This is a genomic window from Hymenobacter sp. DG25B (assembly GCF_000801315.1).
In the GTDB taxonomy this organism is placed as follows: Bacteria; Bacteroidota; Bacteroidia; order Cytophagales; family Hymenobacteraceae; genus Hymenobacter.
In genome coordinates this window covers 2,699,190-2,754,683 of record NZ_CP010054.1, presented here as the reverse complement: position 1 = coordinate 2,754,683, position 55,494 = coordinate 2,699,190, and the positions used below count along the sequence as shown (strand labels likewise).

The 55,494-nt window shown below is 58.8% G+C and carries 55 protein-coding genes and 1 tRNA gene (2 of these 56 running past the window's edge); 24 read left to right on the top strand and 32 right to left on the bottom strand.

Features of this window, described 5'->3' with window-relative positions:
• Together PK28_RS11820 and PK28_RS11815 are read left to right on the top strand one after the other, a co-directional pair.
• Positions 1-237 carry the 3' portion of a hypothetical protein gene (locus PK28_RS11820; protein WP_044514100.1) on the top strand. It extends 105 nt beyond the left edge of the window, so only the last 237 of its 342 coding nucleotides appear in the window; the start codon falls outside the window, past its left edge; its stop codon occupies positions 235-237.
• 45 nt (positions 238-282) lie between these two features.
• On the top strand, positions 283-558 hold the full coding sequence (locus tag PK28_RS11815; RefSeq protein ID WP_044514098.1) for a hypothetical protein: 276 nt from the start codon (positions 283-285) through the stop codon (positions 556-558).
• Here PK28_RS11815 and PK28_RS19070 read toward each other — a convergent pair.
• The 4 genes from PK28_RS19070 to PK28_RS11795 are packed head-to-tail and all read right to left on the bottom strand — an operon-like array spanning position 545 to position 7,010.
• Positions 545-2,131 carry a L,D-transpeptidase scaffold domain-containing protein gene (locus PK28_RS19070; RefSeq protein WP_048825943.1) on the bottom strand — a complete coding sequence of 529 codons (1,587 nt, stop codon included), beginning with the start codon at positions 2,129-2,131 and terminating at the stop codon, positions 545-547. The genes PK28_RS11815 and PK28_RS19070 overlap by 14 nt on opposite strands.
• The gene (locus tag PK28_RS11805) at positions 2,131-4,821 is read right to left on the bottom strand and encodes a cation-translocating P-type ATPase (RefSeq protein WP_044514096.1); all 2,691 of its coding nucleotides are present in this window, start codon (positions 4,819-4,821) and stop codon (positions 2,131-2,133) included. Before PK28_RS11805 ends, PK28_RS19070 begins: the two co-directional genes overlap by 1 nt.
• 34 nt (positions 4,822-4,855) lie before the next feature.
• Positions 4,856-5,572, bottom strand: a complete 717-nt coding sequence (locus PK28_RS11800) for a DUF1003 domain-containing protein (protein ID WP_044516956.1) — start codon at positions 5,570-5,572, stop codon at positions 4,856-4,858.
• 40 nt (positions 5,573-5,612) lie between these two features.
• Positions 5,613-7,010, bottom strand: coding sequence for an MBL fold metallo-hydrolase RNA specificity domain-containing protein (locus PK28_RS11795; protein ID WP_044514095.1), 1,398 nt, complete (start codon positions 7,008-7,010; stop codon positions 5,613-5,615).
• A gap of 198 nt (positions 7,011-7,208) precedes the next feature.
• On the opposite strand from PK28_RS11795, the gene PK28_RS11790 reads away from it, so the two are divergent.
• Complete coding sequence (locus PK28_RS11790; protein ID WP_044514093.1) at positions 7,209-8,024, top strand: universal stress protein; 816 nt, start codon at positions 7,209-7,211, stop codon at positions 8,022-8,024.
• On the opposite strand, the gene PK28_RS11785 is transcribed toward PK28_RS11790, so the two are convergent.
• The 4 genes from PK28_RS11785 to PK28_RS11770 all read right to left on the bottom strand — a co-directional run bounded on the left by PK28_RS11785 (position 8,025) and on the right by PK28_RS11770 (position 11,880).
• Positions 8,025-8,912 carry a ribose-phosphate pyrophosphokinase gene (locus tag PK28_RS11785; protein WP_044514090.1) on the bottom strand — a complete coding sequence of 296 codons (888 nt, stop codon included), beginning with the start codon at positions 8,910-8,912 and terminating at the stop codon, positions 8,025-8,027.
• Positions 8,912-10,450 carry a thymidine phosphorylase family protein gene (locus tag PK28_RS11780; RefSeq protein WP_044514088.1) on the bottom strand — a complete coding sequence of 513 codons (1,539 nt, stop codon included), beginning with the start codon at positions 10,448-10,450 and terminating at the stop codon, positions 8,912-8,914. Before PK28_RS11780 ends, PK28_RS11785 begins: the two co-directional genes overlap by 1 nt.
• The gene (locus PK28_RS11775) at positions 10,443-10,781 is read right to left on the bottom strand and encodes a cyclic nucleotide-binding domain-containing protein (protein ID WP_044514087.1); all 339 of its coding nucleotides are present in this window, start codon (positions 10,779-10,781) and stop codon (positions 10,443-10,445) included. The genes PK28_RS11780 and PK28_RS11775 overlap by 8 nt, the downstream gene beginning before the upstream one ends.
• A 451-nt stretch (positions 10,782-11,232) precedes the next feature.
• Positions 11,233-11,880, bottom strand: coding sequence for a Crp/Fnr family transcriptional regulator (locus tag PK28_RS11770; protein ID WP_044514085.1), 648 nt, complete (start codon positions 11,878-11,880; stop codon positions 11,233-11,235).
• Between the two features lie 362 nt (positions 11,881-12,242).
• Here PK28_RS11770 and PK28_RS11765 point away from each other — a divergent pair, with 362 nt between their 5' ends.
• From PK28_RS11765 to PK28_RS11730, 8 genes are all read left to right on the top strand, one after another.
• Complete coding sequence (locus PK28_RS11765) at positions 12,243-13,067, top strand: universal stress protein (RefSeq protein WP_044514083.1); 825 nt, start codon at positions 12,243-12,245, stop codon at positions 13,065-13,067.
• A gap of 49 nt (positions 13,068-13,116) precedes the next feature.
• Positions 13,117-13,938, top strand: coding sequence for a universal stress protein (locus tag PK28_RS11760; protein WP_044514081.1), 822 nt, complete (start codon positions 13,117-13,119; stop codon positions 13,936-13,938).
• A gap of 58 nt (positions 13,939-13,996) precedes the next feature.
• Positions 13,997-14,899, top strand: a complete 903-nt coding sequence (locus PK28_RS11755) for a universal stress protein (RefSeq protein ID WP_044514079.1) — start codon at positions 13,997-13,999, stop codon at positions 14,897-14,899.
• A gap of 80 nt (positions 14,900-14,979) precedes the next feature.
• On the top strand, positions 14,980-15,738 hold the full coding sequence (locus PK28_RS11750; RefSeq protein ID WP_044514076.1) for an MlaE family ABC transporter permease: 759 nt from the start codon (positions 14,980-14,982) through the stop codon (positions 15,736-15,738).
• Between the two features lie 8 nt (positions 15,739-15,746).
• On the top strand, positions 15,747-16,550 hold the full coding sequence (locus PK28_RS11745) for an ABC transporter ATP-binding protein (RefSeq protein ID WP_044514074.1): 804 nt from the start codon (positions 15,747-15,749) through the stop codon (positions 16,548-16,550).
• Positions 16,551-16,595: 45 nt separating this feature from the next.
• Complete coding sequence (locus tag PK28_RS11740; RefSeq protein WP_044514073.1) at positions 16,596-17,597, top strand: MlaD family protein; 1,002 nt, start codon at positions 16,596-16,598, stop codon at positions 17,595-17,597.
• A 234-nt stretch (positions 17,598-17,831) separates the two neighbouring features.
• Positions 17,832-18,548, top strand: a complete 717-nt coding sequence (locus PK28_RS11735; RefSeq protein ID WP_156126365.1) for a PD-(D/E)XK nuclease-like domain-containing protein — start codon at positions 17,832-17,834, stop codon at positions 18,546-18,548.
• Positions 18,549-18,639: 91 nt separating this feature from the next.
• Positions 18,640-19,509, top strand: a complete 870-nt coding sequence (locus PK28_RS11730; RefSeq protein ID WP_044514070.1) for an alpha/beta fold hydrolase — start codon at positions 18,640-18,642, stop codon at positions 19,507-19,509.
• Between the two features lie 3 nt (positions 19,510-19,512).
• Here PK28_RS11730 and PK28_RS19065 read toward each other — a convergent pair whose 3' ends face one another.
• Complete coding sequence (locus PK28_RS19065) at positions 19,513-20,523, bottom strand: J domain-containing protein (RefSeq protein ID WP_156126364.1); 1,011 nt, start codon at positions 20,521-20,523, stop codon at positions 19,513-19,515.
• Positions 20,524-20,639: 116 nt separating this feature from the next.
• Between PK28_RS19065 and PK28_RS11720 the strand changes: the two genes are divergently transcribed.
• Both PK28_RS11720 and PK28_RS11715 read left to right on the top strand, forming a co-directional pair.
• On the top strand, positions 20,640-22,079 hold the full coding sequence (locus tag PK28_RS11720) for an RtcB family protein (protein WP_044514067.1): 1,440 nt from the start codon (positions 20,640-20,642) through the stop codon (positions 22,077-22,079).
• A gap of 135 nt (positions 22,080-22,214) precedes the next feature.
• Positions 22,215-24,134 carry a CocE/NonD family hydrolase gene (locus PK28_RS11715; protein ID WP_044514064.1) on the top strand — a complete coding sequence of 640 codons (1,920 nt, stop codon included), beginning with the start codon at positions 22,215-22,217 and terminating at the stop codon, positions 24,132-24,134.
• Positions 24,135-24,291: 157 nt separating this feature from the next.
• Here the strand turns inward: PK28_RS11715 and PK28_RS11710 are convergent, their stop codons facing one another.
• The 3 genes from PK28_RS11710 to PK28_RS11700 form a co-directional block, all read right to left on the bottom strand.
• Complete coding sequence (locus tag PK28_RS11710) at positions 24,292-24,819, bottom strand: MOSC domain-containing protein (RefSeq protein ID WP_044514061.1); 528 nt, start codon at positions 24,817-24,819, stop codon at positions 24,292-24,294.
• A gap of 29 nt (positions 24,820-24,848) precedes the next feature.
• On the bottom strand, positions 24,849-25,340 hold the full coding sequence (locus PK28_RS11705) for a hypothetical protein (RefSeq protein WP_044514057.1): 492 nt from the start codon (positions 25,338-25,340) through the stop codon (positions 24,849-24,851).
• Between the two features lie 69 nt (positions 25,341-25,409).
• Positions 25,410-26,117, bottom strand: a complete 708-nt coding sequence (locus PK28_RS11700) for a VIT1/CCC1 transporter family protein (RefSeq protein WP_197070407.1) — start codon at positions 26,115-26,117, stop codon at positions 25,410-25,412.
• 105 nt (positions 26,118-26,222) lie between these two features.
• On the opposite strand from PK28_RS11700, the gene PK28_RS11695 reads away from it, so the two are divergent.
• A complete protein-coding gene (locus PK28_RS11695; protein WP_082017075.1) occupies positions 26,223-26,870 on the top strand; it encodes a Dps family protein in 648 nt (215 codons plus the stop codon).
• A 64-nt stretch (positions 26,871-26,934) separates the two neighbouring features.
• Here PK28_RS11695 and PK28_RS11690 read toward each other — a convergent pair whose 3' ends face one another.
• The gene (locus PK28_RS11690; RefSeq protein ID WP_044514055.1) at positions 26,935-27,402 is read right to left on the bottom strand and encodes a low affinity iron permease family protein; all 468 of its coding nucleotides are present in this window, start codon (positions 27,400-27,402) and stop codon (positions 26,935-26,937) included.
• Positions 27,403-27,676: 274 nt separating this feature from the next.
• Here PK28_RS11690 and PK28_RS11685 point away from each other — a divergent pair.
• Positions 27,677-27,758, top strand: a tRNA-Leu gene (locus PK28_RS11685).
• 82 nt (positions 27,759-27,840) lie between these two features.
• Here the strand turns inward: PK28_RS11685 and PK28_RS11680 are convergent.
• The 5 genes from PK28_RS11680 to PK28_RS11660 form a co-directional block, all read right to left on the bottom strand.
• Positions 27,841-29,394 (bottom strand): NFACT RNA binding domain-containing protein, encoded by a 1,554-nt coding sequence (locus PK28_RS11680; protein ID WP_044514052.1) that lies wholly within the window; start codon positions 29,392-29,394, stop codon positions 27,841-27,843.
• A gap of 77 nt (positions 29,395-29,471) precedes the next feature.
• A complete protein-coding gene (locus tag PK28_RS20470) occupies positions 29,472-30,008 on the bottom strand; it encodes a hypothetical protein (protein ID WP_156126363.1) in 537 nt (178 codons plus the stop codon).
• A gap of 17 nt (positions 30,009-30,025) precedes the next feature.
• A complete protein-coding gene (locus PK28_RS11670) occupies positions 30,026-30,793 on the bottom strand; it encodes an MBL fold metallo-hydrolase (protein ID WP_044514046.1) in 768 nt (255 codons plus the stop codon).
• A 93-nt stretch (positions 30,794-30,886) separates the two neighbouring features.
• Entirely contained in the window at positions 30,887-31,264 is a 378-nt protein-coding gene (locus tag PK28_RS11665) for a response regulator (protein WP_044514044.1), read from the bottom strand.
• A 65-nt stretch (positions 31,265-31,329) separates the two neighbouring features.
• Positions 31,330-35,382 (bottom strand): PAS domain S-box protein, encoded by a 4,053-nt coding sequence (locus PK28_RS11660; protein ID WP_052430558.1) that lies wholly within the window; start codon positions 35,380-35,382, stop codon positions 31,330-31,332.
• Positions 35,383-35,524: 142 nt separating this feature from the next.
• Between PK28_RS11660 and PK28_RS11655 the strand changes: the two genes are divergently transcribed.
• The gene (locus tag PK28_RS11655; RefSeq protein ID WP_048825935.1) at positions 35,525-36,649 is read left to right on the top strand and encodes a glycosyltransferase; all 1,125 of its coding nucleotides are present in this window, start codon (positions 35,525-35,527) and stop codon (positions 36,647-36,649) included.
• Positions 36,646-37,575, top strand: a complete 930-nt coding sequence (miaA, locus tag PK28_RS11650) for a tRNA (adenosine(37)-N6)-dimethylallyltransferase MiaA (RefSeq protein WP_231576146.1) — start codon at positions 36,646-36,648, stop codon at positions 37,573-37,575. The genes PK28_RS11655 and miaA overlap by 4 nt, the downstream gene beginning before the upstream one ends.
• A 42-nt stretch (positions 37,576-37,617) precedes the next feature.
• On the opposite strand, the gene PK28_RS11645 is transcribed toward miaA, so the two are convergent.
• Together PK28_RS11645 and pfkA are read right to left on the bottom strand one after the other, a co-directional pair.
• A complete protein-coding gene (locus tag PK28_RS11645; protein ID WP_156126362.1) occupies positions 37,618-38,226 on the bottom strand; it encodes a hypothetical protein in 609 nt (202 codons plus the stop codon).
• 93 nt (positions 38,227-38,319) lie between these two features.
• The gene (gene pfkA, locus PK28_RS11640; protein ID WP_044514040.1) at positions 38,320-39,291 is read right to left on the bottom strand and encodes a 6-phosphofructokinase; all 972 of its coding nucleotides are present in this window, start codon (positions 39,289-39,291) and stop codon (positions 38,320-38,322) included.
• A 259-nt stretch (positions 39,292-39,550) separates the two neighbouring features.
• On the opposite strand from pfkA, the gene PK28_RS11635 reads away from it, so the two are divergent.
• Positions 39,551-39,991: a tellurite resistance TerB family protein gene (locus tag PK28_RS11635; protein WP_044514037.1), complete on the top strand. Its 441-nt coding sequence runs from the start codon at positions 39,551-39,553 to the stop codon at positions 39,989-39,991.
• Positions 39,992-39,997: 6 nt separating this feature from the next.
• Here PK28_RS11635 and PK28_RS11630 read toward each other — a convergent pair whose 3' ends face one another.
• The 4 genes from PK28_RS11630 to PK28_RS11615 form a co-directional block, all read right to left on the bottom strand.
• Complete coding sequence (locus PK28_RS11630) at positions 39,998-41,215, bottom strand: aspartate aminotransferase family protein (RefSeq protein WP_044514034.1); 1,218 nt, start codon at positions 41,213-41,215, stop codon at positions 39,998-40,000.
• Between the two features lie 278 nt (positions 41,216-41,493).
• Positions 41,494-42,003, bottom strand: a complete 510-nt coding sequence (locus PK28_RS11625) for a hypothetical protein (RefSeq protein ID WP_048825933.1) — start codon at positions 42,001-42,003, stop codon at positions 41,494-41,496.
• A gap of 4 nt (positions 42,004-42,007) precedes the next feature.
• Positions 42,008-42,481, bottom strand: coding sequence for a hypothetical protein (locus PK28_RS19060; protein ID WP_048825932.1), 474 nt, complete (start codon positions 42,479-42,481; stop codon positions 42,008-42,010).
• Between the two features lie 30 nt (positions 42,482-42,511).
• Complete coding sequence (locus PK28_RS11615) at positions 42,512-43,057, bottom strand: RNA polymerase sigma factor (protein ID WP_044514032.1); 546 nt, start codon at positions 43,055-43,057, stop codon at positions 42,512-42,514.
• A 231-nt stretch (positions 43,058-43,288) separates the two neighbouring features.
• On the opposite strand from PK28_RS11615, the gene PK28_RS11610 reads away from it, so the two are divergent.
• The 4 genes from PK28_RS11610 to PK28_RS11595 all read left to right on the top strand — a co-directional run bounded on the left by PK28_RS11610 (position 43,289) and on the right by PK28_RS11595 (position 46,133).
• Positions 43,289-43,939, top strand: coding sequence for a zinc ribbon domain-containing protein (locus tag PK28_RS11610; RefSeq protein ID WP_044514029.1), 651 nt, complete (start codon positions 43,289-43,291; stop codon positions 43,937-43,939).
• A 10-nt stretch (positions 43,940-43,949) separates the two neighbouring features.
• A complete protein-coding gene (locus PK28_RS11605) occupies positions 43,950-44,297 on the top strand; it encodes a single-stranded DNA-binding protein (protein WP_044514026.1) in 348 nt (115 codons plus the stop codon).
• Positions 44,298-44,331: 34 nt separating this feature from the next.
• Positions 44,332-45,417 (top strand): tyrosine-type recombinase/integrase, encoded by a 1,086-nt coding sequence (locus PK28_RS11600; protein ID WP_052430557.1) that lies wholly within the window; start codon positions 44,332-44,334, stop codon positions 45,415-45,417.
• A 140-nt stretch (positions 45,418-45,557) separates the two neighbouring features.
• The gene (locus PK28_RS11595; RefSeq protein WP_048826389.1) at positions 45,558-46,133 is read left to right on the top strand and encodes a hypothetical protein; all 576 of its coding nucleotides are present in this window, start codon (positions 45,558-45,560) and stop codon (positions 46,131-46,133) included.
• Positions 46,134-46,401: 268 nt separating this feature from the next.
• Here the strand turns inward: PK28_RS11595 and PK28_RS11590 are convergent, their stop codons facing one another.
• From PK28_RS11590 to PK28_RS11555, 8 genes are all read right to left on the bottom strand, one after another.
• Positions 46,402-47,358, bottom strand: a complete 957-nt coding sequence (locus tag PK28_RS11590; RefSeq protein ID WP_044514024.1) for a transketolase family protein — start codon at positions 47,356-47,358, stop codon at positions 46,402-46,404.
• 129 nt (positions 47,359-47,487) lie between these two features.
• On the bottom strand, positions 47,488-47,787 hold the full coding sequence (locus PK28_RS11585; RefSeq protein ID WP_044514021.1) for a GIY-YIG nuclease family protein: 300 nt from the start codon (positions 47,785-47,787) through the stop codon (positions 47,488-47,490).
• Between the two features lie 89 nt (positions 47,788-47,876).
• The gene (locus tag PK28_RS11580) at positions 47,877-49,286 is read right to left on the bottom strand and encodes a vWA domain-containing protein (RefSeq protein ID WP_044514019.1); all 1,410 of its coding nucleotides are present in this window, start codon (positions 49,284-49,286) and stop codon (positions 47,877-47,879) included.
• A gap of 129 nt (positions 49,287-49,415) precedes the next feature.
• Complete coding sequence (locus PK28_RS11575) at positions 49,416-50,303, bottom strand: transketolase (RefSeq protein ID WP_044514017.1); 888 nt, start codon at positions 50,301-50,303, stop codon at positions 49,416-49,418.
• Positions 50,304-50,485: 182 nt separating this feature from the next.
• Complete coding sequence (gene bcp / locus PK28_RS11570) at positions 50,486-50,932, bottom strand: thioredoxin-dependent thiol peroxidase (RefSeq protein WP_044514014.1); 447 nt, start codon at positions 50,930-50,932, stop codon at positions 50,486-50,488.
• A 9-nt stretch (positions 50,933-50,941) separates the two neighbouring features.
• On the bottom strand, positions 50,942-51,496 hold the full coding sequence (locus tag PK28_RS11565) for a lipocalin family protein (RefSeq protein WP_044514011.1): 555 nt from the start codon (positions 51,494-51,496) through the stop codon (positions 50,942-50,944).
• 125 nt (positions 51,497-51,621) lie between these two features.
• Entirely contained in the window at positions 51,622-53,619 is a 1,998-nt protein-coding gene (locus PK28_RS11560) for a M23 family metallopeptidase (protein WP_048825929.1), read from the bottom strand.
• A complete protein-coding gene (locus tag PK28_RS11555) occupies positions 53,603-54,217 on the bottom strand; it encodes a fumarylacetoacetate hydrolase family protein (RefSeq protein WP_044514009.1) in 615 nt (204 codons plus the stop codon). Before PK28_RS11555 ends, PK28_RS11560 begins: the two co-directional genes overlap by 17 nt.
• 305 nt (positions 54,218-54,522) lie before the next feature.
• Between PK28_RS11555 and PK28_RS11550 the strand changes: the two genes are divergently transcribed.
• Together PK28_RS11550 and PK28_RS19055 are read left to right on the top strand one after the other, a co-directional pair.
• A complete protein-coding gene (locus PK28_RS11550) occupies positions 54,523-55,317 on the top strand; it encodes a M48 family metallopeptidase (protein ID WP_044514007.1) in 795 nt (264 codons plus the stop codon).
• Positions 55,318-55,338: 21 nt separating this feature from the next.
• Positions 55,339-55,494, top strand: partial view of a hypothetical protein gene (locus PK28_RS19055; RefSeq protein ID WP_048825927.1) — the 5' portion only. 408 nt of this gene lie beyond the right edge of the window; the window shows 156 of its 564 coding nt (coding positions 1-156); its start codon is at positions 55,339-55,341; the stop codon falls past the right edge of the window.

The following is a 55,494-nucleotide window of genomic DNA, read 5'->3' as shown; positions in this document are numbered from 1 at the left end:
CTGGCTCAGGACGGCACCCCGCTGTTTATTGAGCATCCGCTGGGCATCGACAGCTGCCGCCTAAGCAGCCTCACGGCCCCGCTCGACCAGCAGGATGTATTTGCCAAGATGCCACTGAACGACCGCCCCGCCCTGGAAGCTGCCATTCAGCAGTTTTTTGCCGCCCACGGTGGCCAGGGGCCTCTTATTCCCCTTTTTGAGGTGCCTACTTTCCGGCCCTTTCGCCGGGCCCGCTAAGCATAGCCCATTAACCTTTAGCCTTGCGGCCTACCAGTAACCTCTATGGACAAAGACTTACAATTCAGCCTGGCAAATAATGCCAAGGAATGGCTGGCCCTCTCGCTATCCATCTCATCAGCGGAGAAAATTTCCTTCAACAAAATTCACGACGACTTTTTCGCCACCTACGGCGCAAATTTCATGGCCCACGTGTACCGCACCACCTTTGAGCACGTGCTTCAGAACATGCCTGATGCCGAGCGCAGTAAGCTCCTGGCTTATTTCAAGGAAGCCATGGATTCGGCCATTGACGAGCACTACTCTACTACCCATTTTTAGGGAGTGCCCGTGGTAAGTACATGGGTAATGTGTGCTTGTTTAGACAAAGCCCCGGCCATGGCCGGGGCTTTTTTGTGGTCCGGCGTTCAAAAGAGTAAAGCGAACTTGACTGCCCAAAAAATGCTTTCCGTATGCTGGCGTCGCGGCGGTAGATATCGGGGTAAAAGCGGAGCTGGCCCTGTTCGGCGGCGCATGTCAGGTAGCGTATGTGAATGGGCAGGGGGCGCCGAAGCCAGATGTCTTTGGGTTGGGTTTGGCGGGCACACTCACTTTCGGAGGGCAGGCGCAGCTGCTTGCCGTCGCGGCGCAGCAGGTAGGCGGCCAGCTGCATGGGCTGCGCCAGCCGGATGCAGCCATGGCTGAGCGCCCGCACCGGCAGGGCAAATGCCCCGCGCATGGGCGTATCGTGCAGGTAAACGGAATAAGGACTGGGAAAGCGGAACACAATGTTACCCAATGCATTATCGCAGCCCGATGACTGCCGGATGGTATACGGAAAATTCTGGGCCGATACCCGGTACCAGTTTACCTGATACGGGTTTACGGGCGTGCCCTGGCGGTTATAAATGCTGTAATTATTGTTGACGAAGGCGGCCGGGTTGCGGCGCAGCATGGGTAACAGCTCTTTGGTGGCAATGGAGTTGGGTACGTGCCAGTCGGGGGCCAGAGTGAAGTGCGTGATGCGGCTGCTGAGCGTGGGGGAGGGTGTAATGGGCTTACCCACAATAACATGATGGCGCCGCTGTAGGCTGTCCTGCTTCACCAGATACAGCTCATACGCCGGCAGATTAATAAGCACATATTCGGAGTCGGGGAAGGTGCCCCAGCGCCACCGCTCCAGATTAATGGCCACCTGCCGAAACCGGCTTTGGTGCACGGCCGCCGAGTCAGGGTTAGAGGCAACCGGGCGCCGGAGCCAGGCCTGCAGGGCCCGCTGCAGCTGCCGGTATTCCCGGTTGCGGGGCTGGCAGGCCTCCACCGTTTCCCGCACCTGCTGCGCCTGCACGCCCTGGCGCAATAGCACCTCTACCGGCAGCGGTTTTTTAGCCGCAATTTCCCGGGCCGAAAGCGTGTAGGGGTGCAGCTTGCCGCGGTGCAGGTCGCGCATGAGGTGCAGCAGGGCATCGGTCAGGTAAACCTCCAGGCGGGCCTGCTGGCGGGCAGTGCTGCGGCGGGCCAGCGAATCGCGCAGGGCCTGCAGGCGGGGCCAGTGGTAGTCGGTGCGCAGCAGGCCAAAGTCATCGGCGTGGGCCAGGAGCTGCAGGGCAGTGCGGGCCGGCGGCGCCAGGCTGTCGGCGGGCAGCGTCCAGGCGGGTTGGGCCTCGGCGTAAAAGCGGCGCACGGCCGGTCCGGCCAGCAGTTGCAGACGGGCATCGGCGGCCGGGGTACTGCCGGCGGCCGTGGTATCCAGCAGAGCCTGTATGTAGGGTCCAATAGGCTCTGGTGGCTTTGCTGCGGCTATGGTATTGGCTTCTGAAGCGGCGGCAGATTGCCCGTTGGCGCCCGGGGGCGAGGAACACTGGCGCATATCGGCCAGCAGCAAACCCAACAAGCAAAAAAACAGATACCGCATCAGGAGGAAGCCGATTTTTCTGGGGTAGAGGAAGGAATCAGGGCCAGCAGGCCATACCCTAACCGCACCAGCAGTACGGGAATAAGGCCGGCGGCTACTATCAGGCCCGCCATGAGGGAAGTGAAGGGCTGAACGCCCAGCAGCCGCCGCAACGAGGGCACGTAATACGAGGCCACAAACAGCGCCAAGCAAATGCCCAGTGCCAGCCAGATGTAGGGGTTACGGGTAATTTCAGACCGAAAAAAGCTGCGGGGGTCGGTAGAAAAGTTGAACACGTGCAGCAGCTGGCCCAGGGCCATGCCATAAAAAATAATATTGTTGCACACCGCCGGAGAAAGCCGGAGCACCTCCCAGCTGTAGTAATAAATAGCCACCGGGCCCAGCACCAGGGCTGAGGCATACAGCAGGCCGGTTTTCCAATCTGTGCCGGTGAGCAGGGGCAATTGCGTGGGGCGCGGCGGCTGTTTCATCAGGTGCGGGTGGCCCGTGCCCACGGCCAGCGCCAGGGCCGGGAATACATCCGTCACCATGTTCAGAAACAGAATTTGCAGGGGCAGCAGAGGCACCGAGTTATGCAGCAGGCCCACGCCCGTCACCAGCAGAATTTCGCTCAGGTTGCAGGAAGTAAGGTAGAGAATGAAGGTACGGATATTGGCGAAAATGACGCGCCCCTGCCCAATGGCCGCCACTATGGAGGCAAAGGCATCATCCTGCAGCACCATATCCGCAGCCTCCCCGGCTACCTGCGTGCCCCGCAGCCCCATGGCAATGCCAATATCCGCTTTGCGCAGCGCCGGCGCGTCATTCACCCCGTCGCCGGTCATGCCCACAATATCGCCGCGCTGCTGGTAGAGCGAAATCAAATCCAGCTTTTGGGCCGGGCTCACGCGGGCAAAAACGGTGCAGGCGTACAGCTCCTCTTTTTCGGCCGTGGTCAGTTGGTCAAGGGGTTTCAGGGCCGGGCCGCTTACTACCAGGGTTTCTGCGCTGGATACCAGGCCTACTTTAGCCGCCACCGTGCGGGCCGTGGCCGGGTGGTCGCCGGTTACCATAATTACCCGAATGCCCGCCTGCCGGCAGGCCTGCAGGGCCGGCAGCACCTCCAGCCGCGGCGGATCCAGAAAGCCAATCAGGCCTACCCAAGCCAGGTGGTGCACAAAATCGGTGCCGGGGTGGGTGCCGGCCAGGGCACTGGCAAAGCCCAGCGTGCGCAGACCGGTTTGGGCCAGCTGCTCCGCGCGGGCAATCCATTCCTTCTTTTCAATTTCCGATAGCGGCTGTAGTCCGGCGGCATCCCAGCGGTAGTGGCAGTGGAGCAGCACATCTTCAGCGGCGCCTTTCACGGCCACAAAATACTGGCCGTCCGGTTCCTGATGCAGGGTGGCCATCAGGCGGGTTTCCGAGTTGAAAGCCTTTTCATCCAGGCGGGGACAGGCACTTTGCTCGGGCAGCGGCGAGGCGAAGGCCAGCTCATTCAGGGCAATTTCCAACGGGTCGCCCAGGGCCGGGTTGGGCCGCTGTCCGGGCTGGTAGGGGGCGTTGTTACAGGAAACGGCCACGCGCAGCAGCTGCTTGAACTGGGGCGAGGCCAGCACCGCGTCGTCGCCGGTTGCCACCGTTAAGGGGGGCGTTTCGGAGAGGTGCACCTCGGCGCGGCCACTGGGTAGCCAGATGGTATTTACGGCTATCTGATTTTGGGTGAGCGTGCCGGTTTTATCGGTAAAGATGACGCTGGTGCTGCCCAGCGTTTCCACCGCCGACAGCTTTTTGACGATAACGTGCTGCCGGGCCAGGCGCAGCATACCATGCGCCAGGGCCAGGGTAGCCACAATGGAAAGCCCTTCCGGAATGGCCGCAATAGCCAGAATAATGGCCATTTTCACCATCATTACGGCATCCCGGCCCTGCAGCAGCCCAATCAGCAGGTACAGCAGCGCCAGGCCCAGCGTGAGCAGAATGAGCTGCCGGGCCAGCTGGTTTATCTTGATTTCGAGCGGCGTGGCGGTGTGCCCGGCGGTTTGCACCATTTGCGCAATGCGGCCCAGCTCGGTATTCATGCCAATGCCCGTTACAATAGCGCGGCCATTGCCGTTTACCACAGCCGTACCCTTGTAGAGGTGGCAGGTTGGCGCATCAGCCAGCTGCCCGGGGGTGCCCAATGCGCCGGGCAGCTTGGCCACCGGCAAGGACTCTCCCGTAAGGGCGGATTCGTTTACGTTGAGCTGCCGGGCTTCGTGTACTTCGGCATCGGCCGGCAGCACGTCGCCGGCTTCCACCAGCAGCACATCGCCAATGGTCAGCTCCGGGGCGGGAATGGTTTGGTGCTGCCCGTTGCGCACTACGCGGGCTTTGGGCACATCCAGCTGGTGCAAAGCCGCCATGGATACCCGGGCCTGCCACTCCAGCCACAGTCCGATAACCGAATTGATGAGCACCACCGCGGCAATAGCTATGCTCTCGGCGGTATCGCCCATCACCCAGGAAAAAATGGCTGCCGCAATGAGCACCAGCACGGTAAGGCTCCGGAACTGCCGCCACACCAGCAGCCAGATGGGCTCCTGGCTGCTACCGGACAGAATGTTGGGGCCATGCAGCTGCCGCCGCCGTTGCGCCTCCGCCAATGTCAGCCCCAGCTGCAAATCGGTGGAAGGGGGCGGGAACGAAGCCGTAGGAGCGCTGGCCGGTTTCATAGCATCAGGAGGAAGTGCGAGGGAAGGAGCAAAGTCAGGTGACCAGCTTGGATCCTTCTATTTTCTTCAGGATATCATTCATTATTTCTACCTGAATCTGCTGAATTTCCAACATATCCTGCTGCTGATGCATAATGAGGTGGTCTAGCTTTTCGTGCAGCATCCGGATTTCCAGCTCCGATTTCAGGTTAATCATGTAGTCTTTGCGGGCGCGCTGCCGGTCTTTATCCTCCTGCCGGTTCTGGCTCATCATAATAATGGGGGCCTGCATGGCCGCCAGACACGAGAGCAGCAGGTTGAGCAGAATAAAAGGGTAAGGATCGAAGCCGCGGTTGGCCAGCCAGAAACCGTTCAGAATAATCCAGCAAATCAGAAAAAAGCAGAATGAGAGGATAAACGTCCAGCTGCCCCCAAACGATGCCATGCCATCGGCCAGGCGCTGCCCCAGCGTCAGGGGCTCAACGTCGTCCTCCAGCTTGTCCGTGAGCGTAGCCTGGGCCTGCAGGTTGCTGAGCACGGTTTGCTCCAGCTCGGAGAGCTGGCCCACCTCCTTTAGCAGGTAGTTTTGGATGTATTTGCGCCGGTACTCGTTCAGCTCCGCGAGGGCCAGGTAGTCGTCCTCGGAAAACCTGGGCTGGTCTTTTTGAATGAGCTCCAGAATGGGCTGCCGCACGGTGCGCCCACTCACCCGGTCGGCCTCGGGAAACTCCCGGCCGGAGCAGTCACTGATGAACGTGGGCGCGGTAGGCATACCAGAGTAGGGGGTTTCTTTCCAGGGGCAGGAAGCAAAATCAAATGCCTTCAAAAAGCGAATAGGTTTCCAGATACCGGGGCTGAATGGGCGCCGGCCAGCCCAGCTGGTCCTGCACGGCCTGGGCCAGCGCGGCGGAGCTCAGGGGCTCGCCGTGCACAATGAACGTACGCTTGGGAGCCTGCTCAAAGTTGCCCAGCCAGCGCAGCAGCTCGTCGCGGTCGGCGTGGGCCGAGAAGCCGTTGAGCTGCTCTACGTGGCAAAGCACGGGCACCATGTCGCCGTACATTTTAATCTGCGGCTCACCTTCCAGCAGGCGGCGGCCCCGGGTGCCATCGGCCTGAAAACCAATCAGCAAAACGGTGTCCTGGGGGCGGGGCAGGCGGTGGTGCAGGTGGTGCACAATGCGCCCGCCGGTACACATGCCACTGGCCGAAATAATGATGGCGCCCTGCTCCAGCAGATTCAGGCTTTTGGATTCCGGTACATCAGAAACAAAGCGCAGCCCGTCAAAATCGAAAATATTGCCGTGGCCCAGCCGGTGCTGCCCCGGATGCCGCGGGTACAGCCCCGATACCCGAATGCCCATGGGGCTGTCTACATACACCGGCACGCGGGGTACCCGGTTCTGCTGCCGCAGGCGCTTGAGATAATACAGCATGGTTTGGGTGCGGCCCACGGCAAAAGCCGCAATAACCAGTACACCACCGCGCCCCAGGGCCTGGTTTACGGCGGCCGCCAGCTCGGCCTCGGGGTCGGGCACGCGGTTGTTCCGGTCGCCGTAGGTAGATTCTACCAGCAGCACATCGGCCTGGGTAATGGCGGTGGGGTCATACATCACGGGGTTGTCGTAGCGGCCCAGGTCGCCGGAAAATACCAGCTTTTTCTCCTGCTGCTCGCCCTGCACCAGCATCTCCACCATAGCCGACCCCAGAATGTGGCCCGCATCCCGGAAGATTACGGAAACCTGGTTTATTGCCTGCACGGGCGTATTATAGGGGCAGCCCACCACCAGGGGCAGTACCTGCAGCACGTCCTCGGTGGTGTAGAGCGGCAGCGCCGGGTGGTGCTTAGAATAGCCTTTGGCATTGGCAAAGGCAGCTTCTTCCTCCTGCAGCTTGGCGGAGTCCAGTAGCATTATTTCCAGCAGGTCGCGGGTAGCCTCGGTGCAGAGAATACGGCCCCGGAAGCCCTCTTTTACCAGGCGGGGCAGGTAGCCGCTGTGGTCGATGTGGGCGTGGGTAAGCACCACGGTATCCAGCTGGGCGGGGCTGATGGGCAGGACATCCCAGTTGCGCAGGCGCAGCTCCTTCAGACCCTGGAACAGGCCACAGTCTACCATAAGCTGCTGCTGGAGTGGTCCGTGGCTGAACGTGAGTACATACTTGGAGCCCGTTACGGTTTGGGCGGCGCCCAGGAAGGTGATGCTAACGTTCATAGCGGGCAGGTTTTGGGCTCCTGGCAAACCAGCCCGCTATTGCCGGCAGGCAGGCGTGGACCAAATGAGTGGCCGGAAGGTAAGCAGCGGGGCAGGCGAAATTCTATGATATTTATCAACTTATATTAATTTGTTATCATACTGAACGAAAGAGGAAACCATCTTCTTTGCGCAATCATTTTTTCACTCCCGCTGCATATGGCTGCTTCTCTGCTGGTACTCACTGATTTTTACCCGGCGGCCAACCGTGCCCTGGACTATGCCGCCAACATCGCCAGCGCCCTGCAGGCCAACCTGGTTTTACTGCACGTGCGCCGCACTTCTCTGCTGGATGCCGAGCGGTTTACCGGGGCGGTTTCCGGCCAGTCGCAGGAGTCGGCGCGGGTGGCCCTGAGCCGGCTGGCCGAGGAGCTGCCGGTACCCGCCGTAACGGAAGTGCGCAAGGGGCGGGTGGCGGAGGTGGTGGCCGAGGCCATTGAGCAGCACCACCCCGGTCTGCTGGTGCTGGGCCGCCCCGACGTGGAGAATTTGCCCGAAGAGCTGGTGACCACCACGTCCCTGGAAATTCTACGGACCAGGCCATACCCCATGCTGGTGCTGCCGGCCCACGTGCCTACTACCGCCCGCCCGCGCCGCGTGCTGGTAGCCCTGGATGGCGAGCCTTTCCGTTTGGGCAACTGCAACGACCTGCTGCACGACCTTTTTCAGGCGCTGCAGGCAGAGCTTACCGTGCTGCATATCGTAACAGAGAATGAAACCGCCGCCCGGGCCCTGAATACCTTAACCCAGACCGGACTCACTATTGACCTACCAGCCGTCCAAAGCAAAGCCATTCGCCACCCCGACCCCGCCGCGGGTATTCTGCAGGCCGCCAACCCGGCTGACTATGATATGGTGGTGCTAGTAGCCCGCCCGCGCAGCTTTCTGGGGAAGCTGTTTAACCGCAGTGTAACCGCCCAGGTGCTGCTGCAAAGCCGCCTGCCCGTGCTGATAGTGCCGGCCATCGGGGAGTAATTACCCGGGCAGCCGGGTTAAGGCTTCTGCCAGTAAAGGAGCCAGATTGATGCCGTTGGAAGGGTGCGGCACCGTGTTGCACGTAACTACGTGCCCGGCCCCGGCCGCCAGCAGCTCATCATAAGCCGCGCCCACAAAAAGCGCGTGAATTCCCAGGCATACCGGGGCGGGCAGCCCGGCTTGGCGCAGGTGCTGCACGGTGGCTATCATAGTGCGTCCCGTAGAAACAATGTCATCTACCACTACCGGCGTATGGTGTTGAAAGCGGGCTACATCCGGCGGGGCTATGGTCACGCTTCGGTCGCCGTGGCGCTGCTTGCGGAGCACGAGGTAGGGGCAACCAGCTTCCCGGGCTATGGCCGCTACCCATTGCTTGCTTTCACTATCGGGGCCCACCAGAACGGGGCGGTGCACCTGCCGGCGCACGTACTGCACCATAGCACTGGTAGCGTGCAGGGCCTCCGTGGGTATGCGGTAAATTTGCCGGAGCTGGTGCCAGCGGTGCAGGTGGGGGGCTACCGTAAGCAGGCCATCCAGAAAATGGGAAAGCAGCCGGGCAAAGTAGGCGGAGGTAATTCCCTCACCCGGCTGAAAGCGGGCATCCTGCCGCATATAAGCCAGATAAGGAGCCAGCAGATACACGCGGTGGGCCCCCAGGTCGCGGGCGGTTTCAGCCAGAAAGTACAGCGGCAGCAGCTGCGGATTAGGCTGCGCCAGCGTACATATCAGTACCAGGGTGCGGCCGGCTACCGGGGTGTGCAGCTGCACGTAGGTTTCGCCATCGGGGAAGGAGCGCAGGGTGTAGTCGGCCACGGTGGTGCCCAGCAGGTGGGCCAGCTCGCCGGTAAGGGCTTCGTTGCCGGGCAGGGCCAGGAGGAGCGGCGGCATCAGTAAGCTATGATAGGTTCCGGGGAGTCGTGCAGGTAATCGCGGGCGTAGGTTAGCTCGCCGGGGCTCTCGGCATAAAGCGTAAACAGCGGCTGCCCGGCCTGTACGGGCTGGCGCAGGCGCACGTGCAGGTCTATGCCGGCGCTGGCCTTCCAGGGGGCGCCGGCCAGCTTAGCCAGCGTAGCCAGGCGGCGGTTGTCTATGTTGAGAACCAGGCCCGGGCGGCTGGCTACCATGTCCCAGTGCAGGGCCGCCGGCCGGGGAAAGTGCAGGCCGCCCTGGGCCTGGCAAATGTCCTGAAACTTCTGCCAGGCTTTGCCCGAAGAAAGCAGCATGGCCGCCTCCGCGGCGCCGGTACCCGTGGCCGCGTGCTCCGTAAGCTCCAGCAGCGTGGCGGCCAGGTGCAGAGATTTTTCCCGCAGATCGGGGGGAGCGTCGGCGCTGTTTTGCAGCACGGCCAGTACGTCGCGGGCTTCCAGGGCCGGGCCAATGCCGCGCCCCACGGGCTGGCTGCCATCGGTCAGCATCACTTCTACTTTCAGCCCTACCGCTTGCCCCACCTGCCGGAATAAGGCTACCATTTCCTGCGCTTCTTCCAGACTGCGTACCTTGGCAGTGGGGCCTACCGGTACATCAATTACCACGTGGGTAGCGCCGGCGGCTACTTTCTTGGATAGCACGGAGGCCACCATCTGGGCCGGACTATCAATATCCAGCGCGCGCTCCACCCGTATTAAAATATCATCGGCGGGGCTTAGCTGCATAGCGCCGCCCCAGGCCAGACAGGCACCGTGCTGGGCCACCACGCGGCGCATCTGGCGCAGGGTTAGGTTTACGGAAGTCAGCACTTCCACGGTATCGGCGGTGCCGGCCGGGGAGGTAATGGCCCGGGAAGAGGTTTTGGGCATGAGCAGCCCGGCTGCCGCCACAATGGCTACCACAACGGGCGTGGTGCGGTTGCCGGGCAGGCCGCCAATGGAATGCTTATCGGCTACCACGTGGGCCGGCCAGTGCAGCTGCCGCCCGGCCGCAATCATGGCCTGTGTGAGGCTAATGGTTTCTTCCAGGGTGACGTCGCGCACGCAGGCAGTTACAAAAGCGGCCAGCTCCACGTTGGAATACCGCTCGGCTGCTACATCCAGCATAATGGCCCGGTAGTCTTCCGGCAGCAGGCGGCGGCCGTACATTTTGGCGCGCACCAGGTGCATGGATTCCAGGGGTGGTAGGTGCATAAGGTGCACTTCTTCGCCAGGGCGGGCGCGCAGGTGTTCCCACACTACCTCGGATACACCTACTTCGTGCGGCTCCAGCAAACTATTGCCAACAATAGTATTCAGGGAGGCAATAACGGTATGCCCGTTCGCCGTCACCTTCAGCCGCGACAAGGCCCGGAACCCTTCCGCGTGGCAAACGGGGGAGTCAGAGCGCAGGAAAACCACGTGCTCATTGCGGGTATCGATGCCCATGCGGCGCAGGCGCAACTGCCCGGGAGCTGGTTGAACAACGGGCGGTGGTGGAAGCAGATCAGGGCTATTCATAGTGCGGAAGAGTGAGTATGGTTTCCTGGCTGAACTGGCAGAGCAGCCAGAGAAGCAGCCGCGGGTGGGCCCGAATTATTTTTCGGAGGCCATTCTGGTTAAGCAGCGTGAGCTGGCAGGGCTGCAGGGCCAGCACCGTATGCCGGCACCGGCTGGCTACCAAAAGCTCGCTGCCCAGCAGCGCCGGTCCGCATACCACCTGAAACAGCCCCGTGGGGCTTCGGGACCAGATGCCCACGGCGCCCTGCTCCAGCCAGTACACATGTTCGGCCGGCTGGCCGGCCCGGTACAGGCAGTGGCCGGCCGCGCAGACCAGACGCTGCGTTTTCATGCGCGGAAGGTGAAGCCAGGGTAGCAGCATGCGCCAAAAGGTAGGGGCGGGGTGCCGCACCCGGCAAGGTTCTGCTCAGCAGGAACCAGCAGCTGTCCGGGCACGGCATACAAACAGGGCCCTAATTTCTGCTGCTGACGGTAAGGGAAAAGCTGATGAATATCACTTTGTAAGGTGATAGTTATCAATGTATAAACTATAGGAAATGGGCATCTTCGTTACACAGCAACTGCTGGTTATCTACCCCGGCTTTGCCCCGCTGCTACAACTTGGCTAAGCGGCTACGTTTGGGTAGCCGGCCGGCTGAATTGGCTTCTCTTGCAGTACCTCTCCATGAAAACGCCCTGTTCCCTGTGCCACTCGCTGCCTGCCCCACCCCCGGTGCGGATAGCCGTGGTTTGCCACCCGGAAAGAGGACCATAGCAGGCGGAAAAATTCAAAGCCGGGCAGGCTAGTCGTAGCGGGTGGAAATTTCGGCCAGGCGGGCCGGATTCAGGATGGTAATCAGGCTGCCGCGCGCCTGCAACACGCCTTCATCCCGGAACTCTGATACAAACCGGCTGGTAGTTTCCTTGGCGGTACCCACCAGGGAAGCCAGGTCGTCGCGGGAAATAGGAATGCTTACGGGCTCCTGATTATGCTGCTGATACGTGCGCGCCAGCAGCAGCAGGGCTTCGGCCAGCCGCTCCCGCACGGGCTTGTACGCCAGGTGCAGCATTCGCTCTTCGGCATCGCCCAGGGCTTTGGATAGCAGCTGCATCAGGGAAGCGGCAAAGCGCACGTTCTGCTCCACAAGCCGGAAAAACTCCGTGCGGGGAATGCAGCACACCACCGATTCTTCCAGCGCCACGGCCGAGGCCGAGTGACTGCCGCCCGCCAACAGGCCCCGATAGCCCAGCAAATCACCCTCCCGGGCCAGCCGGATAATCTGCTCCTTGCCGTCGCCGCCCACCTTCATCACCTTTATTTTGCCCGAATGAATGCAGTACAGCCCCATGGGGCGGCCATCCTCCTGAAAAATAACCTGCCCCCGCTGATACACCTGCGCCGTTTTCATCAGCGAAAGCACCTCCAGCTCCTCCGGCTGGCAGCAGGACATAGGGCAACTATGGCGGCTGGGGCATTCTGGGCAGGAGGGTGGAACAAAGCGTTTCATAGCCTAAAGCTGCAAAGGCCAAAGGGGGCCGGAGGAAATCCACTATCAAGGCGTCACTTTTATACTGAATACCCAGGTACAAAGGGCGTAGGGCAACGTGAAATTAGTGCCAGTAGCTTTGCTTAATGTACAATAAAATCACCGATATTCACAATGTTATGCCAGGGCTCTGCCCCGGTCAGACCTAGTGCGTTGGGGCCATCGTGAGCCGGTGGCAGTGTCCGCGTTGCTTAGCCGCCGGAGCGGGGTAGCAGGGTGGTTTTTCCGGGTTCTGCTTGCGCTTTCCTTGTTTACTTTCTCGTGCCATGAGTGCCTCCCTAGTTGTTTTAACCGATTTTTTGGCGGTATCCAACTGCGCCCTGTCGTATGCGGCCACGCTGGCCGTGCCCCTGCATGCCCACCTGGTGCTGCTGCACCTGCGCCACGACGGGCTGCTTTCCCCCGATGAGTACAGCCGGCAGCACACGCCGCAAGGCGAAAAGCAGCTGGAGCAGGTGCTGGGCAAGCTGGTCACTTCTCTGGCGGTGCCGGCCGAAGTAGAGATATCCGAAGAGTTCCTGCCCGATGCCGTTACCGATACCGTGCACCATCATCACCCCCTGATGCTGGTGCTGGGCCGCCCCGGTACCGCCACCACGCCCACCGAGCTGATCAGCGTAACCGTAATGGACCTGCTGCGCACGGCGCCCTACCCGCTGCTGATTGTGCCCACCATGGGCTGGGAAGTGCAGCCGCCCACGCATTTGCTGCTGGCGGTAGACGGGCAGGAGTTTTCCCTGGGCCTCCATGCCGGCGTGGTAGATAAGCTGCGGGCGGGGTTTGGTGCGCGGCTTTCCGTAGCGCACATCACCAGCCCCACCGATCCGCAGCCGCCCAAGTCCCGCGAAACGGTGTGGAGCGTGTGCGCCAGCGGCCTGGCCTCCGACCTGACTGCCACTGATGTGCACGAGCTCAAATACCCATCCGTTGCCGAGGGTATTCTGCAGGCGGGCCACGAGCTGCGGGCGGATATGCTGGTACTTATTGCCCGGCGGCACAGCCTGCTTGGGAGCCTGTTTCACCGCAGCGTAACGGCCCAGGTTATCCGGGAAAGCCAGCTGCCCGTCCTTGTGCTGCCCTCACCAGATTAATAAGGCGAAGGTGACGCAATGAATAATTATCCTCTTTTATTTTTTTGATATGGGACCTTATCTGGTGGTACTAACTGATTTTTCTGAGTCCTCGCGGCAGGCCCTGGCCTATGCAGCGGCCCTGGCGAAGCCGCTGCAAAGCCAGGTAGTGCTGCTGCATCTGTACCAGGATGTACTGCTGGATCCGGAGTATGTTATGATTCCGGCCGGGGCGGCCATCCGCAGTCAGCGGGAAACCCATAACGCCCTGGAGAAGCTGGCCGAGGAGCTGCCCGTACCAGCTACGGTAGAGCTTTCGGTAAACACCATGGCCGAGACTCTGGCCGATGCCATTGCGCGCTACCACCCGCTGGTGCTGGTGTGCGGGCGCGCCGCCACTCCCGATTTTCTGGACCAGCTGCTGGGCGACCAGGCCCTGCCCGTGCTGCGCCACCTGCGCTACCCCCTGCTGATGGTACCCGAAGGTGCCCCCATGCCTGGCACGCCTACCCGCGTAGCGCTGGCCGCTGATGGGGAGCCGTTTAAGCTGCGGGAAAATGCCCTGGATATGCACCCGCTGTGGGAGGCGCTGCACGCCACCTTCTCGGTGCTGCACGTGGAAACCGAGGAGCAGTATGACCGCGCCCGCACGGCCGTAAACTCGCTTCGGCACAACCACCTGGTCAAGGATTTGTCGCCGGATAGCCTGTACACCGTGCATCACACCAGCCCGGCCACCGGCATTCTGCAGGCCGCCGCCGATACGCAGGCCGAGCTGCTGGTTCTTATGGCCCGGGAAAGAAGCCTGCTGGGCGGCCTGTTCCACAGGAGTATAACGGCCCAGGTGCTGCAGCGCAGCCCCGTGCCGGTATTGGTGCTGCCGGTTATCTGAGGACGTTCCTTTTCTGCCGGCCAGGCCCCTTGTTTAAGCTTCCTTTTGCTGCTCTGCCATGTCCTTCACCTTCATCGTTCTCACCAACTTTTACCCGGCGGCCAACCAGGCTATGCAATATGCGGCCGGGCTGGCCGCTAAGCTGCAGGCCCGGCTGGTCTTGCTGCACGTAAAGCGCGCGTCTCTCTTCGACCCCTACGTGTTTGCCGGTGAAAACTGGCGCCAGGCCGAGCTGGATGCCGAAGCCCCTACGGCCGAGGCCATGCAGGAGCTGGTAGACCGCCTCCCGGTGCCCGCCACCGTAGAAATGGCCACCGACCTGCTGCCCACCCTGGCCCGGAGCCTGATGGCGCGCTATCAGCCGGCGTTGTTTGTGCTGGGCCGCCCGGCCGCAGAAGCCACCTCCGCCGACCAGGTAAGCGGTGCCGCGCTGGACCTGCTGCGGGCCGCCCATTTTCCTTTGCTGGTGGTGCCCGTGGGCAGTACGGCCACCGCGCCGCCGCACCAGGTGATAATTGCCGCCGATGCTGAGGGCTTCCGGCTGGACGAGGCGGGCCGCTTCGCCCAGCAATTGCTAACGAATCTGCAGTGCCCGGTTACCGTGGCGCACGTTTCCGAGGTAGAGGATGACGACGCCTGCGCCGCCGCTCTGCAGGCCGTGCATACCAGCGGGCTGGTAGCAACCAGCCAACACACCGACTTACGCTGCTTTCAGCACACGCATGCTGCTGCCGGCATTCTGGAGGCCGCCCATACCACCCGGGCCGGGCTGCTGGTGCTGGTGGCCCGGCAGCGCAGCTATCTGGGCGAGCTGTTTCATAGGAGCGTAACGGCCAGGGTGCTGGAGCACACGACGGTGCCCGTGCTGTTGTTGCCGGCGGTGGAAGCTCCGGTTTCTGAAACCACAGCCACCGACCAGCGCCCCGATATGGGCGGCGAGGCGGAAGGGCTTTTGTATTAAAAAAATAGCTTGCTGATCCTCATCGGGTTAGATGAAGTCAGAAGGAGTTTTTCATCCAGTGTATTGCTAAACTGCCTACTATGCAGGCCAGCGAGTTTTTGGCAGAAGCCGGTGCTATTTCCCGGTTTACAGGGCGGTTTTTTAGCGAAGGATTTCGGCCGCGCTATGAGGTGCAGGAGTTCCTGCACCAGTGCTACGTAGTGGGCTATAAGTCGCTGCCGTTGGTGGGCGTTACGGGGTTTATTATGGGCATTGTACTCACCCTGCAGGCGCGGCCCACCATGGCCAAGTTTGGCGCCGAGGCCTGGATTCCGGCCATGGTAGCGCTGTCCATCATCCGCGAAATGGGCCCCATTATCACAGCCCTCATCTGCGCCGGCAAAATAGGCTCCAGCATTGGCGCCGAGCTGGGCTCTATGAACGTGACCGAGCAGATTGATGCCATGGAAGTATCGGGCACCAACCCGTTTAAATACCTGGTAGTCACGCGGGTAATGGCCACCACCCTGATGATACCGGTGCTGGTGATTCTGGCCGATCTGATTGCCCTGTATGCCTCCTACATCGGCATAAACATGAAGGGCGTAACCAGCATGTCGCTGTTCGTGAACAACATCATGAACCGGCTGGAATTCAGTGATGTGCTGCCGGCTTTTATTAAAACGTTCTTCTTCGGCTTTGCCATTGGCATTATTGGCTGCTACAAGGGCTACCATTCCCAGAAAGGCACCGAAGGCGTAGGGCAGTCGGCCAACTCGGCGGTGGTGGTATCGTCGCTGGTCATCTTTGTGCTTGATTTGCTGGCCGTGCAGATAACCGGCCTGCTGGGTCTTAACTAGCCTGTGCCATGCAGCCCGCCAGCCCACAGGTACAGGAAGCACCAACGCCCACCCCAGCGGCCGGGGCCGAAGTGGTGCTGGAGGTGGAGCATCTCTTCAAATCATTCGGCGACAACCATGTGCTGCGGGATTTCAGCCTGACGCTGCACCGCGGCGAAAACGTGGTGGTGCTGGGCAAGTCGGGCTCGGGCAAATCGGTGCTGATTAAGTGCATCATAGGCCTGCTGCAGCCCGATGCGGGCAGCATCCGGGTATTCGGGGAAGAAATCAATGAGTTCGACCATCAGCAGCTGGATGAGCTGCGCGCCCGGGTGGGCTTTCTGTTTCAGAGCAATGCCCTGTACGACTCCATGACGGTGCGCGAAAACCTGCTTTTCCCGCTGCGCCGGCACTGGATCAACAAAACCCGCGAAGAGGAGCAGGCCATGGTAGAGGAGGCCCTGGCCAGCGTGGGCCTGGAGCACACCCAGAACATGATGCCCGCCGAGCTGTCGGGGGGTATGCGCAAGCGCATTGGGCTGGCCCGCACGCTCATCCTCAAGCCCGATATCATTCTCTACGATGAGCCCACCACCGGCCTGGACCCCGTAACGGCCCGCGAGATAAGCCAGCTGATTCTGGATGTGCAGGCCCGCTATACCACCTCGGCCATCATTATTTCCCACGATATGAACTGCGTACGCATCACAGCCAACCGCGTGGCCCTGCTGGTTGATGGCCGCTGCTACCAGCAAGGCACCTACGAGGAGCTGCGCCTGTCCACAGACCCGGTAGTGCACGAATTCTTTGAGGGGGCCGTGCCCCGCACCTGATTTTTCCACCCTGTTTTTCCCGCCGTTCTTTTTTCACCCATAGCCATGAGCCAGCGAACCGCCGCCAACAACGTCCGCCTAGGTGTTTTTGTACTGGCCGGGCTGGTGTGTCTTATTCTGCTGCTCTATATGCTGGGGCGCAAGCAGAATATGTTCAGCAATACCTTGGACATTAATGCCGACTTCCGCGCCGTAAATGGCCTGCTGACGGGCAACAACGTGCGCTTTGCCGGCATTATGGTGGGTACGGTGGAGGGGATTGATATTGTAGGAGATACCACCGTGCGCGTGCGCATGTCGCTGCGGCGCGAGGTGCAGCCCTTCATCAAGAAAAACGCCATAGCCTCCATCGGCACAGATGGGCTCATGGGCAACACCATCGTAAACATTACGTCCATGCCCGAGCCGGCCCCGCCCGTAGCCAACGGAGATAAGCTGCGCTCCCGGCAGCCCGTTCGCATAGAAGCCATGCTGAACACGCTGCAGCGCACCAACCAAAACCTGGTGGGCATTACCGAAGACATGAAAGAGGTGACGGGCAAGCTCAACAACAGCTCCGCCATGTGGGAACTGATTGGCGACAAAAAAGTGGCCAACAGTCTGCGGGCCTCCGTGAAGCACGCGGAAGGCACCATGGCCCGCATGGATGCGGCCTCCCGCGATGTGCAGACCCTGGCCCGGGATGCCCGGCGCGGCCGCGGGGTGGTGGGCTACCTGTTCACCGATACCTCTTTTGCCGGCCAGATGCAGCATACCATGCGCCGCGCCAGCCGCCTGAGCGCCACCGCCGATACCATGACCACCACCCTGAACACCATCACCCGCCAGGTAAAGGCCGGGCAGGGCCCTCTGGGTACGCTGCTGGTAGATACGGCCATGGCCGGGCGCCTGGAGCACTCTATGAACAATGTGGAGCAGGGCACGGCGCGCTTCAACCAGAGCATGGAAGCCCTGCAGCACAACTTCCTGCTGAAGGGCTACTTTAAGCGGCAGCAGAAGAAAAAGGCCCGCGCCGAAAAGCAGCAGGCCCCGGACTCATTAAAATAGTTGACCTGCCGTAAACCGGCCGCCGGCCACGGGCTAGCAGCTAACAGACAGAAGATCAGGATCAGGTTGGTTGAATATCGGCTGGCCGGGCAAGATAATTTCGCAAAAGAGACAGCCCGGCAGTTCGTGTAGCCGTTACAAGAGAGAAATTCCCCGGCGCAGCTGCCCCAAATATTAATGGCACCTTTGCCGCTGCTGGAGGAAGCTTTTTAGTTGTATTGCTGTTTGAATTCCGTGACTGATACCTATCCCGAGAACCGCCGCCCCGACCTGCTGCGTGTACCCTATGACGACTACCGAGCCCTGCCGGCCATCGCCAATTCTGACCTTTCGCGCCTGCGCGATGCGCTGAACGGCCGTCTGCCCCGTACCCCCGGCAATACCGGCGCCCTGAGCTTTGGTACCGCCTTTCATACCGCTCTGCTGGAGCCCGAAGACTATGTACCCGGCGAGCCGGGTATTAATGATACCCTGGTGTGGTGGCTGGTAGATGGCGTGAAAATGCAGCCCGCCCTGCGCCAGCTGCTGGAGGCCGGCATTCCGGAGCCCAGCTGCCTGTTCACGGAACCTACTACCGGCACGCTCTGCAAGCTGCGCGCTGATCTGGTAGTAGACCAGCCGCATCAGCCTTACACCATTGTGGATTTTAAAACCACCATGGCCCGCGACTATGAGCATTTCCGGGCCACCTGCACCGGCTATGATTACGACCGGCAGGCGGCCTTTTATTCTGATGCGCTGCGGGCTGAGCGGTTTCTGCTGGTGGGCGTGCAAAAGGTAGAGCCCTTCGGCGTATTCACGGTAGAGGTAACCCCGCAAATGCTGGAAGAAGGCCGCCGTAAATACCTGTATCTGCTCCGCCTCCTGCAACCCGATGCCGAGGTGCCCGCTTACTTAAGCGAGGCCGTGCGCGGGGTAGCAAGCAGCCTGGGCCAGTCCAGCGAGGAGTAACAGCCCAAAGGCTATAGCGCAGGGTAGGAGTAAGCTGTCTGGCTGATACAGTCGGCCATGCTTCCGGCTCAGGATTGAGAACAAAGTATACATGGTTAAAAACCGTTATCCATCCCCGCCAGCGGCCATCCGGCGCCTACGATTTCAGCTGCGGCTGCTGGCCGCCGTTTCCACGGAGCTGGCTTTCCGGGCGGCCTGGCGGATTTTTACTTCTCCGCGCCGGCTGCCAACCAAGACCTGGGAAGCTGCTGCCCTGGCCGGGGCCCGGCAGTTTTGGGTGCCGGCGGGAGAAGATAATATAGCCGCCTATGAGTGGAATTCCGTCGGTGAAAAAATCGTGCTCCTGGTGCACGGCTGGGAGCACCGCGCCAGCTTCTGGGGCGTATTCACGCGGGCACTGGTAGCGGCCGGCTACCGTGTGGTAGCCCTGGATGGTCCGGCGCACGGCGCCTCGTCTGGTACGCAGACCACACTGCCAGCTTTTGCGCGGGCCGTGCAGGCCGTTGCCGACGAGCTGGGGCCCGTCTACGCCGTAGTAGCGCATTCCTTTGGCGGCGCGGCCACAGTAGGGGTGCCGGTGCATTTCAATCAGGCCACTGATCAGCACCTGGCGCGGCTGGTGCTGCTGAGCGTGCCCGCCAGCACCAAGGCCGTGGCCCAACGCTTTGCTGCCCTGCTGCGACTGCCGCCCGCCGTTATGGAGCGCATGAGCCAGTTTGTGCAAAAGCAGCACGGCCGCCATGCCGAAAGCTTCAGCCTGTTGAACAATGGCCGCCTGTTTCCCGCCCACCGCGCTCTACTGCTGCACGACCACCAGGATGAAAGCATTCCGTTTGCCGAAGCCCAGGAGCTGGCCAACAGCTGGCCCCGTCTGGATTTTCGGCCAACCGATGGCCTGGGGCACAACCGCATAATGCGCGACCCGGCCGTAGTGCAGCAGGTGCTGAATTTTCTGCAATAGGCGCTAAATGGTTTCGTGGCCTGCAGCGTTCAGGCTCCGCAGCACCTCCCGCAGGCCTTCGGGCTCCTGAATCAGTTGGGTGATGTGCTGTAGGTATTCCGCCTCGGCGCGCAAATGGCGTTTAATCTGCCGCAGCTCCTGTTCCCGCTTTTTACCGGTGCTGCCCAAAAAGCTTTGCGCCCCAAACAGCAGCGCCTGCAGCTGCTGCTTTAGCTCCGTTTGCTGCTGTTGCAGGGCCTGCGTGTAGCGCAGCAGTACATCATCGGCTTCCTGGTCGGCGGGGCCTGATTCCGAGAGCAGCTGCAATAGGGTATACAGGTCGTTGGCTTCGTAGGCCTCCGTGATGCGCTGCATGCGGGCGGTTTTGTGCTGCTGCAGGGCCGGGTCGCGCTCCAGGTCGGGGTGGTTGGCGCGGGCCAGCTGCCGGTACACGGTTTTGGTATTGGAAAGCAGGCGCTGCTGCTCGTCGCGGGCGGCCTGCTCGGCGGCTTCGCGGGCACGGTCGGCTTTTGTTTTACGGCGGTTGCGGGCCTCATGGGCCGCTCGTTCGTGCGGCTTCGGCTGGTCGTTTTCTGCTGATGGTGCTCCTGAATTGGTGGCTGCGGAAGCTGTTTCGGCCGAGCCTGATTTGCCCGGGGTCGGAGCATATTTACTCAGTATATCCGAAGCGTCTTCCCCAAATCGGTCCTGCAGACTGCGCGCATTCCCGCTAATAATATCTTCCAGTTGCTGATGCTCGGCCCGGGAGAAAAAGTCCAGTAAAAGTGCTTCCTCCAAAGGAGCAAACAAGGCCCGGCGTATGGTTACCACGGCTTCGGCCAGGGGCCCCACTTGCTTCCAATACTGCCGGCGGGCTTCCGCCTGTTCCTGCTGCACCTCCGTGAGGCGCTGGCGCAGGCCTTCCACCTGTTCTACTGCCGCCCGAAAGGCTTGTTGAGCCGCTGAGCCGGCTTCAGCAGTTCCAGGAATGGGCAATGGGCGCGGCGGCTGAAGGGAGGCGTTTGGTGTGGTCATAAGCACTACAAAGGTAGCCAAGGCGCCCACTTGCCCGCTGGCTTGCGTATAGGAAACCGCGCGGGCAGGCAACTACCCGCGTTTTCTACCTTCCGTTTATCTCTTATATCTCCGTTATGGCTTCTCAGAAACTCCGCGGTAACGACCTGCGCCAGCTGGGCTACCCCGAGGGACGTGCTATTGGCATAGCTCTCGATATTCTGGATCAGAAACAATTTAAGAAGCTGGATAAGGGCAGTGCGCTTTCCCTGCTTAAACAAATAAAAGACGACCCCTTTGCCTACGTGCGCGACGAAACCTGGCGCCCGCTGGCCGAAGCCCTGGTACCCCAGCCCAGCCGCGACGTAGCCCTCAACCCCAAAATAAAGGACTACCGCCGCTACGGCGAAGATTTTATTGAAGATGGCGCCCGCAAGCAGATGGATACCGCCATGCAACTGCCCATCACCCTTGATGGCGCGCTCATGCCCGATGCTCATCAGGGCTACGGCTTGCCCATTGGCGGCGTGCTGGCCACCAATAACGCCGTAATTCCCTATGGCGTGGGCATGGATATTGGCTGCCGCATGGCCCTTTCGGTTTATGATATGCCCGTGTCGTTTCTGGATGAGCGCCAGCATGCCCTGAAGAAAATGCTGCTCGAGAATACGCGCTTCGGCAACCGGGAAGTCTTCAAGGACCGCAACACCGACGACCCCATTTTCGACCGGCCCGAATTCCGGCAGATTGGTGTGGCCCGGCATAAGCTGGAATCTGCCGTGGCGCAAATTGGCAGCTCCGGCTCCGGCAACCATTTTGTGGAGTTTGGCCTGGTAGATATTACCGATGCCAGCAACGATATGGGCCTGGCCGTAGGACAGTATCTGGGAGTGTTGTCGCACTCCGGCTCGCGCGGGCTGGGGGCGGCCATTGCGCAGCACTACACCAAAATTGCCATGGATATGTGCCAGTTGCCATCGCAGGCCCGGCACCTGGCCTGGCTTTCTCTTGACTCGCAGGAAGGCCAGGAGTACTGGGCTGCTATGAACCTGGCCGGCGACTATGCCTCCGCCTGCCACCACGACATTCACCGGCGCCTGAGCAAAGCACTGGGGGAGAAGCCGCTGGCCCAGGTGGAAAACCACCACAACTTTGCCTGGAAAGAAACCCTGCCCGATGGCACCGAGGCCATAGTACACCGCAAAGGCGCCACGCCGGCCGGCAAAGGCGTGCTGGGCGTGATACCGGGCTCCATGACGGCGCCGGGCTTTATTGTGCGGGGCCGCGGCGAGCGGGACTCCCTGCAATCGGCCTCGCACGGCGCCGGGCGACGCCTTTCCCGCACCCAGGCCAAGCTGCAGGTGACGGAAGGCGAGCTGCGCCGCCTGCTGCGCGACAAAGGCGTGGAGCTGATTGGCGGTGGCCTCGATGAAGCCCCTATGGCCTACAAAGACATTCACCAGGTGATGGCCCACCAGCGCGACCTGGTAGATGTGCTGGGCTCCTTTATGCCGCGCATTGTGCGCATGGATGCCGACGGCAGCGGCAAAGGGAAGAGTAAATACGGCGGTGAGTAAGGCACGTTGGCAGCGGACGGCTCCCCCCGCTGGCATTGCCAGCAGGGGGAGCCGTCTGCAATTATCCGGTTTACGAATGCGCTATTGGTCAGCTGCTAAATCCGGGTTAGGTTTGTGTTCTAGCCAGCCCGACCCATGCTTCGTCTGTTTTCCGCTGCTGCTCTCGCAGTATTCACCCTAGGTAGCGTAGCTTCTGCGCAAGCGCAAACGCCACAAAACGCTGCGCAGCGTGCCGCCGATTCGCTGTTCGTGCGCCAGCACTACACCAAGCTCGACCGCCAGATAACCATGCGCGACGGGGTGAAGCTGTACACCGTCATTTACGTGCCCCGGGATGCGGCCAAGGGCAATAAATACCCTTTCCTGATGCAGCGCACGCCGTATTCGGCGGGGCCGTACGGCGAAAATAATTACCCCAACGGTGGGCCGGTGCGCAGCCGCGAACTGTCGCAGGAGCAGTACATTTTCGTGAACCAGGACGTGCGTGGCCGCTACATGAGTGAAGGGCAGTTTGAGGAGATGACGCCCACCGTGCCGGCAGCCCATGGCAAGCCAAAGAAGGGCAAGAACCCAGGCCACGACGAAAGCACCGATACCTACGATACCATTGAGTGGCTACTGAAGAACATTCCGAACAACAACGGCCGCGTGGGTATGATGGGCATTTCCTACCCCGGCTTCTATGCCTCGGCCGCTCTGCCCGACGCGCATCCGGCTCTGAAAGCCGTGTCGCCGCAGGCGCCGGTAACGGATGAGTTCATCGGCGACGATGCCCACCACAAAGGCGCTTTTTTTCTGCTCGATAACTTCGAGTTCATGAACTACTTCGACGCGCCCCGCCAGGGCCCCACGCCGAAGTACGAGCCCATGTTCAGCGCCGAAAGCAAGGATGCTTATCAGTTCTTCCTAAACCTGGGGCCCATCAAGAACGCCGATGGCGCCCAGTACTTTAACAACCACGCCAAAACCTGGAGCGAGTACCTCGCGCACCCCACCTACGACAGCTACTGGAAGGAGCGCAATATTCGCCCGCACTTGAAGAACGTGAAGCCCGCTACGCTCGTGGTTGGTGGCTGGTTTGATGCCGAAGATTTGTTTGGCGCGCTGGCCACTTACAAGGCCATTGAGCAGCAAAGCCCCGGCGCCCAAAACCGCCTGGTAATGGGCCCATGGACGCACGGCGCCTGGTCGCGGGCTGAGTGGAGCACGTTCGGCCCCTTGCGCTTTGGCCAGAACACGGCCCAGTATTACCGCGACAACCTGGAGGTGAAGTTCTTCAACCACTACCTCAAGAACAAAGGCGACTTTGCCGCCGCCGAAGCCACCGTGTTTAACACCGGCAGCAACCAGTGGCAGAATTATGCTGCCTGGCCGCCCAAAGGCACGCAGCCGCGCACGCTGTACTTCCAGGAAGGAGGGAAGCTGGCCTTTACTCCCGCAGCCGCAGGGTTTGATGAGTATCTGAGCGACCCGCAGAAGCCGGTGCCCTACACTAACGGCATTCATGCTGAGCGCAACAACGAGTACATGGTGGAAGACCAGCGCTTCGCCGCCCAGCGCCCCGACGTGCTGGTGTTCCAGACCGAGCCGCTGACCGAAGACCTCACCGTAGCCGGTCCACTCACGGCCGATCTGTTCGTATCAACCACCGGCACCGATGCCGACTTTGTGGTCAAGCTCATCGACGTGCTGCCCGACTCGGCCGCGGGTACCGCTCCCGGCGCCACGCCGGCACCCAGGGCTGGCTACCAGCAGCTGGTGCGCGCCGAGCCCATTCGCGGCCGTTTCCGCAATTCCTTCGAGAAGCCTGAGGCATTCCAGCCCGGCCAAGTAGCAGAGGTTAAGTACGAACTACCGGATGTGCTGCACACCTTCCGTAAGGGCCACCGCCTCATGGTGCAGGTGCAAAGCTCCTGGTTCCCGCTTGTGGACCGCAACCCGCAGCAAATGGTAACTATCCCGACGGCCGAGGCCAAGGATTTTCAGAAAGCTACTATTCGCCTGTACCACGATGCCAGGCACGCATCGGGTGTGCAAGTACCGCAACTGCCCTAAGCATACGGGCCGCAGCTACCTGCCACGAAAAAGCCCGGGCCTGATCAGGCCCGGGCTTTTTCGTGGCAGGCATTTTACAGGTAATATGCCTGCAAACCTTTTAAGCATTACCAAAGAAAAATGCCAATTGGAATAAGTTATACTGCTGGTATTACCCTTACTCCGGCGCCGCAGGATCCACCCGCACGGCGTCGCCCACGCGGATTAGGCCACCCTGCAGAATGCGCGCCGTGAGGCCGCCGTGCCCGCGCATGGCATTGTAGCCACCGGGGCCCAGCACTTCCTCCATGCGGGAGCAGGGATGGCACTCGCCGGTTATTTCCAGCACTACCTCCTCGCCAATTTGCACGCGCCGGTTTTTAAGCGCCAGCAGGTTAAGCCCGCTAATAGCCAGGTTACGCCGCAGTCTACCCGGTTCAAGCGGCTCCTCAAACCCCAGGAAGCCGGCAACCGTGGCCAGATGCTCGTGCTGGATGAGGGTAATCTGGCGCTTGCCGCCGGGTTTGGGGCGGGCATGGTCGCCGGCGAGGTGGCGGTCGGTTTCGGCCAGGGCTTCCGTTACGGCCTGCAACGGCTGGCGCCGTGCCGGGCGCAGGCCAATCCATTCTACCCTGCCCATCTGGGGTAAAGTGGCAAGCAGCTTCGCAATGGTAGATTTATCGTCGCCGAAGAAGGGAAATGGCATAAGAAACCGCAAGAAAATGGAAAAGGGCGTTAGTCGTTGTCTTCGTGCTCTTCCGCTGTGTGAGCCGGACTGGCTGTTTGGGTATTTACGCCGGTCGGGCGAATTTCGGGGTGGGAGATTTGCCCGCCCAGGTTGCCGGCGCGGGCCAGCAGGCCAAAGCTGGCGGCCGTAGCAACCAGGGTAAGGCCCGTGAAGAGGCGCCCCCGGCTGGGCATCAGCAGCGCCAGCAAGGCCAGTACGCCCGTTGCCTCCATTGCCCAGAAGCCCACCTCGGCCGCTTCCTCGTGCTCATGAATGATGGCGTGGGTGATGCCCGGCATATCTTCTACCACTTCTTCAGCGCCTTCGCCGGTAAGCTGGGTGGGAATGCACAGCACCGCCGAAACCAGCACCGTGATAAGGCCAATCCGCAAGGCGGGGGCGTTGTGGCGGAGTATGCCAAACGCCAGTAGCAGCAGCCCAAATAAGCTGCCCAGAATAGGCGTGTGGTTCAGGAGCAGGTGCCAGTGTGCTTGGTCCATGAGAAAAAGAAATAAAGAATGAGGAGAAAAATGGAGAAAAGAAAAGCTGAAGCAAGTTAGAAAGCAGGCTTAAAAATGCCCTTCAAACTGCCTGGCTACCAGGAAAGCCGCGGCAGCAGCCAGGGCTCCGGTGCCGGCCATTTTCAGGGCACCCATTACGGGGGGCTGCCCCGTTATGCGGCTCTTGATATAGCCAAACACCAACAGGCACACAATGGTAATAACGGCCGACCAAACCAGCCCTTCGGCAGGGGTTGCGGTCAGGAAATAGGCGCTCAGGGGAATCAGGCCGCCCAGCGCATAGGCCAGGCTGATGGTAACGGCACTTTTCCAGGCTTGCCGGGGATCGGGCTTTTCCAGGCCCAGCTCGTACTTCATCATAAAGCGCACCCATTGGTCGGGGTCGGAGGTGAGCTCCCGCACGGCCTGCTCGCGGGTGGCTTCGGAGAGGCCCATTTCCGCCAGCAGCTCGTCTACCTCGGCGCGCTCAACGTGGGGTACTTCCTGCACCTCGCGGTGCTCCCGGTCCAGCTCTGCCTGGTAATGCTCTACTTCGGTACGGCCTGCCAGGTAACCACCCAGGCCCATAGCAATAGAGCCTGCTACAATTTCGGCCAGCCCGGCCGTGATAACCAGCGCCGAGGACTGCACCGCACCGCTAAGGCCGGCTGCCAGTGCAAACGGCACGGTGAGGCCATCGGAGAGCCCAATCACAATATCCTGCAGCATAGCTGAGCTGCTGAGGTGGGTTTCCGGGTGAGGGTGAATATGGTTCATAACTGATAAAGTAGGGTTTTGCATCAACCCAACCAACCTCCCTACGTAAGAAATGCCCGGTGGTAGCTATCTACAGCCGCATGCCCTATCATTCCCGAAACTAACATGGCAACCAAAACAACCGCTACTAAGAAACCCGCCGCCCCGCGTAAAGCGGCGGCAGCATCAGCCAACGGCCGCGCTGCCGTGAGCGTACAGCCCATCCTCAACCAGCAGGTGAATGCCCCGGCCGCCCTGCAGAAATACGGCACTGTATCGCAGCGCCTGCCCATTGGCCTGGCCGAGAGCGTGCGGCAGCAGAGCGTGACGATGCTCAACCAGCTGCTGGCTGATACCATGACCCTGCGCGACCTGTATAAAAAACACCACTGGCAGGTAGTAGGCCCCACTTTCTACCAGCTGCACCTGCTCTACGACAAGCATTATGAGGAGCAAAGCGTAATGGTGGATACCATTGCCGAGCGCATCCAGATTCTGGGTGGCGTGGCCATTGCCATGGCGCCCGATGTAGCCGAGCTGACCAGCATTCCGCGCCCGCCAAAAGACCGGGAAGAAGCGCCTATTCAGGTGTCTCGCCTGCTGGAAGCGCACCAGATTATGCTCAAGAACTGCCACGATTTCGCCAAGAAAGCTGATGAATCTGGCGACGATGGCACCAATGACCTGGTGGTGAGCGACGTGATGCGCACCAACGAAATGCAGGTGTGGTTTATATCGGAGCACGTGGTGGATACGCCACTGGCACAGTCATAACTCACTGATTTATAATTTTAAAAAAGCCCGGCGAATTTCAGCCGGGCTTTTTTATGTGGTACGGTTATAAACTGTGCGCCTGTAGTTTGCTGGCGTGGTTTTCCTCGGCCTCTTCCACGGAGTGTGTGCGCCCCAGGTCACGGTCGGCTTTGGCTTTATCGGCCAGCAGGCAGAAGTATTGGTGCAGCATCAGGATTTCTTCCTCCGTGAAATCCTGAGCGTTGATCAGGCGGTTGCTGGCGCCTTTGGTGGCGGCCAGCAGCTCATTCAGCTTAAGATGGAGCACCAGTGAATCCTTGTTCTGGGCCCGCTGAATGAGAAACACCATCAGGAAAGTAACAATGGTAGTGCCGGTATTAATAACCAGCTGCCAGGTTTCGGAATAGCGAAAAACGGGGCCCGTAATGGCCCACACCAGCACAATCCCGGCCGCCGTACAAAAGGCCGCGGTGGTGCCGGTAAACCAGGTAATTTTCTCGGCCATACGCGCAAACAGGTTAGGCGATTGGCCGTTGGCAGAGGAAAGGTTCATGATGGGTGCTGAAAGGAACTGCTACAGAAACGAGTGTTGAGAAAAACAGAGAGGTCAACCCCCGGCAACAAACGTAGGAAAATTAAAAAAACTATAGTTCGGGTTATGACTGAGAATGAGCCGCAAGCAACGCTTTGCCGCTCTCAAAACACACGCTACGCCAAAAAAATGCGGAGCCAGCTTGCAACGCTATGCGGCAGTGCCTACTTTTGCCCTCGCTTCGTCGCCTCAGCGAAGCCGGAAACCTTGGTTTCTGCTTATAGTACCGTTTTCTGCGCACGTGGTGAAACTGGTAGACACGCCATCTTGAGGGGGTGGTGCCTTCGGGTGTGGGAGTTCGAATCTCCCCGCGCGCACACCGGCCGCCGATTGGCCACCAAAAAGCCCAACCTGTATACGGTTGGGCTTTTTGTTTAAGCCAGCTTTTGAAAGCGGCGCTTAGCTTTCCGGGCTCCCGAACCGCTCAAACGGATTAGCCGGCACTACCAGAACCACCCGTTCCCGCTCTACCACCACCGAGCCCGCCACAGAGCCTTTGGGCTTGCGCACAAACTTTTTGGGCGTAACGGTTACGGGGCAAAGGGAGTCGTTTTTGCGGCGGGAGTACCAGGCCGCTAACTGCGCGGCCCGCTCTACTACAGGTTCCGGCACGGTTTGCCCGGCCTTCTGCCGAATAACTACGTGGGAACCGGTTACGTCCTTGGCATGCAGCCACAGGTCGTCTTTGTGGGCGTAGCGTTGGGTAAGCAGGTCGTTATTCTGCGCGCTGCGGCCTACCAGAATAGTGTAGCCGGAGTCTTCAAATACTTTAAAGGGCAGCTCGGTGGCGGCTTTGGCTTTGGTTTCCGGCTCCAGGCCGTGCTGCTTGCGCCAGGTGCGGAAGCTGCGCAGGTCAGCAATATGCTCCAGCTCTTCCAGGCGTTCCAGGCACCAGAAGGCGTCCGTTTCCCGCCGCTCGGCGCGTTCTTGTAGCTGTTGGGTTTCCAGCTGCTGATTTTTGGCCTTACGGTACAGGTTTTGGGCCGTGCGCTGGGGCGTTTCGGTGGGTTTGAGCTTGAGGGTACGGGGCTCGTTGGTGAGATAATCGATGACCTCTACCTGCGCCGCGCCGGGCGTTATCTGGTGCAGGTGGGCCATAATCAGGTCGGCGGTGTGGCGGAAACCGGCTTCGTGTTCCAGCGCGTGCAGGCGGCGGCGGGCGTGCGCGGCCCCGGTGGTCGCTTCGTCGGCGCGGCGCTCCAGCTGCTGGCGCAGTTGGCGCAGCTCGGTTTCATAGGTGCGCCGGCTGAGGATAAGCGGCACAAAACGCCGTAGGGCTTCTATAGGATCGGGCGCCCAGGTCTGCTCTATTTCACCCACCGGCAGCAGACTCAGGCGCGTGCGACCTTCCAGCGCAATCAGGTACAGGTGCGGTGGTTTTTCCAACAGGCTTACTACCTGTTGCACCAGCTGTTCCCGCGTAGAGGCATCCACCGATTCGTAGCCTTGGGTGCGCAGCCAGTGGCGGGGCACATCACCTAAAGCAGGCAGGCGTTTGATTGGGTCTTCGGATAAGGACAGCGGGGCCGGAGCCAGCTCCGCATCAGCCGTAAACCGCTGATGGAAGAGCTCGGGCGCGGCATCCGGAGCCGAACGAAAAACAGCATTGGGGCGCGGCCCATATAGTTTCAACAGCAAACTGGCGCCATCGGTGAACTGCACGGCCAGCACCCGGTCCTGCGGAAAAACATCCACCAGCTTTACTTCCCGACCCAGCATATTGGGTAGCAAATCCACGGAATTAGCCCTTGCCCGGTGGAAGGTTTCCGGCAAGGCCAGCAGCGGAAACGCGGCCGAGAGCTGCACTTTCAGCCAGAACTCTCCCGCGCCGTTTGTCAGGCCAATGACCAGCTCATCCTTCTCCTGCGAAAAGCACGTGGCTACCCGGAAGCCGGCCAATTGTTGCGTAAGCGCCGGGGCCAGCAGGCGGAAGAAGTAATAGTTGTTGTGCACGAATGGTGGAGAGTTGGTCTAATCGTGACCATGAATTATTAACAAGCATGGGTCAGAAGCGAGCATGCTCGAATGCCTCATTGAATATTGAATTTCATAGGAAGCAGCAAAGTGTCTTGTCTATTCGCAGGGGCAAAACGAAGCGTACCGATGGCCTTTCTGGCCTCCTTTTCTAACAGAAGGCTCGACTCTGAAGAATATTCAGTGCCATCAGTACTAAACTCCTTATCCAATAAATCAGAAGACTTTATTGAACCGTCCGGCATAATGATAATCCGGAACCGAAGCGTTACAGTTGAAGCCAGTGACTGATATGTTTGGTAATTCTGCCGCATAAAGGCAGCCGGAACTTGGCTACGTCTGGATAGAAGCTGGTAAAGACGGGCAGTTTCAGTAATCTGCGCAGCTGAGTCCGGATTGCGCCAATAACGCGGTGAAATAACCATCGGCACTTGCCGCCCAGCTCCAGTAGGAGAGGGAGTGGCACGTTTACCTATTATTAATGGGTTGCCTGGACTGGTATAAATTCCATCCGAGGCCTTTTGGGCCCAGGCTAAGGGAATATAGAACACCAGAAGCAGTACAATGGCGCAGAGCTTACGAGTTATCTTCATTCCCTTCTAACGTAACGCTACAACGTCACCTGCAGCCCATCATACGCCAGCCGAATAAACGGCGGTAACTCTGCTTCCACTTCCCGGTGGCGGCCCAACTGGTGGCTGATGTGCGTGAGGTAGCCGCGGGCTGGTGCCAGCTCCGTTAGAATATCGACCGCCTCCCGCAACGTAAAGTGAGAGATATGCTTTTCGTGGCGCAGGGCATTCAGCACAATTACCTCCGAGCCGCGCATGCGCTCCATGGATTCCGGAGAAAGGTGGTTGGCATCCGTCAGGTAAGTAAAGCCACCAATGCGGAAGCCCAGTACGGGTAGTTTGTAATGCAGGGCCCGAATGGGGTGCACTTCTATGCCTTCCACCCAAAAGCTGTCGGTGTCGCTCAGAATAGGGTGCACTTTTACCTGCGGCACGCCGGGGTACTTGTGCTCGGCAAAGATGTAGGCATACTCCTGCCGAAGCTGGTACAGCACGCGGGGCTCCGCGTACACGGGCATATCCTGCTGCTGCCGGAAATTATAGGCCCGGATGTCATCCATGCCGGCGGTGTGGTCCTTGTGCTCGTGGGTGAACACCAGGGCATCGAGGTGGTCTATGCGGGCGCGCAGGGCCTGCTGCCGGAAGTCGGGGCCGCTGTCAATAATGATGCTTTTGCCGCCTATCTGCACGTGCACTGACACGCGCAGGCGCTTATCACGGTAATCAACGGAAAGGCACACGGCGCACTGGCACCCGATAACGGGCACCCCCTGCGACGTGCCCGTTCCGAGGAAAGTAATTTTCATTCAGCTGATGGCTATTGGCTGATGGAAGTGAGCCGTAAGCAGCATACGCTTAGAAAGCAGAAAGCCAATAGCTAACAGCCATCAGCCAAAGTTTTACCCAATATACTGCTTTACCACCCGCACCAGCGCGTCAAAATCCAGCGGTTTGGGCAGGTAATCGGTTACGCCGGCCTCGCGGAACTGCTCCATGGAGTAGTTGTTGGCGTTGCCGGTAATGGCAATAATTGGAATTTTGGCGATGCGCTGGTCGGGGTTGCGGCGGATTTCGCGGGTGCATTCCATACCGTCTTTCACCGGAATGTTAATGTCCATCAGCACGCAGTCGATGGGCTGGCTTTCCACTTGTTTCAGGACCTCCCCGCCATTCTTTGCGGAAATAATCTTGTACTTCTGCAACTCCAGAATTTTCTTGGTCAGATTCAGAATCACGGAGCTGTCTTCGGCAATCAGAATCGTTTTTTGGTCGGCCATGATAGGGAGTAGATTTAGAATCAGGGAGGGAATGAATGTGTAGGGAGAGGAAACCTAATAAAATCCTACGAAACGCCTGTTTGGGTAACGTAGGTTTCAGCAAAATGGTGGAAAAAATCCTGAAGCTCCGCAAAATCGGCCGGCACGCTCTGTAGCTGGTCGTTTTTGATTTTATGCTCCAGTTGTTTGGCGGCTTCGGCCAGCCGGTTCAGGCCCAGCGTGAAGCCAGTGCCCTTTAGCTGGTGCAAATGTGGTAAAATCTGGTCGTAATGGCCACTTTCCACGAAAGGAGCGGCTTCTTCCAGTAGCTGGCCGGCTTCCTGCTCAAAATCGGCGTAGAGCTGGGCGGCAAATTCTTCGCCGCCCAGCTCCCGTAGCTGGCTCAGAATTTCCAGGTTAAGGCTCTCAGGCTGAGGTTCTGCTTCGGGCACCGGCTCGGGCGTAATATCCTCCACGGGCGGTGCCGCCACCGGCTGGTTGGGCCGCCAGTGCATCAGAATAGAATACAGATCCTGCGACTTCACCGGCTTGGAAACGTAACCATCCATGCCTTCCTCCACAAAACGCTCGGCGTCCTCCTTCATGGAGTAGGCCGTCATGGCCACAATGGGCGGGCACTTTTTGCCCAGACGGCGCCTGATTTCGCGCATGGCCGTTACGCCATCCATTTCCGGCATCTGAATGTCCATGAAAATCAGGTCGTAGTGGGTGCCGTCGGTGGCCCGGCTGATGGCCTCAAACCCGTCGCTGGCTACGTCTATGCGGCACCCCAGCTTTTCCAGCAGGCGCTCGGCCACTTTCTGGTTGATGGGGTTATCATCCACCAGCAGCACTTGGGGCACGGAGTCAAACTGCACTACTTCCTGCTGGCTCCGGTCGCGGGAGGCCAGGCGTTCCTGCACAATTTCCTGCTCGTTGTGGGCCACGCGGCACTTAATCTCAAACCAGAACGTGCTGCCTTTGCCCACCACCGAATTAACCCCAATGCTGCCGCCCAGCATCTCGGCCAGCTGCTTGCTGATGGCCAGGCCCAGGCCGGTACCGCCAAAGGATTTGGTGGGCGTATTATCCAGCTGAGTGAAATTGGTGAACAGCAGCTTGGCGTTTTCTTCTGATATGCCAATGCCGGAGTCCTGCACCTCAAAGCGCAAAATGTGCTTGTCGCCGCGGTGGGCTTTGCTGGTTATCTGCACATGCACGTTGCCCTCGTTGGTAAACTTAATGGCATTGGAGGTAAGGTTGCTGAGCACCTGCAGCAGGCGGGTTTCATCGGTGCGGATAAACCGGGGCGTTTCCGGCGAAATGTGGTAGGTGAACAGCAGGTCTTTCTGCAAGGCCCGGTTCGCGAACAAGGAGTGAATCTTGTCCATGGAGTAGTACAGATCGATGCCGGTTTCGTTGAGCACCAGCTTGCCCGCCTGGATTTTAGACAAGTCCAGAATATCGTTCAGGATGGCCAGCAGGGCATCCGAGGACTTGCGCAGGGTATCTACATAATCTTCCTGCTCCGGCGAGGAAACCGTCTGATGCAGCAGGTCAATCATGCCAATGATGCCGTTCATGGGCGTGCGCAGCTCGTGGCTCATGTTGGCCAGGAACTGGGTTTTGGCGTGCAGCGCGGTTTCCGCGGCATCCTTCGCCCGGTGCAAATCATCCTGAATCTGCTTGAGCTCAGTAATATCGCGCCCGATGCCTTCGGTGCCGGAAACGCCGCCCTGCTCATCCTTCACCATGCGGGCATTAATCAGCACACTCACGGCGCGGCCGCTTTTGTGGCGCATATCTATCTCATAGTTGCGCACCTCGCCCTGCGCCCGAATGGCCTCCAGGAGCGCTTCCCTATCCTCGGGCCTGAGATAATAGTCCCCGATGAAGGTGCCCGTCACCTCCTCCGGCGTGTAGCCCAGCATGTCCAGCACGGAGGGGCTTACCAGCGTGAGCATACCCTTCCCGTCGGTGCGGTAGTACACGTCCTGGAACGACTCGAAAATGGCGCGGAACTTCTCCTCCTGCGCCGCCAGCTCCAGCTGGGAGCGTTTCTTGTCGGTGATGTCGTGCGCAATTCCGGATATCTCCTCAAAGGAGCCATCATCCAGATAAATGGGGTTGAGGTAGATTTCCCGCCAGCTGTCCAGGCCGCGCGCATCGTTCAGGCGCACCTCAAAGCGCTGAGGCTGCCCTTTAAAAGCCCGGCGGTAGTTGTCCATGAAGGCCGAGCGGGCTTCGGGCTCCATCATGTCCAGGTCGGCCTGCATCAGGTTCACGTTCAGGGTAGGGTATACCCCGTTGCGCCGCAGGAAGTAGGCCGCGTAGTTACGGTTGAAGGAGGTGAGGCGGGACTGCACATCCACCGACCACATTAAGTGGGTGCCACTCTCAAAAATGGCGTTCAGGCGGGCGTTCTGCTTGTTTATCTGTACCTCATTGCGCTTACGCTCAATGGCCAGCGCCACTTGGTTGGAAATGAAGTGTAGAATCTCAATATCCGAGGATGCATACGCATCTTCCTTGCTGTAGTCCTGCACCGCAATAACCCCAATGATCCGGTCGCCCACGCTCAGCGGCGAGCAAAGCATGACCTCCGGCATGGAGCCATAGGCGGTAATAGAACCCGAAGCTACCAGGGCCTGAATATCGACGCGGCGCAGGTATTGCGGACGACCCGTGCGGATAATGTACTCCGAAATACCCGAGGAAAACGGCCGCGACACCAAAGCTTTTTCGCCCTGCGTGTGCTGATCCACGAAGTAAGCAAACTGCAGCTGCGTGCGGGCGTCGTCGCAGAGGGCAATGTAGAAGTTGTTGGTTTCAATGATCTTACTCAGCTCCCGGTGAATGGCACCGTACAGGGAGTTCAGATCTTTGGTGCTGATGGCCAGGTTGGCAATGCTGTAGTAAACCTTCTGCAGGCGCTCGGCCTTAATGCGGTCCGTAATATCGTGCAGAATGGCGCGGGTGCTCACGGGCTCATCATCCTGCCAGGAGCAGGAGATACTGCCAATGAGGTGCACCGGCTTGCCGCTTTTCGTGAGGAAAACGGTTTCCAGCTTATTCACTTTTTCGCCCTTGTACAGGTTGCGCAGCTGGTACATCAGCTTGGCCTTGTAGTAGGGGTGCACCACATCAGAGAGGGTGAGCTGGGGCAGGTCGTCGTCATCGTAGCCCAGCTTTTCTTTCCAGGCTTTGTTCACGAAGAGGAAGTGGTTATCAATGCTCAGGTTCTGGATCAGGTCGTGGGCATTATCCAGAAAGTCCTGCAGGCGGTTGCGGTTGTCGGAGAGGGCCCGGGCCGTAATGTGGCGGTCGGTCAGGTCGCGGCCCACTACAAAAATGCCGCTAATCTGGCCATCGGCATCATGGTCATACTCGGCGTGCCAGAACACCATGCGCAGCTGCCCGGCTTTGGTAGGAATGGAGCGCTCATAGTAGTCCTGCAGCCGGCCGGTCTTGATGCTGTTCAGGTAGCCTTCGCGGCGGGCTTCCCGTTCTTCGGGCACCACGAATAAATCATGGTACGGCCGCCCAATTACCTCTTCCCGCTTGTACTCGGTGTACTCCAGAAAATAGTCATTTACATCTTTGATGAGCCCGTCCTTGTCGCAGCACACATAGCTGAGGCCGGAGCGGCCCAGCAAATCCCGCAGGTTCTGGCGCGGTTGGGCCTGGCGCACAGCGCTGCCGGGCAGGGGCGGGGCCTGGGCTGCATCGCGCAGGGTGAGCTGCACGTGCGGGCCGGCGGGCAGCTCTACGCGGTGCAGAGTTACCCAGGCATCCAGCGTCGACTGGTCGGCGCGGTGCCCATGCCACCACTTGGAAAACGGGCGGCCGGTCCGGGCCGTGTCCTGAATGGCGGCGTGCAGCTGGGCATCATCTACCCAGCAATCCTCGGCCGTATCCTGGCCGGGCGATACAAACCCCATCAGCCCGGCGCTAAGCAGCACTGCCCGCGTGGTGCCCAGCTGAGTGAGGGCCGTGCGGTTGCAGTCTACCAGCTTCCCTTGCTCGTCAAATAAAAGAATAGCATCATACGCCGCGTCAAATAAGGCACGGGAACTACTGTCCTGGGTAAGGGAAGCTGTTTTTTGGCCGGATGTACTATGGGTGGAACGAGAAGCCATGGGCAGTTAATAAACCGGACGCTGTATGTTGGGGAACAAGTCAGCCCAGCTGTATCAGTTGACTGCTTAAATTTGTCAAAAATATCCAGAATAAAGTGCTGGCAGCTCTATTTCTCCGCTGCGGGCCACCGTTTGCCCGCTCATGCGCCGCCTTGTCTTCACCGTTACTACGGATTTAAACTACGATCAGCGCATGCAGCGCATCTGCGGCAGCCTGGCCCGGCAGGGGTATGCGGTGCTGCTGGTGGGGCGCGCCCTGCCCCAATCGGGGCCCCTCACGCCACAGCCTTACCAACAACACCGGCTGCGCTGCTGGTTCTGGCGGGGTAAGCTATTTTACCTGGAGTACGCCGTGCGCCTGTTCCTGTATCTGCTGAAACAGCGCGCCCACGCCTGGTGCGCCATTGATCTGGACACGGCCCTGCCGGTGTGGCTGCGGGCCCGCCTGGGGCGGCAGCCTTTTCTGTATGATGCCCATGAGCTGTTTACGGAGGTGCCGGAAGTAGTGCGGCGCCCCGCGGTGCAGCGCGTCTGGCAGTGGGTGGAGGCCTTTATTGTGCCCCGGGCCACGCTGGCGTACACGGTGGGTCCGGCGCTGGCCGGGGTGTTTGCCCGGCGCTACGGCCGGTCATTCCACGTTATCCGGAACATCAGCTGGCTGGATGAAGCGCCCATTCCGCCCGCCCCGGCCGGCCCGCCAACTGGTTTTATTCTGTATCAGGGGGTGCTGAACGAAGGCCGGGGGCTGGAAGCCCTGCTGGCCGCTATGCCACAGGTAAATGGCCGGCTGGTATTGTGTGGTGAAGGCGACCTTTCGCAGGCGTTGCGCCGGCAGGCCGCGGACCTGGGGTTGCTGGATAACGGCAAAGTGGTGTTTAAAGGCTACGTACTGCCCGCCGAGCTGCGCCGGCTTACCCGGCAGGCCGCGCTGGGCATTATGCTGCTGGAAAACCGGGGCCTCAGCTACTATTATTCCCTGGCCAATAAGTTCTTTGACTATCTGCACGCCGGAGTGCCGCAGGTGGTCGTCGATTTTCCGGAATACCGTGCCCTGAATGATGAATTTGACGTAGCGGAATACGTCACGTTGCATCCGCAGGAGCTGGCCTCCACCCTAAATCAGCTGCTGCATACCAACCCCGCCCGCTACCAGGAGCTGGCCCAAAATTGCCGCCGGGCGCGCTTAAAGCTGAGCTGGCAGCAGGAAGAGCAGCACCTGCTGGCTCTCTACGCCGGGCTGTGGCCTGATCAGACTATTGCCTTATGATGGAATTACCCGACTTTTCGGCGGCCACTGGCCCCACGCTGCTGGTGCTGGCCGGCCCTACGGCCGTGGGCAAAACGGCCCTGAGTGTGCGGCTGGCTCAGCAATTCGGCACCGAAATTATTTCCGCCGACTCCCGGCAGTTTTTCCGGGAGCTAAGCATTGGTACGGCCAAGCCCATGCCAGCCGAAATGCAGGGTGTGCCGCATCATTTTATTGATTCCCATTCCATTGCGGAGGAGTACAACGCGGGCCGGTTTGAAGCCGAAACCCTGGGCCTGCTCGAAACGCTTTTTCAACGGCACCCGGTAGTAATTCTCACGGGTGGCTCCGGCCTGTACCTGCAGGCCGTTACGGATGGGTTTGACGTGCTGCCGCCCATTGCCCCGGAAGTGCGGGCCCAAATTCAGGAAGAGCTGGCCACCGCAGGGCTGCCGGCGTTGGTAGAGCACCTGCGCCGGCTGGACCCAGTTACGTATGAGCGCATCGACCGGCAAAACCCCCAGCGGGTGGTGCGCGCCCTGGAAGTGACGCGCGGCACCGGGCAGCCATTTTCCAGCTTTCATCAGGCCGGCAAAGGCGCGGAAAGGCCATTTCGCATTGTGAAAATTGCCCTCACCCGCGAGCGGGAAGAGCTCTACACCCGCATCGACCAGCGCGTGGATGATATGCTGGCGGCCGGGCTGCTGGACGAAGTGAAATCGGTGGAAGCCTACCAGCACCACAACGCCCTGCAAACCGTGGGCTACCAGGAAATTTTTGGGTACCTGCGCGGCGAGTATGACTGGGACGAGGCCGTGCGCCTGCTTAAGCGCAACACCCGCCGCTACGCCAAGCGCCAGCTTACCTGGCTCCGCCGCGACCCGGCCTACCACTGGCTGCACCCGGATGAAGCTGAAAATGCCATCGGGCAGCTGCTGACTAAGTAGCCAACAGCTGCCCGAAGACGCCTTAATACAGATAGGACGGACCTACAACCGGTGGCTAACCTTCAGTTGACCGCCTGGCAGAACAGTAGCCCGGTTATCATTTTGTATGGCAAGCTTAAAACCCACCTGCCAGTTCTGGCGCGCATCCAACCAAAAATCGGTGTTCAGCGAAGCTATATAGCCCACTTGTAAGCCGTTGGTTTGCTTGGGCTTGTAAGTAAACTCCATCTGGTTGTTGGCATTCCGCGCGTATTGGGCATATTCGAAGTTATACTGCTGCCCGTAGCCAACAAAGGCACCGCCTCCCAGCGCTACTACTACGCGGCCATCGTTGCCGAAGGGAGCAAAGTAGACCTCGTTTTCCAGGTTAACCGCGTGGTAACTGACCGGTACGCTGGCATCAGGACCAAAATACTTCACCTTAGTCCCGCTGATCATGGCAATGCGCGTTCCGGCGCTCAGGTGTCTGTTAATCAGGGTATTATAGCCCAGGTGCGTCTTCAGGCAGGCATAATCACCCGTGCCATTCAGGCTGGTACCTACACCAAACTCCAGCTGACTTTTGGGGTGACTCGTCGGCGCTGGCTGCGTTTGCGCCTGGGCGCCGGTGCAGGCGGCTATGGCAATCAACAAAGGGTAAAATAGCTTCATATAGGAATGATGATAAAAAAACAGACAAAAAACAATACGCACAAGAGTAAGTGTTTCTGTCTGTTTTTCCAACGGCCATTCCCGCAGCAGGTATTACACGCTCAGGATTTCAACCATGCGCATAAAGCTCTGGTTGATAAGCTTTTTCTTGTAGATGGTATCATGGAAAGGAGTGTACACCAGCTTGCGGTCCATGATGCCGGCCATAACGTTGCGCATGCCGTTCATAAGGCCCTCTACGGCCGCAATGCCAATCTGCGAAGCCAGCATCCGGTCGGCGGCGGAAGGCGCGCCCCCGCGCTGAATGTGCCCGATAATGGTAACGCGGGTATCGAGCTGCGGAATTTCCTCCTTCACGCGCTGGGCAATAGTGTGGGCGTTGCCCTCTTCGTCGCCCTCGGCCACCACCACAATAAAGGAGGTTTTGGAGCGCTGCCAACCATTGCGCAGGCTGTCAATCACGGCATCCGTGGACATCTTGGTTTCCGGAATCATCACAATTTCGGCCCCGCCGCCAATGGCGCAGGGAATGGCAATGTAGCCCGAGTCGCGGCCCATTACTTCCACAAAAAAGCACCGGTCGTGCGAGTCAGCGGTGTCCCGGATTTTATCAATGGCCTCCAGGGCCGTGTTTACTGCGGTGTCGTAACCAATGGTGTAATCGGTGCCGAACAGGTCGTTATCAATGGTGCCCGGCGCGCCTACGGTAGGAATTCCGAATTCTTGTTCAAACAGATTAGCGCCCGTAAATGTACCGTTGCCGCCTATGGCCACCAGCCCTTCAATACCATTGTTTACCAGCTGGTCGAAGGCCTGCTGCCGGCCTTCTTTGGTCATGAACTTCTGGCTGCGCGCCGATTTCAGAATGGTACCACCTTTCTGAATAGTGTTGGATACCGAAGCAGAATCCAGGCGCACAAACTCGCCCTTAATCATGCCGCTATAGCCGCGCATAATGCCATACACCTCAATACCATGGTAAACGGCGGTGCGCACCACGGCCCGAATGCAGGCATTCATGCCGGGCGAGTCGCCGCCGCTGGTAAAAACTCCAATGCGTTTCATATACTTAGTGGTTCTTATACCCAGGGGGAAGCCGGCCGCAGAGCTGCAGCCGGCACAAATGATGCGAAGTAAGATAAATTCAACGGTTGTTCCTTGGATATGGCTATTTTTTCCGAAACTGCGTATTGTGTTCTAGCGGGGTAGTAGGTATCTTAAGCTCCCTTTTTCCAATCTTCGTTTTCACCCCGGCAGGATTTTCGCTGTCGATGCGCCCTTCTGGCAACCTCCTAATTCCCACCAGTTAACCTGTTTCCGTTATATGTTTGGTTTTTTCGAAAGCGAACAGACGAAGAAAGTCAAAAGCCACCTCTGCAATCTTGCTTCCCTGGCTAAGGCCGATGGGCACATTGATGAGCGGGAAATGACTTTCATTGTGGCTGTAGGCAAAAAGAACGGTATGCGGGCGGAGGATGTCCGCAATCTGGTAGCCAATACCAACACGCCCACCATGTTGGTGCCCGATAATGACTCAGAACGCTTCGACCAGATATTTGACCTGGTAGATATGATGCTAGCCGATGGCGTGGTAGATGACCACGAAATGGACTTCTGCATTGACATGGCCACCAAGCTGGGCTTCCGCAAAGCCATTGTAGGCGTGCTGGTCCGCAAGATTTCCATGGGCGTGAAAGACGGCCTGCCCCGGGAGCAGATCAAGCAGGAGTCGCAGGCCTTCCTGAACTACAACGGCGGCGAATAGCTTGCCTTAGCTGGCTAAGGTGCTGGTAACGTGCTCTACAGCGCGTAGCAGCGCCGCGCAGGCTTCCTCAATTTCTTCCTTAGAAATGGTGAGGGGAGGCGCCAGCCGCAGGGAGTTGTCACAGAACAGAAACCAATCCGTCAGCACACCTTCGTGCTCCAAAGCCCGGTCAATAATGGGCTTCAGCACCGCAAACGACTCAAATTCTACCGCCATCAGTAACCCACAGCCCCGCACCTCGCGGATGGCCGGGTGCCGCAGAAGCCGCCTGAACAGGGCGGCTTTTTCGTGTACGCCCGCCAGCAGGTTTTCCTCCTGAATAACGCGCAGCGTAGCCAGCGAGGCCGCGCATGACACCGGATGCCCGCCAAACGTGGTAAGGTGTCCCAGGATAGGGTTGGTTTTGAAAACGGCCATAATTTCCTGGGGCGCAATAAACGCCCCAATGGGCATGCCGCCGCCCATGCCTTTGGCCGTGAGCAGGATATCGGGCTCGATGCCAAACTGCTCAAACGCCCAGAAGGTACCGGTGCGGCCAAACCCGCACTGAATCTCATCCAGAATCAGCAGGGCCCCTACCTCTTGGCAGCGCTGGCGCAAAGCCGGCAAATAGCCGGGCAAGGCTACCCGTACGCCCGCTTCGCCCTGCACCGTTTCCACAATGACGGCGGCGGTGCGGGACGTTATCTGGTCTAAATCGGCCTGGTGGTTGAACTCGATGTGGCGCACATCGGGCAGCAAGGGACGGTAGCTACGCTTGAACTCCTCGGAACCCGTGACGGAAAGCGCGCCCTGCGTGGAGCCATGATATGCCCGATGACAGGAAATAAGCTCGGTGCGGCCGGTGTAGCGTTTGGCCAGCTTCAGGGCGCCTTCCACTGCTTCAGTCCCAGAGTTGGTAAAGTAGACCGAGTTAAGCCGGGTAGGCAAGGTGTGGTGCAGGGCGTGGGCCAGCGCGGCCGGCGGGGCCTGCACCAGCTCCCCATACACCATCAGGTGCAGGTATTTATCCAGCTGCTGCTGGATGGCGGCCAGCACTTTGGGGTGGCGGTGGCCCACATTGCTCACCCCAATTCCGGATATCAGATCCAGGTAGCGGGCGCCCTCTGGGCCGTACATGTACACGCCTTCCGCCCGCTCAATTTCAAGCAGCAGAGGGAAATCAGAGGTTTGCGCCTGATGGCGCAGAAAAAGCTGACGGGAAGTAAAAGAAGCCGTTTGCATAGGGGCAAAGGTACGGCGTGATTCTCCCGTACGCAGCAAAAAAGGCTGCCCGGTGTGGGCAGCCTTTTGGAGCTAATGGATAATTGAAATATCAGGGCGAGAATAAGACTGTCATGTCGAGCGCAGGCGAGACTTCTCGCTAGTGTGGTATAACAATGCAACGAAGCAGTAGAGATGCTTCGACACGCTCAGCATGACAGGTACTATGGCAACATCAGCACGCGAGATGTCTCGCCTGCGCTCGACATGACCGAGGAAATTTATTTGTGAATGAAGCCCTAGCGCGGGGCTGCTACGTCGCCGGAGCGGGGGCCGCCGCGGCGCTCATCCAGGCGGTGCAGCACCTCGCGGGTAAACTCCCGCTCGGCCAGATACAGGCGGCCCACCTGCCGGATGGAAAGTACTTTCTGAAACTTCTCGAAGTACTCTTTTTCCAGCGTTACTTCCTGCTGGCGCATGGCAAAGGCCTGGGTTAGGTTATCCTTGATTTGCTGGTCAGTGAGGCCTTCCGGGTCACTGGTGCGCAGTTGGCGCTGGCGGCGGTTCAGGTCGCGGCGCTTATCGGTAAACTCGTTGTAAAGGGGCCAGAAACGCTGGGCCTGGTCCTGGGTGAGCGTGAGCTTATCGGTGAGAAACGCAATTTTGGCGTTTTCCAGGCGGGAGAGGCGTTCCTGGCGGTCGGGTTTCTGAGCCCAGGCGGCGGTGTGCAGCAACAGGCAAGCCAGGATCAGAAATACGGACAGACCAGGTTTTTTAGCCGGCAGTAGGGAGAAAAGAGAAAGGGACATCAGCTTACAAATAAAGGTCATCGGTGGGTTGCTCGTCCAGTATATCCTGCACTTCGGCGGAAGATGCCTGCAGGAAACTGTCCGTTACGGTTTGGTCGGCGGTGCCGGGCAGCTCGGCCAGGTCCGGGAGGGTTACGCGCTGGTCGCTGGCCAGTAGATACTGCACCATTTCGGTGCGCGGCACGGTGGCCAGCACCATAGCGGCCGTGGTAGTGGCAACAGGCTGTTGCGGAGAAACGGCCGGTTGGCTCAGAAAAAACGAGGTAACAAAGCCGCCCAGCAGCACCGCCGAAGCCAGGGCCGTACGCATGGGGCGGGAGAGGGTCAGCAGCCAACCGGCCGGGGCCATTTCCGCTGCCGGAGCCGGCTGCACGCGCTCCATCACGCGGCGCGGGAGCCGGTCAAAGTAGCCATCGGGCGGCGGGGCTAAGGGAGAAGTCCGGCGGGGGTGGTCGTCCAGACGAAACGGAGTTTTCATATTGGTTAGAAGCCGCGGGGGCCTTGAGGTTTAATCAGAGTGCGCGTTGATGTATTGTTCTATCTTCTTGGCCGCGTGGTGGTAGGAGGCTTTCAGGGCGCCTACGCTGGTACCGGTTACTTCCGCCATCTGCTCGTAGGGCATTTCATCGTAGTAGCGCAGGTTGAACACCAGGCGCTGTTTATCCGGCAGCTGCAGAATGGCTTTCTGGAGTTTTAGCTCGATTGCGTCGCCGGCAATGTTGGGGTCGGCTTCCACTTTGGCGGCTAGCTCGGCGCCCACGTCATTCAGGGGCAGAAAGAACCTGCGCCGCTTGCTGCTCAGGAAGTTCAGACACTCGTTGGTGGCAATGCGGTAAATCCAGGTGTAGAGGGAGGCATCCTGGCGGAAGTTCTCCAGATGCTTCCACACCTTAATAAATACCTCCTGCGTCAGGTCGTCGGCGTCCTCGTGGTCAATCACCATTTTGCGCACGTGCCAATACACCTTCGTCTGGTACTTGCGCACCAGCTGGTTGAAGGCCACGTTGCGGGCAGCCGGGTCCTGAAACTTGAGCAGTATTTCCTGGTCTTCCAAACAGGGAGGCGAAGAGGGTGATGCCGGGTTAGAGAAGGAAAGGTAGTCCGGGTTTAATGGACCAGCTTCTTCTTTCTGATTTTAGTGAGATAACCGGCTCACATAATAATAGCATTGGGCTTGAAATCAGCTGACAGAGTGAACTAGCTGAAAAATTCAACCAGATAGATATTAATTCATAAGTGGTTGAATCTTCCTACTATTTTTGCCCCGAATCCTACTTTCTGCGCTATGAGCAATCTGATACAATTTGTGGCCAACCACGATGACCTTTCCACTGACAAAGGCTTTCAGTTTAAGTTTTACTGCGATAAATGCCGCAATGGGCACATGTCGCGGTTTCAGCCCAACAGCATTGGCATTGCCGGGGAGTTGATGCGCGCTGCCGGCAGCCTGTTTGGCGGGAGTTTCTACGATGCCGGCAACGCCGCTTACCACGTGCAGCGTGCCATTGGCGGCAAAGCCCACGATGCGGCCCTGGAAAAAGCGGTGCAGGAAGGCAAGGTGTATTTCAAGCAATGTACCCGCTGCGGCCATTGGGTGTGCCCCGATGTTTGCTGGAACCACAAAGCCGGCCTCTGCGAAGACTGCGCCCCCGATGAGCACGAAGAGCTGGCCTCGCAGCAGGCCCAGGCCACCAGCGAGCAGATTCGCGAAAAAACCCGCGCCCAGGACTATACCAAAGAGCTGGATTTCCTGAACCGCGGTGGCATTGTGCAGTGCAAAAGCTGCAGCGCCAAGCTAAACCCCGGCCAGAAATTCTGCCCCGAGTGCGGCACGCCCAATGTGGTAGCTCAGCAAAAAGACCGGTTCTGCACCGACTGCGGCTCTCCTATGAAGCCGGAGCAGAAATTCTGCGCCGAGTGCGGCACGAAGAACTAGACCCAGACCTATGCGCGGCCTCAACAAAGTAGCGCTTATCGGCAACCTGGGTAAAGACCCCGAAGTGCAGGTACTGGAGGGAAACGTGCCGGTAGCCAAATTCTCCCTGGCTACATCCGAGAGCTACCGCGACAAAACCGGCCAGCTGCATACCAGCACCGACTGGCACACCGTAGTACTCTGGCGCGGGCTGGCCGAGTTGGCTCAGGCCTACCTGCGCAAAGGCAGCCTGGTGTATGTAGAGGGTAAACTAAAAAACCGGCATTATGATGATGCCGCCGGCGTGCGCCACTATGTGACCGAAATAATAGGCGAACAAATCCTGATGCTCGACAAAAAAACCGGCGAAACCCTGTAAGGAGCCTTATATTGGTCTTCCTTGTTGCTCTGTCATGAAACCTGCCGTTACGTTGCGCCTGTGCGAGTCCCGTACCGGGTTTCAGGTGTTTTTTCCGTATTCTGATGTGGTGGTGCGAACGGCGCTCCTCGCAGCCGGCGTACGCTACAGTGCACCTATGCGCGGCTATGTGCTGCCCGCCACCCCCGAAGCCGTGGCGCAATTACAAGCGGCCTGCGCCCCGTTAGGCCTTGCCCTGCAAGTGCCGCCGGTACCGGCATTGGCCAAAGAATTGCCTGCGCCTACTCCGCAGGAGGCGCTGCTTTCGCGCTATAGCCAGCATATTGCCCTAAAGCGCTATAGCCCCCAAACCCTGAAAAACTACCGGGGCGCTTTTCTGCAGTTTATAAGCTACCACGCCCCGCGCCTCCCCCTGGAGCTGAGCAGGCAGGATGTGCTGGATTACCTGGCCCAGCGAGTGGCCGCCGGCCTGTCAGAAGCGTATCAGAATACCCTCATCAACGCCATTAAATTCTACTACGAACAGGTGGAAGGCCAGCCCCGGCAATACTACGAGGTGCCCCGGCCCAAGCGGCCGCTGCAAAACCCAAAGCTGCTGGCCAAAGAGGAGGTAAAGGATTTACTGCTGAGCACCGACAACCTCAAACACCGCGCTATGCTTATGCTGGCCTATGGATTAGGCCTGCGCCTGGGCGAGGTATTGGCCCTGACGCCTACCGACATTGATGCCAGGCGCATGGTCCTGTATGTACGGGCCGGCAAAGGTAAAAAAGACCGCGACTTGCCGCTCCCCGATAGCCTGCTGCAACTGCTCCGGGAGCAATACCGGCAGTTCCGGCCAGTTACCTTTCTCTTTGAAGGACAACGCCCCGGCGAACCATATTCTGAACGCAGCCTACAACTAGTAGTAAAACAGGCCGCTGAACGGGCCGGTATTCGCCGAACCGTTACCTTGCACATGCTGCGGCACAGCTATGCTACTCATTTGCTGGAGGCCGGTACCGATATTCGTATTATCCAGAATTTATTGGGGCACAGCAGCATTAAAACCACTGAAATTTATACGCATGTTGCCCAACACAACCGCCCCGCCTCACCCCTTGATACGCTGGGTTTGTAATGAATCAACTTTCGGGAAGCAGGCTCCTTTATACTGCTTCCCGAAAGTTAGCTTCGTACAGAACGCCGGTTCCCGAAACTCCGAGGATGGGATACTTTCGTAAACACAGATGTTGCCTGCTATTTTAGGACGACCCAAAAATGAACAGTTATCACTATAAAGACTTGACATTAGAAGTGGTTAACGAACCGACCTATAAGTTTGGCTCGTCAGACAATCATTTCAATTATTCAAAACATTACTTTGGTGACGGAGCAACGGAATATCCTACTTCCAAACACGGAGTAAAAATTTACAAAGGCGACCAAATTATTAACAGTTGCATTGTTATCGGTTCAGGAGGTGCGACAGGCGTTCATCAAAATTCGTCGCTTCTTGACAACGACCGATTATTGCTCTGTTGTTGCGACACAATATTTTGCTTGACACTTCCTGACCTTTATTTAAAATGGAAAACACAAGCTGACCAAGCAACCTGTTTTCAAATATTTAAACAACAAAACGATTACATTATACACGGAGAACTTCAAGTGACAAAACTTGACAAAGACGGAAATAAAAAATGGGAGTTTGGTGGTGCAGACATTTTTGTAAGTATAGACAACGAAGAAGAATTTAAACTTGAAGGCGACGGAATTTTGCTTACCGATTTTGCAAAGACAAAATATAAAATTGACTTTGACGGAAAATTAGTTTGGGACACATACAAAAGATGACGGTGAGAAAAACAGCAGGCAACATTGGGTTTTATGCAAGTTGGGCAAGACATTGTAACATCAGCTAATTGCAAATCTCAGCTTCAGCTTGGTCAGACGAATAACTATCAACATTTGTACTTAAATTCATCAAAATATTTTCAATCAACAGCGGTTATGGGCAGACGAAATTCTATTTCCCAACCTGTATAAAGCCCTGTTCGTTATTCATAAAAAAAGCCCCAACAACTTCCTTAGCTGCTGGGGCTTTTTCGAACACAATTATATATTACTTCCGCCGCGCCATTACCTTCTCCACCGCCGCCATAATAGCAGTTTCGTTCAAGCCATATTTCTCCATTAGCTGATCGGGCGTGCCGGATTCACCGAAGGAGTCGTTCACGGCTACCATTTCCAGGGGCAGAGGCTCTTCGCGGGCCAGCAGCTGGGCCACGGAGTCGCCGAGGCCGCCGTTCATCTGGTGCTCTTCAGCGGTAACCACGCAGCGCGTTTTACGCGCCGACTCCAGAATCATCTGCGCATCCAGGGGCTTGATGGTGTGGATGTTGATGATTTCTGCGTTGATACCTTTCTCTGCCAGCAGCTTGCCGGCCAGAATGGCTTTCCACACCAGGTGGCCGGTGGCAAAAATGCTTACGTCGGTGCCTTCGTTCAGCAGCACACCTTTGCCGATTTCAAACTCCTGGTCCGCCGGGGTGAAGTTGGGCACCACGGGGCGGCCGAAGCGCAGGTACACGGGGCCTTCGTACTCGGCTATGGCCAGGGTGGCGGCTTTGGTCTGGTTGTAGTCGCAGGGGTTGATAACGCACATGTGGGGCAGCATTTTCATCATGCCCACATCTTCCAGAATCTGGTGGGTGGCGCCGTCTTCGCCCAGCGTGAGGCCGGCGTGCGAAGCGCAGATTTTCACGTTTTTGCCGGAGTAGGCAATGCTCTGCCGAATCTGGTCGTACACGCGGCCGGTGCTAAAGTTGGCGAAGGTGCCCGTAAAGGGAATTTTACCCCCAATGGTGAGGCCGGCGGCCAGCCCCATCATGTTGGCTTCGGCAATGCCCACCTGGAAAAACCGCTCGGGGAAGTCCTTTACAAAGGCATCCATTTTCAGGGAGCCGATGAGGTCAGCGCAGAGGGCTACCACGTTGGGGTTGGTTTTGCCCAGCTCGTGCAGGCCCGCCCCAAAGCCGGAGCGTGTGTCTTTCGATTCGGTGTAGGGGAAGTCTTTCATGTTGGGTTCTTAAGTACTTAGGGTCTTGGGGACTTGTTTGTCGTTGTTTATTCTGTCATCCTGAGTGCAGCGCAGCGGAGTGAAGGACCTTCCTCATTTAAGTGACCAGGCCAATTCAATGCTCTCACCTCACAACTCCGCGTAATTCAGCGTAAGCCACTGCGGATTTTTGGCGGCAACCAGCGCATCTTTTTTAGCTCTGGTCCAGCCTTTGATTTCCTTCTCGCGGGCAATGGCACCTTCGGCGTGCTCGAAAAACTCATAATGCATCAGGTTGTAGCAAAAGTAGCGCCCGGCAAAGGTGTTGCGGTTGCCGCGGTTTTCAAAATGCTCCTGAATGCGGCGCCGTATATCATTCGTCACGCCAATGTACACGGTGGTTTTGGCCGGATTGGTGACGATAGATACATAATACTGATGCGCCAACATGCTGTTAAGGGAGTTGAATCAGGCTGGTCACTTAGGTGAGGAAGGTCCTTCACTCTGCTGCGCTGCACTCAGGATGACAAACGACTTTATCATTTTCCAAACAGGCTAACCGACGTAGTCTGCCCCGATTTAATCGTAAATGTGCGAGCGTCGGAAAACTTGCTGCCGGTGGCATTTTTGGAGCGGAACACCAGTCGGTAATTTCCTGGTTGCAGCGGCACATTCATTTTGCTGCTGCCGCCTTCCGGCAGGTTGTAAATCCACGTCTGGGAGTCATCCTGGTTGAGGCGGTAAATGCTGCCGTAGCCTTTCAGATCGGTAATGATATTCAGGGTGCCGGGCGCATCGTAGGTTACCACGGTTTCCTGACCCTGGCGAATGGTAATGTGGCGGGTGATGCGCGGCAGCGTCAGGATTTCCACTTCATACTTGCCCGTGAGCAGCTTTTGCCGGTTGCCGAAGGTGCGCGCCACCAGCGTGGCGGGTTCCCCGGCCTGCCGGATGACGGCCTGCATGGTACCATACGGGTTGGGCGAGAGCGGCGGCGACTGCAGCCACAACGTGCCCCTCGGCGACTTAAACGACAGCACATTGGCCTTGCCGGGCTTTAGCTGCAGGTTATTGGCGCGCAGGGCAGGTACGGTATTAATGACTAAGTCGTAGCTCTGCAGCGGGTCGATGTCGAGGGCATCGGGCTTGCCCTTGTCGTCGCGGTAGTGCACGTAGTTGTACTCAATGGCCCCGGTGATGTTGTTGATGAAGGTGAGGTTCACGTTGGTTTCCACGGGCCGGCCATCGGCATCCGTCAGGTTAATGGCCACGGTGGTTTTGGCCAGCGTTTGCGCAATAACATCGTTGAGGATGGTGCGGAAAGTTTTCACATCGGCCGCGTTGTAGTACTGGCCCAGGCATTCCAGCTGCTTGCCAAACTCATGCTCGGCGCCAATGCCGATGACGAAAGGCTTCAGAAACACCCGCTTGCGCTGCAGGGCAATGGAGGTGGCACAAGGGTCGCCCTTGCAGGATTCCAGCCCGTCGGTAATCAGAATCAGGACGTTGCGGCTGTTCTTGTCCGTGGGGAAGTCGCCGGCCGACTGCATCAGGGAATACGTAATGGGCGTATTGCCCTGCGGCGTTATCTGCTTGAGCTTGTCCTTGATAGCGCGGGCATTCTTGGCGGCAAACGGCACCTCCAGCCGCGAGTCTTCGCAGTTGTTCTCCGATTTATCGTGCAAATGGCCATACACCCGCAGGCCCAGCTCCAGATTAGGGTAGGCGTTGAGAGAATCAGCCATTTTCGCCAGCAGGCGTTTGGCCACTTCCATGCGCGGCTCGCCTTCCCAGGGCGCCAGCATAGAACCCGAGGCATCCAGCAAAAACAGAATACGCGTGGTGCGAGTCTTCACCGAAGGCTGGTTCTGGGCATGCAGGCTACTGCTCCCCAGCAACAGGGCGCAGAAAATCAGGAGGTACCGCAGGAAAACCGGTGGATAGCGCATAGAACAAGCCCAAGCCCCCGAGTGGCCCGCCCCCTGGAGGCAGGCCGGTATCTCGGTTCAGTAATATACTAGCTGCTGCAGAAGAAACGGTAGGATTTTCGCCGCAGTATTGGATTTACTGAAAAGGGCTTAGTAGTCGCTGCCGTGCTCTACGATGAGCTGCTGCAGGGCAATTTCCAGCTGCTCGTTGTTGGGCGCTACGCCGTGCCATTTGTGCGAGCCCATCATGAAATCAACGCCGAAGCCCATCTGGGTGTCCATCAGCACCATTACGGGTTTGCCCTGGCCCAGCAGGCCTTGTGCCTCTTCAATGGTAGCTATCAGCTTGGTCAGGTCGTTGCCATCGGTTTCCAGCACCAGCCAGTTGAAGGCCTCGAACTTAGCGCGCAGGTCGCCGAGGCCGCCAACTTTATCAGTGGGGCCGTCTATCTGCTGGCCGTTGCGGTCTACAAAGGCAATGAGGTTATCTACTTTATGATGCGGGGCGTACATGGCTGCTTCCCATACCTGGCCTTCTTCCAGTTCGCCGTCACCCATCAGCACATAGACGGTGCGGTCGTCGCCGTTCAGTTTTTTAGCCTGGGCCGCGCCGGTGGCTACACTCAGGCCCTGACCCAGGGAGCCCGAGGCAATGCGAATACCGGGCAGGTGCTCGTGGGTGGCGGGGTGGCCCTGCAAACGGGAGTTCAGCTTGCGGAAAGTAGCCAGCTCACTTACCGGAAAGTAGCCGGAGCGGGCCAGTACGGAGTAGAATACCGGCGAAATGTGCCCATTAGACAGGAAAAACAGATCTTCGCCCACGCCGTTCATCGAGAAGCTGGGGTCATGCTTCATCACCCGGAAATACAGGGCAACCAGCAAATCGGTGCAGCCGAGGGAACCACCGGGGTGGCCCGAGTTTACGGCGTGCACCATGCGCACGATGTCGCGGCGCACCTGAGCGGCAATCTGTTGCAGCTCAGCAATGGTTTTTGGGTTGGCGGTAGCCTGGGCGGCGAGGGAAGTATCCTGCGACATGGGTACGGAAGGAGAAGGTGGTTGCTTGGGCAAAGGTAGCAAGCTTCGCCGGAGGCGGAAATCCTTCTTTGTAATGACCACAGAATTCCGGCGGTTTCTGCCTCCCGGCGCCTGAATACACATAAAAATCCCCTGTCAGCTACCAGAAGCAGTCAACAGGGGAGATAGTAGCCGCACCGGCCCTACAGCAGCTGCGCCGCGTGGTTTTTGGTGTCTACTTTGGTAATGACCTTCTCAATCAAGCCATTCTCATCAATGAGGAAGGTATGGCGCATGGTGCCCATGTACTTGCGGCCGTACATGGATTTTTCCTGCCACACGCCGTAGTCCTGCACTATTTTCTTGTCCTCATCTACCAGCAAAGGGAAGGGTAGGTCGTATTTGGCAGCAAATTTCTGGTGCGACTTCCCGCTGTCGATGCTGACGCCCAGTACCTGAATGCCGGCGCTGGTGAGGGCCGCCTGGTTGTCACGCAGGTTGCAGGCCTGGGCCGTGCAGCCGCTGGTATCGTCTTTGGGGTAGAAATACAGCGCCACTTTGCGGCCGCGGTAATCAGCGAGGCGATGCAGAATGCCGTTTTGGTCAATGGCTTCGAAATCGGGGGCAGGAGCGCCGGGTTGCAGATCCATCAGGAAGGTTTAGGGTTTTTCGGAAACGGGCTGAGGCGTAAAAATCAGCTTTTCTACCGGAAAACCCAGCGTGCGCGCCTTGGCCACCAGCTTATCCCGGATGCTGCGCTCCAGATGCGGATGGCGGCACAGAATCCAGAGGTTTTCCCGTTTGGGCTCGCCTACCAGCGCATACTGATAGTCGCCTTCCAGGTCCAGAATCCAGTAATCCCCGGTGAAGGGCCAGAAAAAGCTCACTTTCAGCTTGGCGTTGGTGCGGCGGTCTGCCACACGGGCGGTGCCGGTGGCCGATTCTTCGGGGCTGGTCAGGCTTTTGCGGCGGCAGGTGTTGCGCACGCGCAGGGTGCCATCGGGCTGCAGGTGGTACTCCGCCGTTACAGCCTCGCAGTCCCGCTCGTAGCGGGTAGGCAGGCGGGCAATTTCATACCACAGGCCCGCGTAGCGTTTCAGATCTACGTGGGGTACTACGGGGAGCGGGGCCGTGCGGGTGCGTGCGTACACCACGGCGGCCGCACCCACTGCCGCGGCCGCAGCCGCAAACAGCACAGGACGACGAGTTTTCATAGTAACGTTTCTGATCAGAAGGTAAAGAAAGCAGCCTGCGTTGCTCTACGCGAAAAGGGCCGGCACAGTCGGAGAATTTCCGCTGGCCGGCCCTTGCCTGTGCTCGGTGTGCAGCGCTTGGGCTGCTAGATAGTGAATTTGATGACGCGCTGGTTGCCTGCCTGATCGGTAATGTGCAACTCCCCGGGGCCACGCAGCGGCACGGTGTGGTCCTGCGGATCGGTAAACAGCGTGGCATTCTTGTACTCGTATTTCAGCAGGCGCCACTGCCCGTTGATGTACAGCTTATAGCTGGCCAGCCCCGAGAGATTATCACCCACCTGAAAAGTAAGCCCCTGCGGCGACTTGCGCACCAGGCGCGCCGTAGGCGGCAGCGTATCGGCCAGAATGCGGAACGAGCCGTAGGTTTTCACCGGCACCGAAATGGCTTCACCTTCCCACTTGCCGCCCTGGTACAAACGGCCGCCACGGGCATTAATCAGGTATACCGCGGAGCGCTCTTTGTCAGTAACGGGCTGCTCCGGCCGAAGCGTTACGCGCAGGGGCTGATATAGGGGCTGCCGTGGGTTCTGCACCGTCCAGAGGCCTTCTTTGTAGCTGGTTTGCAGGTAAAGGGTATCAAACAGCGTTTGCGGCTTAAACTCCAGCTGCATGTTGCTGGTGGAGAAGGCAAACTCCTGGCCCGAGGGAATCAGGGCCTGCCGATCAAAGCGGCGGGTAACGGAGCCAAAGCGTATGGAGTCTGGGCGGCCGGCGCGCAAATCGTACAGGTACACGTTTTCGCTTTGCACGGTGTAGCTGGGGCGCAGCTCCAGGAGGCGGTTGCCGCGGTACAGGGTAAGGTTGCCGGCCTGGCGGGCCGTGTCGGGGTCAGCAGCTACTACCTTCAGGATGTTACGGGTGATTTCATAGCGCAGGGACGGCTTCTTCACGGCGGCGCTGCGGGTTTTGAAATACATGGGTTCCTGACCCCGAATCACAAAGCTTAGCGGAGTGGTGTTGCCGTAGGAGTCACTCATGCGCACTTCTACGGCGTAGAGCTTACCGGCTTGCACATTCAGCATACCCTTGCTGGGGCCGGTGGTGTACATTTTCAGGCTGTTGCCATCATCAACAAACAGCTTTTCCAGGGTGCGACCGTGGGTTTTCTGCCACTCGTAGTCCACATGCTGATTGATTTCGCGCGAGCCTTCCGGGAAGGGCACGCCATCTACCTCGTGGGTGTACAGGGGCTGTCCGTTTACCTTTACTTCCACCCGCTGCAGCCCGTTTTTGTTCCAGGCATTATCGTAGCGGTCGAAAGCCTGCAGGAGGATGCCTACCGTGCCGAACGCCGAAATGGTGTCTTTCCAGACGGTAGCTACACCGGGGCCGGGCAGCGGGTTCGGCACAAAAACCGCTTTATCGAAGCGGCCCTGCACGCGGGCGTCAATGCTGAGCGGCTCCACGGCAAAGGCCTGCAGGGAGGGCGCTACGTGGTCCTGAATCTCGGCGAAGCCACCCCACTGCAGGGGGTTTAGCTGGTTGTCCTCGGCATCACGCACTTCCCAGTGCAGGTGCGGGCCGCCCGAGCCGCCGGTGTTGCCGGACAGGGCCACCACGTCGCCGCGCTTTACCGGGAACTGGTCTTTGGTGAAAAACAGCTCTATCTCATAGGTCTGCTTCTGATACTGGCGGGCGCGCAACGTATCGGCTACCGGCCCCAGAAAGCGGTTCAGGTGGCCGTAAACCGTCGTCAGGCCGTTGGGGTGGGTAATGTAGAGCACATTGCCGTAGCCAAACGACGACTGCTTGAGGCGGGAAATATAGCCATCGGCCGAGGCGTAGACGGGCAAATCGGTGCGGCCATCGGTTTTAATATCCAGGCCCCCGTGGAAGTGGTTGGGGCGCAGCTCGCCCATGCTGCCCGCCAGGAAGTTGGGCTTGCCGGGTTTAATGGGAAACAGGAAGTAGCCCGGTTCCACCTTCACGCGGCCGGTTTCATCGGTAGTAGCGGCCGGGGCCTTATGGGCAGCCTTTTCCGGCTCTTTGTTGCCGCAGGCGGCAGGTACCAGGGCGGCGGTAGTGAGCAGCAGAGCCAGCGCACCACCGGAAAGTTGACGGAGGTTATTTAACAGCCACATCCAGTACGCGCTCCTCCTCTATAAATCCAACTAACTGGTCGCCTACCTGCACCGGGCCTACGCCGCTGGGCGTGCCCGTAAAAATTAAGTCGCCCATTTTCAGGGTGATAAACCGGGAAATGTAGCTGATGATGTTGTCGAAGTTGTGCAGCATCAGGCCGGAGTTGCCGCGCTGGCGCACCTCGCCGTTCACCTCCAGCCGGAAGTTGATGTTCTGCAGATCGGCAAACTCGGCCACCGGCTTGAAAGTAGGCGAAAGCGGGGCCGAGCCATCGAAACCCTTGGCCAGGTCCCAGGGCAGGCCTTTGCTTTTGGCTTTGCTCTGCAGGTCGCGGGCCGTGAAATCAATGCCCAGTCCAATGGCATCGAAATAAGTGTGGGCAAATTTGGGGTCGATGTTCTTGCCGTTTTTGCTTACGCGCAGCACCAGCTCAATTTCGTGGTGAATGTCCGTGGAGAAATCGGGGTAGAAAAACGGCATGTTGCGCTGCAGCAGCGCGGTATCGGGTTTCAGGAAAATGACGGGCTCGTCGGGTACTTCGTTGTGCAGTTCAGCAATATGTTCGGCGTAGTTGCGGCCAATGCAGAGAATCTTCATGAGGGAAGCGAAAACAGGAGCAGGGCCCGAAGGCCGGTAAACAAGACCCCAAACGAGTAAAAACGGCCGTTCGGTATAGAGGCAGAAGCCGGGGAGTTGCCAAAAATAACGCTAATTCCCGGCCCGAAAAACCAAAATCCGGCCTTACGTGCGCATCGGTGGCTGTGTTGCTCCTTCTCCAAGCAAACATTTTGCCGGCTACTCTGCGTATAGCAAGCGCTACGGAGAATTTTTCTGTGGTCTGAAAGCGGCGGCACCCGCCGCCGCGCTTTTCTTCTATCTCCCTTTCTCTAAATTCTGTACTCATGTTAAAGAAAATTGCGCTGGCCTGCTGCCTTACCGTAGCCGCCGCCTGCTCCACCGTTCCAATTACCGGGCGCCGACAGCTTAGCCTGGTGTCTGACGGCGAAATGCTCTCTTTAGGCGAGCAGCAGTACCGTGAAGTCATCAGCAAAAGCCGCCTTTCCAGCAACTCCCAGCAAACGGCCATGGTGCGCCGCGTAGGCCAGCGTATTCAGCAGGCCGTGGAAACTTATTTCCGCCAGCAGAACGCCTCCGAGCAGCTGGCCGGCTACCAGTGGGAGTTTAACCTGATTGAAGACAAGCAGGAAAACGCCTGGTGTATGCCCGGCGGCAAAGTGGCCGTGTACACTGGTATTCTGCCCATTACGCAGGACGAAAATGGCCTGGCCGTGGTGATGGCCCACGAAATTGCCCACGCCGTAGCCAAGCATGGCAACGAGCGAATGAGCCAGGGCCTGGTACAGCAGCTGGGCGGACAGGCCCTTTCCGTGGCGCTGGCCAACAACACGCAGGCTACTCAGCAGCTGGCTTTGCAGGCATTTGGGGTAGGCAGCACCGTGGGCCTGCTCAAATACGGCCGCAACCAGGAATCGGAAGCTGACCACCTGGGGCTTATCTTTATGGCCATTGCCGGCTACGACCCTAAAGGCGCAATTTCGTTCTGGCAGCGCATGGAAGCCCGCGACAACCAGGCCTCGCCACCGGAGTTCCTGTCTACCCACCCCTCCAGCGGCACGCGTATTGCCGATATTCAGCGGGAGCTGCCCGAGGCAATGAAGTATTACAAACCCCGCTAATTTCTTCTGCTAACCCTATCCATGCGTTTTTCCCGACTTTCCGGTTTTTATTTCCTTTTTGCTGCAGGGCTGCTGGCTGGCCTGAGCAGCTGCGAAACCACGCGCCGCCAGCAAATGCCTGAAATCAGCTCCCCGGCCAATGATCCTACCAAGGTAGAGCAGCGGCAGATGGAAGCC

Bases quoted from the DNA above. Each gene is read 5' to 3' on its own strand.
- PK28_RS11550 (WP_044514007.1), top strand. From the start codon at position 54,523: ATGTTAAAGAAAATTGCGCTGGCCTGCTGCCTTACCGTAGCCGCCGCC.
- PK28_RS11645 (WP_156126362.1), bottom strand. From the start codon at position 38,226: ATGAAGCTATTTTACCCTTTGTTGATTGCCATAGCCGCCTGCACCGGC.
- PK28_RS11770 (WP_044514085.1), bottom strand. From the start codon at position 11,880: ATGTCCTGCTGCCAGCCGGAGGAGCTGGAGGTGCTTTCGCTGATGAAA.
- PK28_RS11785 (WP_044514090.1), bottom strand. From the start codon at position 8,912: ATGCCGCCGCTCCTCCTGGCCCTGCCCGGCAACGAAGCCCTTACCGGC.
- PK28_RS11790 (WP_044514093.1), top strand. From the start codon at position 7,209: ATGGCTGCTTCTCTGCTGGTACTCACTGATTTTTACCCGGCGGCCAAC.
- PK28_RS11580 (WP_044514019.1), bottom strand. From the start codon at position 49,286: ATGCGCTATCCACCGGTTTTCCTGCGGTACCTCCTGATTTTCTGCGCC.
- PK28_RS11555 (WP_044514009.1), bottom strand. From the start codon at position 54,217: ATGAAGATTCTCTGCATTGGCCGCAACTACGCCGAACATATTGCTGAA.
- PK28_RS11750 (WP_044514076.1), top strand. From the start codon at position 14,980: ATGCAGGCCAGCGAGTTTTTGGCAGAAGCCGGTGCTATTTCCCGGTTT.
- PK28_RS11760 (WP_044514081.1), top strand. From the start codon at position 13,117: ATGGGACCTTATCTGGTGGTACTAACTGATTTTTCTGAGTCCTCGCGG.
- PK28_RS20470 (WP_156126363.1), bottom strand. From the start codon at position 30,008: ATGAAGATAACTCGTAAGCTCTGCGCCATTGTACTGCTTCTGGTGTTC.
- PK28_RS11625 (WP_048825933.1), bottom strand. From the start codon at position 42,003: ATGTCCCTTTCTCTTTTCTCCCTACTGCCGGCTAAAAAACCTGGTCTG.
- PK28_RS11730 (WP_044514070.1), top strand. From the start codon at position 18,640: ATGGTTAAAAACCGTTATCCATCCCCGCCAGCGGCCATCCGGCGCCTA.
- PK28_RS11670 (WP_044514046.1), bottom strand. From the start codon at position 30,793: ATGAAAATTACTTTCCTCGGAACGGGCACGTCGCAGGGGGTGCCCGTT.
- PK28_RS11765 (WP_044514083.1), top strand. From the start codon at position 12,243: ATGAGTGCCTCCCTAGTTGTTTTAACCGATTTTTTGGCGGTATCCAAC.
- PK28_RS11690 (WP_044514055.1), bottom strand. From the start codon at position 27,402: ATGAACCTTTCCTCTGCCAACGGCCAATCGCCTAACCTGTTTGCGCGT.
- bcp (WP_044514014.1), bottom strand. From the start codon at position 50,932: ATGGATCTGCAACCCGGCGCTCCTGCCCCCGATTTCGAAGCCATTGAC.
- PK28_RS11600 (WP_052430557.1), top strand. From the start codon at position 44,332: ATGAAACCTGCCGTTACGTTGCGCCTGTGCGAGTCCCGTACCGGGTTT.
- PK28_RS11775 (WP_044514087.1), bottom strand. From the start codon at position 10,781: ATGAAAACGCAGCGTCTGGTCTGCGCGGCCGGCCACTGCCTGTACCGG.
- PK28_RS11715 (WP_044514064.1), top strand. From the start codon at position 22,215: ATGCTTCGTCTGTTTTCCGCTGCTGCTCTCGCAGTATTCACCCTAGGT.
- miaA (WP_231576146.1), top strand. From the start codon at position 36,646: ATGATGGAATTACCCGACTTTTCGGCGGCCACTGGCCCCACGCTGCTG.
- PK28_RS11695 (WP_082017075.1), top strand. From the start codon at position 26,223: ATGGCAACCAAAACAACCGCTACTAAGAAACCCGCCGCCCCGCGTAAA.
- PK28_RS11655 (WP_048825935.1), top strand. From the start codon at position 35,525: ATGCGCCGCCTTGTCTTCACCGTTACTACGGATTTAAACTACGATCAG.
- PK28_RS19065 (WP_156126364.1), bottom strand. From the start codon at position 20,523: ATGACCACACCAAACGCCTCCCTTCAGCCGCCGCGCCCATTGCCCATT.
- PK28_RS11610 (WP_044514029.1), top strand. From the start codon at position 43,289: ATGAGCAATCTGATACAATTTGTGGCCAACCACGATGACCTTTCCACT.
- PK28_RS11740 (WP_044514073.1), top strand. From the start codon at position 16,596: ATGAGCCAGCGAACCGCCGCCAACAACGTCCGCCTAGGTGTTTTTGTA.
- PK28_RS11560 (WP_048825929.1), bottom strand. From the start codon at position 53,619: ATGTGGCTGTTAAATAACCTCCGTCAACTTTCCGGTGGTGCGCTGGCT.
- PK28_RS11605 (WP_044514026.1), top strand. From the start codon at position 43,950: ATGCGCGGCCTCAACAAAGTAGCGCTTATCGGCAACCTGGGTAAAGAC.
- PK28_RS11705 (WP_044514057.1), bottom strand. From the start codon at position 25,340: ATGGACCAAGCACACTGGCACCTGCTCCTGAACCACACGCCTATTCTG.
- PK28_RS11805 (WP_044514096.1), bottom strand. From the start codon at position 4,821: ATGAAACCGGCCAGCGCTCCTACGGCTTCGTTCCCGCCCCCTTCCACC.
- PK28_RS11565 (WP_044514011.1), bottom strand. From the start codon at position 51,496: ATGAAAACTCGTCGTCCTGTGCTGTTTGCGGCTGCGGCCGCGGCAGTG.
- PK28_RS11800 (WP_044516956.1), bottom strand. From the start codon at position 5,572: ATGCCTACCGCGCCCACGTTCATCAGTGACTGCTCCGGCCGGGAGTTT.
- PK28_RS11780 (WP_044514088.1), bottom strand. From the start codon at position 10,450: ATGAATAGCCCTGATCTGCTTCCACCACCGCCCGTTGTTCAACCAGCT.
- PK28_RS11795 (WP_044514095.1), bottom strand. From the start codon at position 7,010: ATGAACGTTAGCATCACCTTCCTGGGCGCCGCCCAAACCGTAACGGGC.
- PK28_RS11755 (WP_044514079.1), top strand. From the start codon at position 13,997: ATGTCCTTCACCTTCATCGTTCTCACCAACTTTTACCCGGCGGCCAAC.
- PK28_RS11720 (WP_044514067.1), top strand. From the start codon at position 20,640: ATGGCTTCTCAGAAACTCCGCGGTAACGACCTGCGCCAGCTGGGCTAC.
- PK28_RS11745 (WP_044514074.1), top strand. From the start codon at position 15,747: ATGCAGCCCGCCAGCCCACAGGTACAGGAAGCACCAACGCCCACCCCA.
- PK28_RS11630 (WP_044514034.1), bottom strand. From the start codon at position 41,215: ATGCAAACGGCTTCTTTTACTTCCCGTCAGCTTTTTCTGCGCCATCAG.
- PK28_RS11710 (WP_044514061.1), bottom strand. From the start codon at position 24,819: ATGCCATTTCCCTTCTTCGGCGACGATAAATCTACCATTGCGAAGCTG.
- PK28_RS11590 (WP_044514024.1), bottom strand. From the start codon at position 47,358: ATGAAAGACTTCCCCTACACCGAATCGAAAGACACACGCTCCGGCTTT.
- pfkA (WP_044514040.1), bottom strand. From the start codon at position 39,291: ATGAAACGCATTGGAGTTTTTACCAGCGGCGGCGACTCGCCCGGCATG.
- PK28_RS11700 (WP_197070407.1), bottom strand. From the start codon at position 26,117: ATGAACCATATTCACCCTCACCCGGAAACCCACCTCAGCAGCTCAGCT.
- PK28_RS19070 (WP_048825943.1), bottom strand. From the start codon at position 2,131: ATGCGGTATCTGTTTTTTTGCTTGTTGGGTTTGCTGCTGGCCGATATG.
- PK28_RS11575 (WP_044514017.1), bottom strand. From the start codon at position 50,303: ATGTCGCAGGATACTTCCCTCGCCGCCCAGGCTACCGCCAACCCAAAA.
- PK28_RS11635 (WP_044514037.1), top strand. From the start codon at position 39,551: ATGTTTGGTTTTTTCGAAAGCGAACAGACGAAGAAAGTCAAAAGCCAC.
- PK28_RS19060 (WP_048825932.1), bottom strand. From the start codon at position 42,481: ATGAAAACTCCGTTTCGTCTGGACGACCACCCCCGCCGGACTTCTCCC.
- PK28_RS11585 (WP_044514021.1), bottom strand. From the start codon at position 47,787: ATGTTGGCGCATCAGTATTATGTATCTATCGTCACCAATCCGGCCAAA.
- PK28_RS11815 (WP_044514098.1), top strand. From the start codon at position 283: ATGGACAAAGACTTACAATTCAGCCTGGCAAATAATGCCAAGGAATGG.
- PK28_RS11665 (WP_044514044.1), bottom strand. From the start codon at position 31,264: ATGGCCGACCAAAAAACGATTCTGATTGCCGAAGACAGCTCCGTGATT.
- PK28_RS11595 (WP_048826389.1), top strand. From the start codon at position 45,558: ATGAACAGTTATCACTATAAAGACTTGACATTAGAAGTGGTTAACGAA.
- PK28_RS11660 (WP_052430558.1), bottom strand. From the start codon at position 35,382: ATGGCTTCTCGTTCCACCCATAGTACATCCGGCCAAAAAACAGCTTCC.